Below are 57,671 nucleotides of genomic sequence, written 5' to 3' on the forward strand. Positions count from 1 at the left end.
AAAATAACCAAAATCTAAATAAAAAAACAGCTTATAGATCCATCTTTCAATCTGTAAGCCTAGAATAATAATGTCAAAAATTAATGAAGAAATATGTTGTTTTTTACCTCAGTTCTTTGTTGGCGTTTCGTTTTTTATTTTCCGCTTCTGTGGTCAATCCGTTTATTTTGTTAAATTAGTCAAAAATAATTTTATGGCGTTCTCTGAAGATATAAAATCAGACTTCCAATTTTTAGACGACATTATTTTAGAAATAGGCTCTACTAAAGGTAAAGGTTTGACTATTAATAATATCTTTGAAAGATTCTATGGTCATTCTCCTGTCACCCATCCTGATACAATTCTTAATTTCGGCAGACAATATCCTAGTTTAGCTAACACAACTCTTTCAATAGACGAGTTTTTTGATAAAGGGGAAGCTTTGGATTATGAATTTTCAAAATTAGAACAAGCTTTACTTTATTTAGAGTCCGAAAAAATTTTATATAAAATCACAGGCAATACTTATGAGCTTACTTATTTTGGAATCACAAGACTTTCAAAAACTTTTGTCGATGATTATATAGAATCCGAGAATCTAAAAACTTTAGAGAAAAGAAAAACTTACATAACATTGACTATTTCTATAATTACTTTTTTACTAGGTTTGGGTTTGAAATCTTTTATAATGTTTTGTATCAGTACGTTTCAATCTCTCTTTTTCATACTCTTCCATTAATGGATTTTTATATCGGTTTATTTTAGGTTTTATCCAAGGATAAACAAACCATTGTAAAATCGGTGGTAACTTGTTCCCATTGAAGTCCATATCGTAGAATATATACCATCGTCTATACTCTGAACCTTTCCAAAATCCTACAATCAATATGAGTAGGCAAATTAGTATTAATGTAAATATTGGATGTATTGAAATTTCCATTATGTTTATTCAAATGAACGCCAACGTGTTATATCCGAACATTTATCATGGTTATACAGGATCTGTGCTAGTCTAAACCAAGTTTTTTGTTACGGTTATCCGGTAAATATAATTCATTTAATGCAGAATCTAAAGGACTTTTTATTTGCTGCAACTCCTTCCTGGTTACCTTGGTGTAGATCATAGTTGTTTCGGGTTTGCTATGCCCCAATAACTCTTGTATATGCCTTATATCTGTTCCTTGTTCCAGTAAGTGTGTAGCGTACGAATGTCTTAAACTGTGTGGCGTAATGGGCTTTTTAATGCGTGCCAACTTGCAGCTGCGCCGTAAAAAGGAACGTACGCTGGCAGCACTGTACTTGCCGCCGTTTGGGTTTTCTATAAAATAAACTTTAGGGTTATATGTTCTGTAGTAGTTCTTTAACATGGGGTGCAGGGTCTGCGCAATAGTAGTGTAACGATCTTTCCTGCCCTTGCCGCCCCGTACGTGAAGCTGATTTCGTGAAAAATCAAAATCTTTTATTTCTAAATTTAGCATTTCGCCAATGCGTAAACCAGAAGCATAAAGCATCGCTATTATAACCCTGTGCTTAAGATTCTTGGTTACTTGAATTAATTGTACAACCTCTTTAAAACTTAAAATTACAGGTAGTTTTTTGTCTTTTGATGGCATAAATATAGCTTCCGGGTCTATTGCGCACGTTGGGTACAAATAGGCAAAATGCCTAAGGGCACTAACCATTTGCCTGTGGGTGCTAACCGAGTAGTTTAGGGTGCCAATGGCCCACTCTAAATAAAGGCGTACATCTGTGGCGTCTATTAAATCGGCCGGCTTGTTTTCTGTATAGCGTAAAAATTGATGTACAAATGCACCGTAAGTTTTAATGGTGCTTTTACTCAAGCGTTTTCCGTTTAAAGATTGCTTAAAGTTTTCATAAATTGAATTTTTTGATGCGGTTATGGGTCCTAAATTTTTTCTTGCGCCCTTTTTGTTTTCGTCTTGGGCGGTTTGGGTAGCGTCTGCAACATCAAAACCTTTGGCTGCTAAGGCTTGCTTAAACGCAGTAAAGGTGTTTTGATCGTAAACAATATAAAAGCAACCATGTGTTTTGGTCCAACGTACACCTTCCATTCGTTTAATAATTTCTTTGCTTTCAAAGTGATACTTAAATTTTAACCCGATGCAATTTTCTGAATTGTGCTTAAATGGCTGTAATGTTATTGTAATCATAACTTTCAATTTAAATTAACGAAATAAAAAAACGCCTTCTCCTAATTTTAAGGGGAGAAAGCGTTTTTAAACTATTTTAAGAAATTGAGTACTAGTCTCTCTTTCTGTCTCTATCGCGATTATCTCGACCACGATTGTCGCGTCCGCGATTGTCACGGCCGCCACTACGGTTGTCGCTACGTGGTGGACGTTCTTTATAACCTTCCGGTTTTGGCAATAATGCCTTTCTAGAAACCTTTTCCTTTTTGGTTCTTGGATCAAAACCTAGGAATTTTACATCAAAAACATCACCCATGTTTACAACATCGGTTACATTTTCTGTGCGTTCCCAAGCTAATTCACTTACGTGAAGCAGCGTTTCATTACCGGGAGCTTCTACATATTCTACCACAGCGCCAAAATCTAGCATCTTAATAACTTTAACTTCGTAAGCGCTGCCAACCTCGGGCTTAAAAGTAAGCGAGTCTATACGAGCCAAAACAGCGTCTATACCTTCTTGGTCTGTTCCTAGAATTTCCACAATTCCTTCTTCGGTAACAGGGTCTTCATTTATAACAATAGTGGTTTTTGTTGCTTTTTGAAGCTCCTGAATAACTTTTCCGCCTGGTCCAATTAATGCACCAATATATTCATTCGGGATAGTAACGGTAACCATTTTTGGAGCGTGCGGTTTAACGTCTGCATTGGGTGCTTCAATAGTCTCAACCAATTTATCGAGAATGTGAAGTCTTCCGGCAGCGGCTTGTTTTAGTGCATTCACCAAAATTTCGTACGATAGGCCTTTTACCTTAATATCCATCTGGCAAGCGGTAATTCCGTCGGCCGTTCCGGTTACTTTAAAGTCCATGTCGCCCAAGTGGTCTTCATCGCCTAAAATATCTGAAAGAACTGCGTATTTTCCAGTTTCACCATCAGAAATTAATCCCATAGCAATTCCGGAAACTGGCTTTTTTAATTGTACCCCAGCATCCATAAGTGCCATTGTACCGGCACAAACGGTAGCCATAGATGATGACCCGTTAGATTCTAACACTTCTGAAACTACACGCACAGTGTAAGGACAATCGGTAGGGATCATACCCTTTAATGCTCTTTGCGCTAAGTTACCGTGACCCACTTCCCTGCGCGATGTGCCGCGAATTGGACGTGCTTCACCTGTTGAAAAAGGAGGGAAGTTGTAGTGAAGGTAAAATGTTTCTTCGCCTTCATAAGATGGCATATCTATTTGGTTTGCTTCGCGCGATGTTCCTAAAGTTACGGTTGCCAAGGCTTGCGTTTCGCCACGTGTAAATAGGGCAGAACCGTGTACCGAAGGCAAATAATCTACCTCGCACCATATGGGGCGAATCTGGTCTGTTTTTCTTCCGTCTAAACGCAATCCTTCGTTTAAGGTTAAATCGCGAACGGCTTCTTTTTCTGCCTTGTAGTAATATTTTGAAATTAATGCTCCAAAATCTTCTAATTCTTCCTCAGAAAATGTAGCTTTTATTTCTTCTTTAATTGCTGAAAAAGCATCTGTTCGCTCGTGTTTTGCTGAAGCGGAATGCGCTACGGCATATACTTTATCGTATGCCATATCGTGAATTTTCTTCTTCAATTCTTCATCTTCGCGTTCCGGTTCGTATGTGCGAACTTCTTTTCTGCCAACAGCATCGGCCAATCGCAATTGTGCCTCGCACTGTTTTTTAATGTGTTCGTGTGCAAATTTAATGGCCTCAACCATTTCTTCTTCGCTAATTTCCTTCATTTCCCCTTCAACCATCATTACAGAATCCATAGAGGCTCCAATAACCATGTCAATGTCAGATTGCTCTAATTGCGATCGGGAAGGGTTAATGATAAATTCGCCGTTAATTCGTCCTACACGTGCTTCTGAAATTGCACATTCAAAGGGAAAATCTGAAAGCTGAATAGCCGCAGATGCCGCCAATCCTGCCATTGCATCTGGCATAACTTCCTCGTCATGACTCATTAACTGAATCATTACTTGGGTTTCAGAATGATAATCTTTTGGGAAAAGTGGGCGCAGTACCCGATCTACCAAACGCATGGTAAGTACTTCGCCGTCGCTAGGTCTTGCTTCTCTTTTAAAGAAACCGCCCGGATAACGCCCCGAAGCTGCAAATTTTTCGCGGTAATCTACTGTTAATGGTAAAAAATCTAAGTCTTTTTGCTCGTAATTAGAAACTACGGTACAAAGCAACATACATTTTCCGGATTGTACTACTACAGAACCATGGGCCTGTTTTGCCAGTTTACCGGTTTCGAGGGTAATTTGTCTACCATCGCCAAGGTCTATAACCTCCTTAAATACTTTAGGTATCATATGTTTTTCATTTTATGCGCCAAAGCGCACGGTTAATAATGGTCAACAGCTGTACGTCAGCCGTAGTGTTGTTGTGTTGTTGTGGTTGACCAATGAAAAACTTAAAAGGTAGCTTTTCTATGTGTCCTGAAATAAAATTGTATTCAGGATAAAAAATTTTTATAATTTTCCGCGTTCGCAGAAAATAAAAAGGGCTCGTAATGAGCCCTTTAAAATATTACTTACGTAATCCTAATTCTTTAACGATAGCTCGGTAACGAAGAATGTCTTTCTTAATTAAATAATCTAAAAGCGCTCTTCTTTTACCAACTAACATTACCAAAGAACGTTCAGTATTGTAATCCTTGTGGTTTGTTTTTAGGTGTTTTGTTAAATGCTCGATGCGGTACGTGAATAACGCAATCTGTCCTTCTGCCGAACCAGTGTCGGTTTTAGACTTTCCGTGTTTAGCGAAAATTTTTTCTTTTTCTTCTGTAGATAAATACATGCCAATATTGTTAAAATGATTTTTATGTATTGAATACCTCCCGACAACTTCGGGATTGATAATCAAGGCTGCAAAAGTAATAAATCGAATTTTAATTTAGGTCGTTTCTTGTAAATATTAATGAAAAATGTATCAATTTTAGAATTCGAAGCGTTATATACGTCTAAACCTAAACTTAAAAGTTATGAAAACCGGCATCTTTAAACCAATCTGCGTATTTTTTACAGTGAGCATCCTATTTTTTACAGCTTGCAGTAAAGATCAAGAAACACCTGCTGAAGAAGTTAACTTTACTTCGGAGAATTCTGTAAGAGCTGCAAAAACAGATCAGATTGCCGAAGGTACTTTTACCATAATTGAACAGGCTTTTGTTGAAAATGAAACGGAAAGTGGTGGTAAAACGCAACTTTCGCTTTTCCCGAACTGTACCGAAATTACAGTTGGCCAGCAGGGAAATGTATTTACTATTTTATTGAATTTTGGTTCTTCCTGTACCTTAAACAATGGCAATATAGTTTCGGGAAGTATTTTGCTGGAATACGGGCCGCTTACCTCGGGAACTTATACCGTAAACTATACGTTCCAAAATTTTGTTTTTAACGGAAATGGCGTAAGTGGCGGTGGAAGTGTTTTATACGAAATTGCAAACCAGAATGATAATCCACAATCTACCCTTACCGAAAGTATAACGGTAAGCTTTCCAAATACTACGGTAACAGCTACTCGAAATGGCACACGTATTTCAGAATGGGTGGAAGGTGTTGGTTCTGGAACCTGGGTTGATAATGTTTATAATATTACGGGAAATTGGCAAACGCAATTTACAAACGGTTTTGAACGAAGCGGCGAAGTAACACAACAGCTTGTTTATAAATTGGCTTGCCCATTTATTGTTGAAGGGAAACTCCAAATAACGCAAGATGGATTATCTGCAATAATAGATTTTGGCGATGGCGCCTGCGATAATCAGGCAGTATTTATTTTTAACGGTCAGGAATATCCGTTTACTATGAATTAATAATATTAAAAATAGGGCTGTTTAAAAAGTAGTTGCTGGCTTAGTATAAAGCACAGTAAATAATAGCTTACTTCTAACTAAAAAAGTTGTTATAGTTAAGCACCCCATAAAAGTTGGTAAATACTCCTTTTTAAACGGCCTATTAACTATGCAGACTTTTCACGAAGCGGTCTGTTTAAAACCAAATCCAGATACAGGTTTATATTGCGCTTTAAATCGCGGCGGTGGGTTATAAAATCTAAAAACCCGTGTTCCAACAAAAATTCTGCTGTTTGAAAACCTTCGGGTAGTTCTTTTCCCGTGGTGTCTCGCACTACGCGCGGTCCTGCAAAACCAATTAATGCGCCTGGTTCGCCAATATTTATATCGCCTAGCATTGCAAACGAAGCCGTGGTACCACCCGTAGTAGGATCTGTGCATAACGAAATGTACGGTATGCCAGCATCGCTTAATTGGGCCAATTTTACACTGGTTTTTGCAAGTTGCATTAGCGATAGTGCAGCCTCCATCATACGAGCACCGCCACTCTTAGAAATTATTAGCAACGGAATTTTCTTTTTAAGCGAATACTCTGCCGCACGAACAATTTTTTCGCCTACAACACTTCCCATAGAGCCGCCGATAAAACTAAAATCCATACAGGCCACAACCAAATCTGCACCCATAGACTTGCCAACAGCACAGCGAATGGCATCTTTAAGGCCGGTTTTGTCTTGCGCTTCTTTTAAGCGGTCTGGATATTTCTTTTTATCTTCAAATTTTAGAGTGTCTTGAGATGTAAGTCCTTTGTCTAGCTCCTTAAATTTATTGTCGTCAAATAGTATTTCAAAATATTCTTTACTGCCAATACGCACGTGGTAGCCGTCTTCGGGGCTTACGTAAAAGTTTTTTTCCAGTTCCTCGCTGTCCACAACCTTTCCGGTGGGCGATTTATACCACAACCCTTTTGGGACGTCCTTTTTCTCTTCAGTTGGGGTTTGAATTCCTTTTTTTGTTCTTTTAAACCAAGGCATATTTTAAATTATGAGTTATGAATTCAAAACTATGAATTCCAGTTATTTAAAGAAAATTTTAGAATCTAAAATTTCGAATGCTAAATCTTTATTATAGCGTATTTACGTTATTTAAATCTTTAAAAGCTTGTTCCAGTCTTTTCTTAAAAGTTATTTCGCCTTCGCGAAGCCATTTCCGTGGGTCGTAATATTTTTTGTTTGGCAAATCTTCGCCGTCGGGATTGCCAATTTGCGTTTTTAAATACGCTAAGTTCTTTATCATATAATCGCGTACGCCTTCAGTAAAGGCAAATTGCATGTCGGTGTCTATATTCATTTTTATAACGCCGTAACTTATTGCCTCGCGAATTTCTTCAAGTGAAGAACCACTTCCACCGTGAAATACAAAATCTATTGGATTGTAGCCGGTATTAAATTTTTTCTGAACGTATTCCTGCGAATTCTTTAGAATAATTGGGGTTAATTTTACATTTCCAGGTTTGTAAACGCCGTGAACATTTCCAAAAGCTGCAGCAATGGTAAACTGATCGCTAATTTTTGAAAGCTCCTCATACGCGTACGCAACCTCGTCTGGCTGGGTGTATAATTTAGACGAATCTACATCGGTATTATCTACGCCGTCTTCTTCGCCACCGGTAATTCCCAATTCAATTTCTAAGGTCATGCCAATTTTGCTCATTCGCTCTAAATAGCGTTTGCAAATTTCAATGTTTTCTTCAATGGGCTCTTCAGATAAATCTATCATATGCGAGCTGTAAAGGGGTACGCCGTTTTCTTCGTAAAACTTTTCGCCTGCGTCTAACAAACCATCAATCCACGGAAGTAATTTTTTGGCGCAATGATCTGTATGAAGTATAACCGTTGCTCCGTAAACCTTTGCCAGTTCGTGAATGTGTTTTGCACCGGCAACACCACCCGCTATGGCCGCTCTCTCGTTTTCGTTAGAGAGTCCTTTGCCTGCATTAAATTGGGCACCCCCATTAGAAAACTGAATAATTACAGGAGCATTTAATGCCGCAGCAGTTTCCATAACCGCGTTTACACTGTCTGATCCTACCACGTTAACGGCAGGCATTGCGAAACCTTTTTCTTTCGCGTATTTATGTATTCGCTGTACTTCCTTTCCAGTTGCTACACCGGGCTTAATTCCGTGGCTCATAATATTGTTGAAGTGTTAAAAGTTTAAAAATTACGGGACTTATTATTTGCCAAAAGCAAACGAAAGCCCTTTAGCAAAAGTAACAAATTTATATGGTTTAGAATGGATAGTTAATACCGATATTGTAAACAGCCTTGGTAAAATTATAATCTGTAAACCAACGCCCGCCCACAGGTTTTGCAGGGTTATGGGTTTTAAAGCCTACATCAAATCGAAACACAAAAAAACCAAAATCATAACGTAGCCCAATGCCTGTGGCAACTGCAAGTTCTTTAATGTCTTCAATACCATTAAATACAGAAGCTTCATCTTGAATGTTGTCTAAAACATTCCAAATATTCCCGGTATCTACAAATAACGCTCCTTTAAAAGCGCCCAAAATAGTAAATCGGTACTCGGCATTTAGGGCAATTTTAAAATTTGCCTCATTAAACTCATCGGTACTTCCGCTACTTCCAGGGCCCAGATCGTAGGCGCGCCACCCACGGTTATCGTTGGCACCACCGGCAAAATAACTTCGGGTAAAGGGAATGTTGTTGCTGTTGCCATACGGAATGGCAATGCCGCCAAAAACGCGAAACGCCAATACATTGTTGCCGTTAAGTTCCCAGTGCTTAATGTATTCTCCTTCGCCTTTTACATATTGCGAAAATACAACGCCTAAAGCGGTGTAATTGCCATCGTTGTTTTTAGTGGCTCCCGTAAGACTAGATATACCGGAGAGTAAATTGCCAGCTACTTCTAACTTATAGCGCGTTCTCGAAAAGTTGTTATCCTGTATATTTTCACGCGTGTCGCGTGTACGGGTAATGTTGGTCGCAAAAATTAAATTGTCTTCGGTAAGCCGTTTTTTGCGTTCGTCAATATTGTTTACAATTGTTGTACCATCGCCGTCAATATAAACCGGGTTTATAACCCCGTTTTTTACATCTTCAATAAATCCATTGGCGCCCTCGGGTACTATTAGAAACAGGTTGTTGTTATCGTCATAATTATAAAAAGCCGGATTTATTGTTCCAGGGTTGTCGCTTTCCGTTTCCTGTGCTATAGTGTTTAGTTGGTCGAATGAGTTTTTATACACATTAAAATAATTGCCCGTATTGAGGTTTTTTACATATTGTAGGTTTAATAAATCTAATTGGTAATTTAAAATTTTTGAAGGTTTCCACCGGTAATTAAATACTCCGTTCACCGTTTGCCGGTCTAGACCAATGTTGTTTTGCACACTTGCACCAAGGCTTATTCCCGTGGAAGGCGACATATATTTCGGGATTAATTTTTCAGTATTTATAGGAAATATAATACTTGGAAAAGTGAGTTTTACATCGCCTCCAAATTCCGAAATATTAAAAAACTTACTTTCGCTGTCTGCAGCATCTTTGGAAGAACCCAAACTACCGCGACCCGAAATTTCAAGTATTTCGGCCCCGCGGAAAATATTTCGGAAAATAATGTTGCCGCTAAAACTTATTCCAAATTGTTGAATGGTAGAAGTGTAAGCGTCAAAATCTACTCCCAAGGTAAACCGGTCTCGCGGACTCAGCATAATAGTTGCGTTTAAAAGGCTTGCCGTGCTATCTGTAGCTACTTCGGAATAATGTATGTTAGGATATTTAAAAATACGCAAATCGCTAATTTGGTTGTACGTTAGGGTACGGTCAATGTCTTTATAAATTTTTCCGGGGGTAATTGAAATTGCATCGGCAATAGCCTTTGGCCGAAAACGCATTTTGCCGTAACTAAACAATTTATAGCCCTTATAACTTGTACTATCTTGCAGGGTTTTGTTTCTGTTGTCGTACGAATAGTCGGTTATTATTCTTACTTCATTTATGCTGTGCACCTTAAAGGGTTCGGTATAGGTGCTGTCGCCCTGTGTAACTTTTCGGTCGGGAATTATGTAGGTAATATTTGCCTTATGGTCTGTTTTTACGGTATCTGCCTCAAAACCCACATATTCTTGGTCAAAATGATAAAGCCCCGAATTTCTAAGTTGAATGGTAAGTCTATCGCGTTCGTTTACAAAATCATTGGCGGCATACTGCTTACCGGGCACAATAAACGATCTGCTTTTGGTAGCTTGAAAAAGCGAATCTACTACCGGCGAGCTTATTTTCTCAATAATGGAATCGCCCACAAAATAAGGTTTGTGCCTTTTTACCGAATAGGTAACTTTTGCGCGCTTCTTTTTCTTTTCATTGGGTTCAATAGTATAGGTTACTTCATCGTTAAAATAGCCATAGCTGGCGTACCAGCGTTTTAGTCGCACAAGGGATTTTTCAATTTTTTTCTCGTCGATTATGGCGGGCGCTTCTCCAGATTTTTGAAGCCATTGATTAAAGTTTACATAGCTGCTGTCAATTTTATCTACCTGTTTTTTTGAAAGTAAACGTATTAAACGTTCTTCTCGTTTTGGATATTTGTGAAGCCATTTATTATAAGTTTCCTGTGGTTGCTGATCTGCCAGATTGTAAATGTGCAATTCAAACGGAATGCCCACCAACGGAATGGTAGTGTTTGGCTTTTGGGCCAACTGGCTGTAAACCCCCGCGTCGTTAATTTTTACACTATCTACAACAATGGTGTTCTCGGTGAGTAAATATTTTCCGTCGGGCACCCTTTTTACAGCATTGCACGAAAAAAATAGACCGATAAATACTATAAATAGTGATATTTTTGTGAGGTGGCGCTTCAAGTGTACATGTTTAATCAAATTCAAAAATACTATATTTTGGTCAGCAAAAGTCAAACAAAATTAATAACGAGCCTACAACAAAAAAAGTACCGTGCCCAAAATGGATTATTTGTTGCAGAAGGTCCAAAAGTAATTGCCGAGTTTTTAAATGAAGGATTAAAATTACAGGCACTTTTTTCTACCAATACAACCGAGATTACTGCCGAAAACCACTTTCTGGTTACCGAGGCAGAACTTAAAAAAATAAGCTTTTTAAAATCTGCCAATACGGCTTTGGCGGTATTTAATATTCCAAAAATACAACCTGTAAAGGATACCGGTTTAATCTTAGCGCTCGATGCTGTGCGCGATCCGGGAAATCTGGGAACAATAATCAGGCTGTGCGATTGGTTTGGCATACAACAAATACTGTGTTCTGAAGATACGGTAGATTGCTACAATCCAAAAGTGGTGCAGGCAACCATGGGTTCCTTAGCGCGCGTGGCAATACATTATGTGTCGCTTTCAGAATATTTTGCAGAAACTACCCTGCCTATTTATGGCGGCTTTATGGAAGGAAAAAATATTTATTCTGAAAAACTTCCGCAAAGTGCTATCATTGTTATGGGTAATGAAGCCAATGGAATTTCGGACCAAATACTTCAAAAAATTACACATAAGGTAAATATTCCGCGTTTTGGAAAAATTCAAAAAACCGAAAGTTTAAACGTAGCTACGGCAACCGCAATTTTCTTAAGCGAGTTTAGAAGATCTATTGAAATGTGAAGTTTACGAATATTCCGCGCGTAGCCAGTTTATCAATATTTCCGGTCCACGGACTGTTGGGGTCATCGTCGGGAATTAATTCGTTATTCAATGCAAAAACTCCACGGATAGACGGGGTAAACTTAAAGTAGTACAAATAAAAATCGATACCAAACCCAATCTCGTAATAATTAGTACTATTGGTCATTCGGAATCTACCTTGTTCGTTATCTTCTGGATTTTTTTGGTTGCTGGAAAGGTTTAGCGAGGTTGAAACTCCCCCAACAATAAACGGTTTAATGTTGTTTAATCGCTTGGTAGATACCTTTAGCAGTAAAGGCACGTGAATGTACGTAGATTTAACTTCGCGCAGATAGTCAGACTCCGACGAAAATCCCGGAAATGTTAAATCGCGCTGTGTAAAATACAGTCCGGGTTCCAATCGTAGGTTGAGGTATTGATTTATGCGCATATCGCCAATTAAGCCTACATTAAAACCGGCCGAACGCTCCACGAGAATCTCTGTGTTGTCATCAGCGTATTGATCTCTGTAATCAAATTTAAAATCGTAGCTATTAAAACCTAAAAAGTACCCCCAGGAAAACTTCTTTTTATCGAAATTTTCGAGATTGGCAATGCGTTCTTTATTAAAAAACCATTGTGCATTCACGCTGTTTGCAATACATAAAAAGGAAAGTACAATAAAGAGCTTCTTCATAAATTATTTAGTAGCTTTATAGATAGTTGCCACACCAAAAGTCTGTGGTTTATTTTTCACTTCATTAAACCCGATTTTGCGCAAAATATTGTTGAGGTTTTCACCGTGAGGAAATACAGAGGCGCTTTCACTTAAATATTTGTACGCCACTTTATCTTTTGAAAAAATCTTTCCCACCAACGGCAAGATGTTTTTTGAATAAAAATAATACCCTTGTTTAAACGGAAATTTTGAAGGAACCGAAGTTTCCAAAATAACAAAGATGCCTCCTTTTTTAAGTACGCGAAGAATTTCAGAAAGTCCCTTTTCTAAATTTTCGAAATTTCTGATGCCAAAGGAAACGGTAATGGCGTCAAACGAATTATCTGCAAATGGAAGCGCTTCGGAGTCTGCCTGTACAAATTCAATTTTGGTTGAAATTTCCTTATTCAAAACCTTTTTACGGGCCACGGACAGCATGCCTTCAGATATATCGAGCCCAATAATTTTTTCGGCATTGGTTTTTTCGGCAAACTGGATGGCCAAATCGCCTGTACCCGTTGCGATATCTAAAATAGTTTTTGGTTGGGTTTTGGCTACCATGGCAATTACTTTTTTTCGCCAAGTAATATCAGAACCTAATGAAATTACACGGTTTAAACCGTCGTAATTTTCCGAAATAGTATCGAACATTTGCTCAACCTGTTTCTTTTTTCCTTCCGAAGAATCTTTATAAGGTGTTATTTTCTTTTCCATAAAATTGCGCTTGCAAAACTACATATTTTTTAAGAGCCTTCGCTTATTTTATTTTGAAGTTTCAAAACTAAGTGCCGGTCTTATTCTATAAACACTAATTGTTTATAGCGGCTTATTATTCCATATCTTTGCCAACGTAATTTGTGGTAATAGTTTTATTCGGAGCATATTCCAAGTTAAGTTATTCCTAAAAAGTAAATTAATTCTCAATGAAGATTATCATTGCCGGAGCTGGCGAAGTTGGCTTTCACCTTGCAAAATTGCTTTCTTTTGAATCGCAAAACATTACGCTTATTGATCCCAGCCGCGAGGCTTTGGCCCATGCAGATGCCAATTTAGATATACGTGTGGTACGCGGCGATGCTACCTCTATTTCGGTACTAGAAGATTCCCTTGTGGGCGAGAACGATTTATTAATCGCGGTAACCTCCAGCGAAACTACAAATATTACGGTTTGCGTGTTGGCAAAGCAACTGGGTGTTAAACGCACCATTGCGCGAATTTCCAACACCGAATTTATAGAAAGAAAGGAAGAAGTGGGCTTTGCCAAATTTGGAATAGACGAACTTATATCGCCAGAAGCGTTGGCCACCGAAGAAATTGTATTGCTGCTAAACCAAAGTGCCTTTAACGAAAGTTACGAATTTGAAGATGGCGCATTAACGATGATTGGTTTAAACCTTTCGGGTACTTCGGCTTTTGTGGGAAAATCGGTAAAGGAGGTTGCAAGAATGTACCCAGATTTAAAATTTGTTCCCATTGCCATTCAGCGTTATGGCACACAATATACAATGATTCCGCGGGGCGATACGCAATTTAAAAAAGGCGATCAGCTGTATTTCACCACGGTTAAAAAAGGCGATGAACAAATAATTAAGCTATCGGGAAAAAGCAAACAGGAAATAAAAAATGTAATGATTCTCGGCGGAAGTAAGATTGGTTATAAAACAGCCAAAGTACTGTGCAAAAACCGCTTTAATGTAAAGCTAATTGAGAGTAGTAAAGATAAAGCTTTTGAAATAGCCGACGATATTCCAAGTTGCTTGGTAATTAATGGCGATGGCCGAAATGTAGAATTGCTATTGGAAGAATCGTTAGAAGAAATGGATGCGTTTATAGCCGTTACGGGGAACAGCGAAACCAATATCATGGCCTGTTTGGTTGCAAAATCTAAAGGTGTGAAAAAAACCATTGCTATGGTAGAAAATATGGATTATTTTCAACTGTCGCACTCTATTGGGATTGACACATTGATTAATAAGAAATTATTGGCTGCCAACAATATCTTTAGATATGTGCGAAAAGGAGAAGTGGTAGCAATGACCAAGCTTAACAATATGAACGCCGAACTTTTGGAATTTAGGGTTTCTGGAAATTCCAAGGTGAGCAACAAAAAAATAAAAGACTTAAATTTTCCTGTTTCAGCGATAATTGGTGGTGTAATTAGAAATGGAGAGGGCATTATAGCCTTAGGCGATTTTGAAATTAGAAACGGCGATAGAGTAGTAGTCTGTTGTCTGCCGCAGGCTATTGGGAAAGTGGAAAAACTTTTTATCTAATGAATTCAATCTCCAAACTGAATTTTAGAATAATTTCGCACTTAATGGGCCTTTTGCTCATGGTGAACGGTGGCTTTATGCTGTTGTCATCAATAGTAAGCTGGTATTATAAAGACGGCGTATTTACAGAAATGCTTTTGGCGGGAACGGTTGCCCTGGGAATAGGCGGAACAATAATGCTGCTAACCCGAAACCATCGTAAGGAAGTTCAAAAACGCGAAGGGTACATAATTGTATCTTTCGGGTGGATTTTTATGGCGCTTATAGGAACGCTACCCTATATTTTTACGGGTGTCATACCCAGTTTCACCAATGCCTTTTTTGAAACCATGAGTGGCTATACCACAACGGGTGCCTCTATTTTAACCGATATTGAAATTATTCCTAAAGGTGTTCTATTCTGGCGTAGTATTACCCATTGGATTGGTGGAATGGGTATTATTGTGCTTGCCATTGCTATTTTACCATTGTTAGGTATTGGTGGAATGCAGCTTTTCGCAGCGGAAGCGCCAGGACCCGCTGGAGATAAACTACATCCTCGAATTACAGATACGGCAAAAAGATTATGGCTTATTTATGTGGGCTACACCTTAGCCGAAACAATTTTGTTAAAGCTTGCCGGAATGAGCTTCTTTGATGCAATAAATCACTCGTTGGCAACTTTGAGTACCGGAGGATTTTCAACTAAAAATGCAAGCGTTGCTTACTGGAATGGTAATCCCATGGTGCAGTATATTATCATTGTATTTATGTTTTTGGCGGGGAGTAATTTTGTTTTAAGCTACTTCGCCTTTAAAAGAAAATTTCAAAAAATATTTCACGATGAGGAGTTTAAAACATATTCTGCCTTAATTGTAGGATTAACGGTAATTGCAGCTTTATTGATTTATTTTGAAGCCGATATTTCGATTTCTACCATCGCTCACCCAATGGTTTGGGGACCTTTTGAAAGTGCTTTTCGGCACGGTTTATTTCAAGTGCTAACTGTAATTACCACCACAGGGTTTGTGAGTGCGGATTATACCCTGTGGACACCGTTTTTAACTATCTTCTTTTTTGGAATGATGTTTTTAGGAGGTTGTGCGGGCTCTACGGCAGGAGGAATTAAAATTATGCGTCATCTTATTATGATAAAAAATGGCGTGCTTGAATTTAAACGAACCCTTCACCCGCACGCTATATTGCCGGTACGTTATAATAGCAAAGCAGTGCCACAGCCAATTGTTTTTAATATTCTGGGCTTTTTTATTCTATATATGCTTTCGTTTATAATGGGAACTTTGGTTTTTTCATGGATGGGATTAGATTTTAAAACTGCACTTGGCGGTGCCGCATCTACGCTTGGAAACGTTGGTCCAGCACTCGGCGATCTTGGCCCAGTAAATAACTATGCCAGCCTGCCAGACGTTGCAAAATGGTGGTCCAGCTTTTTAATGCTTATTGGTAGGTTAGAATTGTTTACCTTCTTAATCTTGCTTACCCCATTTTTCTGGAGAAATAGATAATTTATTGCACTCAAATAGGTTATTGAAGAAACAAAAACTGCATAAGTGCAAAATTAATAGCCTTAATAATTTTCAGTAACTCTTACATTTGAAGTTGATAGCATTAACGAAAAAACCCAAAGTACAACGGTACTTTGGGTTTTATCAATATGCAGAATTTGGAAATTATTTAACGATAATTCGTTTTACTCTTCCGTTGTCTTTATTGCCAATGCGAACTAAATAAACGCCTGCAGCAACGTAGCTCATGTCTAATTTGTAGCTGTATCCGTTGCCGTTGTTTTCAAGTTTTCTAAATAGCAAACGCTGCCCGAGAGTATTAAAAACCGACAGGTTCATGGCTTCAGCGTAATTCACTGTTTTTAAAGAAACATCAAATTTATTGTTATCCAACGATATGATGGTTAACCCATTTTCGTCAAAAATAGCATCTGAAACTCCTGCAGTACCAATTTGGGCAGAATAGTCTTCGGTTTCTCCAAAGTTTGTTTCTTCACAAGCATCATCGGGTACAGGGCTATTCCAATTGGTTTTGGCACGCATAATATGTTGGCCAAAAGCAGCTCCGGCCGGAACTACTAAATCTGTAGTGAGGGTAAAAGTTCCACCGCTTTGTCCTGGCGCAATTATTACATTATCTACTACAATTTCGTCGTTACTAAAAACAAAATCGTCATTAAAATCAATCCAAACACGAACATATTGACTTCCATAACCAGTTGTAACGGTTAAGTCGTATGTAGTGTCTGCTTCCATTCCTGCTACAAGATTTGTAAAATCTGCATAGCCTTCGCAATCTGACGGATTGTTAATATCTGTAACGCTAAAAAGTCGCAAGCCATCACCGAATGAACAGTCGCCTACTGGTTGGCAATTTTGTTTTACAATTACTACCGAAGTTTCATCGTTAGAGGCGTCGCTATCAGTTGGTAGCGATGTGGTAGCACTCAGGTTATAACTTCCAATTGCAGAAAAATCTCCCGTCTGTGCAAACGTATAGGAAGCTGAGGTGTTTCCTGCCAAGGTTCCCGGGTAAACTTCGGTTACTACGGCTCCGTCCAGATCGTACGACACGTTGAAGTTAGATTGTGGCTCTCCACCAAAATTGGTAACGGTAACAACAATGTTTTCTGAAGCTGTTAAATCGGTGCCCGATACCGGTGAAGTGATAGCGCTGATTCCTATATCATTTGGTTCTAAATACGTAACAGTTTTAGTGCGGCCGTCGTTGCTGGTGTCTTCATCGCCAGCAAGATTGGTTTCGGCAGTAATAGTGTAAGTTTGGCCTACAGTGCCTAAATTTGCCGTTGCCGTAAAAGTGTACTGCGCAGTTTCTGCAGAGGCAATTGTGCCCGGAAATACTTCTGAAACAACCGCGCCACCATCTACTTGAAAGGTTACGGGAATATTAGAAGCACTGTTTTGTCCATAATTAAAAATGGTAATTGTTACAGCTTCACTATTTGATAATGTTCCGGTTTCGGGGGCATCAATATTAACTACGCCCACATCATTGTTAAAGTTAGGAGCAATTTGAAAAACACCAACCACATCCTTTCTTCCAGAATTCATATACTCGTTTATAAACCAAAATTGCTTATCGTTAGAAGGATCAATATCAATTTTACTGTAATCGCCGTATCGCAGTCCAGGAATGTTTTGATTTCCGGCAGCAATTAATTCTTCACCAATCGTCATAGTATTTATAGGGTCGTTTGCATAGCGACCGGTATAATACGAGCTAACTCTTTTGGTAGTTGGGTCTGGTGTAGTAGGTCCTGCCATTGCTGTATAACCCATTCCGATATTACCTTGAATATCCATCATCATACTCGCATGCCACGCGTGTTTTCCATCGGGCGCGGTATATGTACCTTCTTGGTGAATAGTCCATGGTTGCCCATCGCCAGGTTGACGAAGCTCGAACCAACGAATTCCCGCAAGTTCGCCGCCAGAAGCATCAGTATCTACCACAAAGTTAAATACAGCCGAATTATGACTCGCAAATTTCCGGAATTGTGCTTGGTTCATTATCGTTGCTTGAAGCGCATCAATATCTGCCCCACCGCCGGGTTGTGATAAGTTTGAAAAACTTCCTCCGTCAAATACTGAAATAAAGGGAGTAGTGGTTAATTCAACCGGGGCCGAGATGGTACTACTACCTGGACTAGTCCAGTTTACATCTACGGTCCAAAGTTTTAGGTGGTCTTGTGCAACGCCCGACCATGCATCATCTTGAAGATACACAATTGGCAATCCTCCTGGAGCGGGTAAGTTGTTATTGGTTACGTTTAATGCCTGTGGGCTGTAAAAACCGCTGGTTACTATATCGGGCAACGGAAAACCAATTATTTGTGCCGTTGGATCGCCAACTAGCATTTTGGTTCTTTCCATAGCGTAAATTCTGTTCGAGGCACTGGTGTTGTCCGTCATATAATAACCATCGCTCCAAACTGAAAGTTTTTGATAATCGTTAATTTGAGGTATCGTATATACGTACCAGCCATCATTTACAGGGTCTGGCCCATCAGAAACAGCAATTTGCGCTCCGTTACCTAGAAATGTCATAACAAAACGATCTGCTGCATTGTCGTATGAAATTGTAAGATCGCAACATCCGCCATTGGGAAAAATAGTTGGGTTTGGCGAAATTTGCCCAGTAAGTGGATTTCCACTTTTGTCAAAAATTCTAAATCCCGTATTAAATACTACTACCGCATGATTTGGCCCAACTCCAATGGCCGGATCGGTGGGTTGTGAGCTTGATTGCGCAGCATCAAAAACTAAGGTAGGGGCTCTTCCGCTAAGAAGTTGCTCCATTTTATTTGGATTTCTTTTGAAGTAATCGTCTTCAATTTGAGGGTCTTTTCCGGGAACAATCAAGTTTTTTGAAGCTCTTCCGTCTTGCATGATTTGTTTTTTAACTCGTGCTGGAGCCAGATTTGTTTGTGAGGCTATAGAAGGTACATGAACTACCGAGCCCACTGTTCCTACATATGTAGCATGTGTTTTTTCCTGTGCTTGAATTCCGAAGAACAACAAGGAGAAAACCGTGAATAGTGTAATTTTAATTCTCATTTAATTGTGAAGTTTTATTGCGTTAAAAAATAGAAGCGTCTAAATTACTTATTATTTATAAATTAAAAACGGGATTGATTTAAAATAATCAACCCCGTTTTTACTGAAATGTATATTTTTTATTCCAATGATTCTTTTATGCGGCGCATCGCTTCTTTAATTTCAGATTCTGAAGCTGCGTACGAAAGACGAATGCAGTTTGGATCGCCAAATGCTTCGCCAGTAACGGTTGCAACTTTAGCTTCTTCTAACAGATATAACGAAAAATCTGAAGCCGTATTAATATTTTTTCCACGGAGGGTTTTTCCAAAGAAATATGAAATATCTGGAAATACGTAGAATGCGCCTTCTGGTTGGTTGGTTTTAAAACCTTCAATTTCAGAAAGTAAGCCAAGAATTAATTTTCTTCTTTCCTTAAAGGCATCTACCATAAATTTAATCTTGCTCGGTGGATTTTCTAAAGCAGTAATTGTGGCTCGTTGTGCAATGGCGTTCGCGCCACTGGTAACCTGCCCTTGCATTTTGTTGCAGGCCCTGGCTATCCATTCGGGACCGCCAATATAACCTATGCGCCAACCGGTCATAGAGAAGGCTTTTGAAACACCATTTACTACCACGGTACGATCGTACATATCGTCAAATTCGGCCATAGAAGCGTGCCCGCCACTAAAGTTTATGTGTTCATAAATTTCGTCGCTGATAACAATTACGTCTGGATATTTCACTAAAACGTTGGCCAAATTACGAAGCTCTTTCTTGCTGTAAACAGAACCACTGGGGTTGCAAGGAGAGCTGTAAATAATCATTTTGGTTTTTGGAGTAATAGCTGCTTCCAAAGCTTCGGCGGTTACTTTAAAATCATTTTCAATTGAAGTTGGAATTTCTTTTGGAACCCCACCCGCAACTTTGCACTGGTCTGCATAACTTACCCAGTAGGGAGCGGGAAGCAAAACTTCATCGCCTTCATCTAATAAAACCATGGTTAAGTTTGCCAAAGACTGCTTAGCCCCAGTAGAAACCACGATTTGTGAGGGTTTATACGTTAAATTGTTGTCTCTTTTAAATTTAGTGATAATAGCATTTTTAAGGTCGCCATAACCATCAACGGGTGTATATGAATGATAGTCATCTTCAATAGCTTGGATTGCCGCCTGTTTTATATATTCCGGAACCGCAAAATCGGGTTCGCCAAGGCTCAAGCCAATAATATCTATGCCTTGTTCTTTTAATTCTCTAGTTTTTGCGGCCATGGCCAGCGTGGCCGATGTGGCCATATCGTTTACACGTTTTGAAAGTCTGTTGTCCATAGTATTAAGCAGATACGGAAGGCTTAAGTCCCATTTCTTTTAAATGGCGGAAATGTGCAATAATAGCCTTGCGGGTAGTTTTATATTCTTTGTAGGGTAGGTTAAATTCTTTGGAAGTACGTTTTACTATTTTTGAAATATTCTTATAGTGAATATGGCTAATATTTGGAAAAATATGATGCTCTACTTGGTGGTTTAGCCCTCCAGTGTACCAGTTTACCAACTTGTTTTTAGTACCGAAATTTGTGGTAGTAAACAACTGGTGAATTGCCCAGGTATTTTTCATCGTACCACTTTCATCTGGCAATAAAATTTCGGTATCTTCCACCACATGGGCAAGTTGAAAAACTACGCTCAGAATCAATCCGGCCACATAGTGCATAATAAAGAAACCGAGTAGGATTTTCCACCATACAATATTGAAAAACAAAATTGGAATAACAATCCAAAGCGAAATATAAATTAACTTGGTAATTACCAAAATGCTCCATTGTGTTGCGGGTTTTGGCAGTTTTCCATAAGCTAACTTGCGCGCCAAATATCTTTTGGTCTGAAAGAAATCTGTAGTAAGCACCCAGTTAAAAGTTAACAAGCCGTAAAAAAACAGACTGTACCAATGCTGAAATTTGTGCATCCTGTGCCATTTAGAATGCTTTGAAAACCGTAGAATTCTTCCCGCTTCCAAATCTTCGTCGTGTCCATGGATATTCGTATAGGTGTGGTGTAATACGTTGTGTTGTACTTGCCAATTATAAACATTTCCGGCCAGTATATACATACTGCTGCCCATTACTTTATTTATCCACTTTTTAGAAGAATACGATCCGTGATTTGCATCGTGCATAACGTTCATGCCCACGCCAGCCATGCCAATACCCATAACCACCGTAAACAGCAGCTGAACCCATCCGGGCAAATCTAGGGTTAAAAGCAAAAAGTAGGGGGTAAGGTATATTGAAAACATTATAATTGTTTTCAAGTGCAACTTCCAATTGCCGGTTCGGGCAATATTGTTTTCTTTGAAATAATCGTTAACGCGCCTATTTAGGGTTCTGAAAAATTTAGCGCTGTCAACTCTGGAGAAATTTAAATTTGTAGCTGTCAAAATGTATTATTTAACTGAAATTTGTTACTGACAAAAGCACAAAAATAAATATCTTTTGTGGAAATCGGGAAGTACAAAATCATAATTTTACCAAAGATAACATACTTTTGCCTCTTAATTATACTTATGGAACTTATATTGAAATATTTCCCCCAATTAACAGATCTTCAATTAAAGCAGTTTGAAGAACTGCAAGCGCTTTATAAAGATTGGAATTTGAAAATAAATGTTGTTTCTAGAAAAGATATAGATGAACTTTACCTTCGCCATGTGTTGCATTCACTCGGAATTGCAAAGATTCAGCCTTTTCTTCCGGGTTCGAAAATTTTAGATGTGGGTACCGGTGGTGGTTTTCCGGGTATTCCGCTTGCTATTTTGTATCCCGAAGTACAATTTCACCTTGTGGATAGCATCGGAAAAAAAATAAAAGTTGTTGAAGAAGTGGTTTCGGGCCTTCAATTAAACAATGTAAAAGCTACCAATGCTCGCGTAGAAACGGTTTCAGATAAATACGATTTTATAGTGAGTCGCGCTGTGGCCCAAATGGAAACTTTTGTTCATTGGGTAAATGGTAAAATTGCAAAGAAAAGCTTGCACGACCGCAAAAACGGTATTTTATATTTAAAAGGTGGCGACCTTACTGACGAATTAAAAATTTATAAAAACGCGATGGTTTATCCGTTGCAGGATTATTTTGAAGAAGATTTTTACGAAACCAAAAGTGTGGTGTATTTACCATTAAAATATAAAGGTTAATTTGCTTTTTTTGGGCAATGCACTTATGGGGGATTACAGCTTTTTAAAATGCAAAAGATACCATTGAAGGGCTAGAATTGTTTTGGCGTCCTTTATTTTTGGAATAGCTGAAACTATTTCGGAGATAGGAATTTTCACCAATTCAATATCTTCGTTTTCCTCGCTATTTCCGCCTCCTTTTTCAGTTTTGTTTTCTTTAGATATTTCGGCATAAAATAAATAGATGCGTTCTGTAGATCCGCCCGGCGAGGTGTAAAATGTGTGTATTAATTTTGAGGTTGGTAGTTGGTACCCCAACTCTTCCATAACTTCGCGTTTTATGCAATCTTCGGGATTTTCATTTTCTTCTAAAGAACCCGCTGGAATCTCCAACAACCAGCCGTCGTTATTTTTACAGCTTGGATAGCGAAATTGATTGGTTAATAATACACTTTGTGTTTCCTTTTCAATAAGCAGAATGGCTACAGAATTCCCACGTTCAAATGCTAATCTTTTGGTGTTTATTTGTGCTCCATTAAAAGTGTCGTAGCTCACGGTGGCTTTTACCATTTTATAATGGTCGTTAAAAACTATTTTCTCATCTTTTATATTATATTTCATTTGGTGCTATTTTCGGTTTAAAATAATAAAAAACCCCGAATGAATCGGGGTTTTAAATTGTTTTAAAAGAATAATGATTTATTTAGAAATCAAAAATCTTTTTGTTGCAACAGCATTGTCTTTTGAAATTTTCATAAAGTAGGTGCCATTGGCGAGATTAGCAACATTTATTTGTGCGTCTATCGCAATGTTGTCCTGTGAAAGAATCAATTTTCCGAGTACGTCGAACACTTGAATGTTTGCATTTTCAGCATTTTTAAGGTTTAGAACAGTACTCGCTGGGTTTGGATACAAGCTCAGGTTGTCTAATTGATTTTGATTTACATTTAATACACCATTACTTGTAAACTGACCTGCTTTTTCGGCACCCCAGTTTCCTACCGCATTGTATAAAATGGTTCCTTCATGGTCTTTTAAGGTAGCTCTCGTACCGCCATCTCCGGCAGTGTCTATAAGTGTAAATGTATAGCAATCTGCTGGAATATTTACACGTATCTCTGTAGTTGTATTATTTGAGTATGGTCCGCCACTTTCAATGATGTCTCCATTAGAATTTTTCAAATTCCATCTGCACTCATAACCATACGCGTCTGTAATAATTCTAATATCTATAGTACCGGTACCTGCTGGTGCTTCATCAAAAGATGTTGACAATGTATTATTTGAGTTGTCATCATCACTTGGAATTGTTACTTCTACAGTATTTGTAGCCTGTAGGGTGAAAGGTACTTCTGGTAATAAAATAGTTTCATCCCATAGTGCAGGTAAATTACCACTCCAGTTATAAGTGTGGGAGTCGCCATTAACTTCATAGGTAATAGCTAACGACGTTACCGTATTTTGTCCTTGGTTTTTGATGGTAACCTTTGGAGCTACATTGCTTTCGCAAGTTGCATCTATTTCTTCAATTGAAACAATACCTACATCATTGGCAGTTGTAATACCCGTAAAAGTTGCGCGAGCCCCGTGGCCGCTGATAATTTCACTTTGGGTTTCAGAAATAAAAGCAGCAACTTCCATATCATCTACCACTGCCGGTACGTTGTTGTACATAGCAGGAATGGTATAAGTAAATGTTTTGTCTATAAATGTGCTCGCAGTTGTAGTGTTTATAGGATCTCCCCAAGTTGGAGTAATAATATCTACCAAACGGTGCATATGATTATAATTATTTCCTTGACCACCTCCAGTTTGTGGGCCCTTGGTGTTATTTTGAAGTAAGGCAACTGTTAGAAAGTTAGTACTTTCTGGGCTGTTGCCAGTATAGTAGCCTTCTACGTGAACAGTAAGTTCTCTTGTTTGAACATCAATGGTAGCTTCAACACCTACATTTACATAAGAGTTTTCGCCCATAATGATATTTGCACGACTTGGCCAAGCACTTCTGCCTAAAACAGGACTGTTACCGCTAAAGATGTGTCTGTTAATCATTCCTGAAGGATAGCTATTAACTCCAAAATGAGCTCTTATAGCCTCTCCGTCTGGGGTGCGAAAATCTGGTTGACCGCTACTGGGAACTGCAAAACCGCCTGCGTGTATATTAATTAGGAAAACATCGTCTGGATGATCTGCTTTTAATCCTTGCGCAATTCGGTGACCGTCAGGACAGAAAACACATTTTATACCTGTAAATTCTTCAAGAATTACATTTTTGTTTTCTGGGGATGTAGATACAATAGTTTGCCCGTAAGTAACAAATGCAAACATTGTAAAAACTAGAAAAAGTAGTAATTTTTTAAACATAGTCTTTAATTTTAAATAGTTGTTAAAGTTTATCGATGCGACAAATGTACTTTTTTATAATTTAATACAAGAGTGTAGTAAATCAAATATTTGTGCATATTATGTTAAAATATTATAATTGACATTTTATTATTTAAGAAAATATAGCAATGGCAATTAAATTGTTATTCATTGTAAGTAAATTCCGCTAAACTGATAATTTTTTTATTGAATATAAGAGTATCGATTGGATAACGCCATTTATTTACACTGTAAAATGTTCAATATGTTAAATGTCTGAAATAGAAACAGTAAAGAGTTGATGATTTTTAATAATTATAATTACTTTTGCGGTACTTAGTAAATATACTTCACAATTAAACCTAAAACTAAAACAATGAAATTTAAATTACTACTTTTAAGTGTTCTTGGTTCCGTAACAATGGCCAGCGCTCAATTTACAGTTAAAGACAGATCAGGGAATGTGTTAAATGATGGCGATGTAATTCAGTTTGGGGTTTTGGATTATCCAGATGCCTCTTATGAATTTTTTGTAACCAATGACAATCCTTCGGACGAAATTTATACGCGTATTGAATATGTGTCTGAAACCAACTCAACAAATGGAGAGTTTGAACAATTATGCTATGGCTTGTGTTATAACAATATAGTACAAGGCGGTACAGTGCCTCCAGCAGGTGAAGACGGTCTAGCTATAGCTGTGGGTGAAACCACACCAATGGGAAACCATTTTTGGAACGACGATCCAGGAAACGGTACAGATAATGTAGATTTTGTATTTGCTTTCCGTCAATATTCCGATCAAGCTGGAACTATTGAAACTGGTACGCCTTTGTTATTCACGTATCGCTATAATCCATCAATGGGTGTAGCAGACAATAATAAGGTAAACTTGACAATTCAATCTACATTAGTTTCAAACGAGCTAGTGTTAAATGTAAACGAACCAGTTACTATGGTGGTTTATAACATTCAAGGTAAAATTGTAAAACAAGGCCAATTTGATGCTGGACGTCAAGTGGTAAATGTTTCTAATTTAAATCCACAAACCTATATTGTTCAATTTTCGAACCAAAAGGGAGGGGTGCAAACAAGCAAGATTTTAGTTCAATAAAACTATAAAACATCCCAATAAAAAAGGCCTCGAAACAAACTTCGAGGCCTTTTTTTGTAGTTGTGTTTTGATTAAAATGTAACCACTAAATTTGCAGTTACACCAGTACTTGGGGGTACTTCTCTACATACACCGCCAACGCAAATTAAACCTCCGCGTTGTCTGCCGTAGTTCATCGCAAAACGTGCTCTACCTTTCGTGTAGCTACCGCCCACACTATAATAGTGAAGTTCTTTGTCGCCGCCGTAATTGAAAGCATCTGCTGCGTATAATGTAAAGTTTGAATTAAAATTGTATTCCAAAACGCCTGCGGCCCAGTTTTTATCATCATCTTCTGTCCATAAATGCTGAAGTTCCAGTCGTACTGCTCTTCCTTTATCAAAACGGCGCGTACCTTCAACAACCGCTATTTGCGCGTTAATATCGCCTTCGGAGCCTAATATTCCTCCTTTTGAAACGGCCTTATCTATGATTACATCTTGATACGAAACTACCGTACTCCACTTAGAAGACCAACGGTTTTTAATTTCAATATTTAAATCACGGAAATAACGATCTCCTTCGCCAATAAACTTGGCGTCGTATGTTAAATCATCTGCATTAAATGTAGCATCTAATCCTGCCCAATAGGCAAAATTCCCTGCTAATTTGGTTCCGTATTTCCCCAATGTAGATTCCTTGTCAAACGAAAAATACACATCTACTTGTGCGCCCACTTCGCCTGCTCTTTTTTCGTTTTCGGTAAATAGTAAGCGGGGTTGTGCATTGTACACATAAATATTGGAAAGTAGATAATCGTGCTGTTTTGTAATAGCTGGAATGTAATTTACTACTTGTTCGTTGTATTGATTTCCTTCGGCATATCGGTCTGCATAGAAAGTGAAATTTTCCAATCTTCTAAATGTTGAATTAATTCCCAATCCTTTTTGTGCATAGCCCATATTAAACTGCAATGCCGTACCGTCAAACAATTGCGGTGTAGTAACTACTTCTTCATTTATTAAAACATCCGGATCTTTGGTTATTGCTTCAATGCTTCCGTAGAAATTTGAAATTACAAAGTCTAACCTTCCGCCGTAGGCGTTAACATTTGCAGGGATAGAATCGCTCGAGCCATTATTTTGATATCTACCTACATAGCTCGCGCCCAATTTTAAATCTACAGCTTCAATGTTCATTAAATTGCTTAAATCTAAGTTGGCGTCAAGACCTTGAATAACTCCTTCCGAAACGTCAAATCCGTTACGTGTTTGCCCGTACACCCCAGTGAGGTCTAATGCGGCGGTTGGGGTGAATTTAACCCGAACTCCTTTTAAAGCATTGTTAATTCCCAGTTGTCGGTTTTCCCACGTACGTAGGATTAAGCCACTTCCAAATTGCTCATAAAAATACCCTCCCGTAATATCTAAGCTTTCATTTCTAAAATTTAGATAATAGGTTCCTATTCCATTTTGGCCATCCCAAGTTGGGGAATATCCCAATAGGGAAGATGGTAGGTACGATTCATACTGAACGCCCGCCGTAAATTTGCCAAGAGAATAATTAAGTTGTAAATAATTATTTGCCCTAAATTGATCTTCAGGAGCAATAAAATCAAAATCTTCGTCGTCTAGAAGCCATTGCGAATTAGATTCTAGGCCGCCAAAAAAATAGCCGTTATCTTGTGAAAAGCTTATGGCGCCCATAAACATAAAGGCACCTAATATAGTTTTTTTCATTGTAATGTTTTGGTTGATTGGTAAAGTAATTAGTTAGAATACTCCTTTATTTTTTCATAAAGTTCGTATTCTGCACCCGGGCTGTATCCAGAGTGGCGATATACAATTTCGTTGTTTTTCACCAAAAGTGTTAGCGGTACTGTAGCCGCTCCCAATGCGCGCTGAAAATCGTTATTAGTATCTAAAAGCACTGTGTAATCCCAGCCTTTTCCATTAATTAATGGTTTTACTCTTTTTACCGTACGGCTGTCATCTACCGAAACCGCAAAAAGCTTAACGCCGGTTTCGTCTTGCCAGTCGGGGTAAATTTCGCTGATTGCGTCTAACTCTTTTAAACAAGGTACGCACCAAGTGGCCCATAGCGAAACCACAATTACCTTATCGTCGGTAGAAAGTTCTTTTGAATTGATAGTAGTACCATCTATTGTAGTTAAGTCTATTTTAGGCATTTCACTTTGCGAAAACCCTAAAACAGAGATAAATAATAGAAGGAGGGGAAGGACTTTTTTCATAATTAAAAAAATTTGTGATTATTTTTGTGAAGCAATATTAAGTTTTTTTTAATGAATTTTGAATTAGATTAGTTGAAAATTGCTCATTTAACATATTTAACCAAACCCTTTTTGAGAATTAAACTATATTAGCGCACATTTTTTATTTATAAAAGTATTCGTAATATGAAAATCTATCCCTATTTTAAACCCTTGTTTTTATTTGCTATTATAGCCGTTGCAGTTATTTCCTGTAGCAAAAAAGAAGATCCTTTTGTACCCGCAGACCCTGGTTTAACCTTAGAACTAAAAAGTGACGCCGGAACAGGCGAACTTGAAGTTTTATCGGTAGATGATGTAGTGGTTTTTACCGTGTTAGGTAGCGATGGCGAAGATTATTCGGAAATGGCATCCTATTATATTAATGACGAGCCAATTTCCGGAAGAACGCATATATTCGCCGAAACGGGCACCTTTGCTGTAAAAGCCGTTTATGACGATATAAACAGTAATGTTCTAAATTTTGAAGTACTCGCACAAACCGAAAGAGCATTGACTATTGATGCGCCTAGAGCCATGAAAAATCAGACAATAACTTTTGGGTTGCTAGATAGCGATGGCAATAATGAGGCGGCAGATGCAACTTTTTATGTAAATGGAAATGCAATCGCCGGTTTTACTTTTTCTTCTTCAAGCGACGGGACCTTTGAGGTTTACGCAGAGTATGTGGTAGAAAATGAAACGTATACTACGGCTCCAAAAAACTTCTCGGTTTATACGCCCAAAAGAAAAGTAGTAATAGAAGATTATACGGGTACTTGGTGCGGCTTTTGCCCAGCAGTAGCACTTGCTATTGATACCGCTAAAGTAGCTACAAATCATATTTCAGTTGTTGCTATTCACGAAACAGGAGCTTCACTTCCAGACCCAATGCATTTTGAAAGAGTGCAAGATTTAAAAGATGCCTTTGGAATAGGAGGCTTGCCACAAGCAAGACTTAATCGTAAACAAAAATGGCTTGACCCATACAATGTGAACGATGTTTTAGCAATGGCAGGTACTGACACCGATCTTGCTATAGCTATTGATTCTAAAATTACTGGGGCTAACTTAACCGTAGATGTTAAAGTTGTTTATGCCAGCGGATCTGTAACGGGCGACAAAATAGTTGTCTACCTTGTTGAAAGTGGAATTATCTATGCACAAGCAAATTATTTTAACGCTACTTCGGGTCACCCGCTAGAAGGTCACGGAAACCCAATACCAGATTTTGTACATAACGATGCTCTTAGAAATTCGCTGAGCGATATTTTTGGCGATGCAATTACCGAAACTCCAGCGTATGCCGAATTTAAAAAGCAATACAGCCTTGAGATTCCTGCGGAGTATAACGTAGATAATTTAGCGGTGGTTGTTATGGTTGTAGATTCTGACAATAATGCGAAAAACTCGCAACACGCAGAAGTTGGCGAAAACAAAACTTTTGAATAACGCGTAACTTTTCAAAACTAAAAAACCCATCCTGAAAATTATCGGGATGGGTTTTTTTTATAGTTTCGATTTGATAACTATCCTAAAAAAGGATATCTATAATCTGTAGGAGATACAAATGTTTCCTTCACCATTCTTGGTGAAATCCATCGGTATAGGTTTTGTTTGCTTCCTGCTTTGTCGTTAGTTCCACTTGCACGAGCGCCACCGAAAGGTTGTTGCCCAACAACAGCACCGGTAGGTTTATCATTAATGTAGAAGTTACCCGCTGCGTTTTCAAGTGCTTTTACAGCTTGTTCTAAAGCATATCTATCCTCACTAAAAACAGCACCGGTTAATGCATATTCGCTAGTTTCATCTACTAATTGTAAGGTTTCTTCCCACTTTTTATCGCTGTAAACATATACGGTAAGTACTGGGCCAAATAATTCAGTACACATTGTAGTGTATTTTGGATCTTTTACTACAATTACGGTAGGCTCAATAAAATATCCTTTGCTTTTGTCGTAATTTCCACCTGCAATAATCTCAACGCTTTTGTCTTTTTTGGCTGCATCAATATAACTTGCAAGCTTATCAAAAGAACTTTCGCTAATAACGGCATTTATAAAATTACCCATATCTTCTGGGGTGCCCATTTTAAAGGATCGAATATCGTCTATCAAATATTTTTTAACGTCATCCCAAATACTGTCAGAGATATAGCATCGGCTCGCCGCGCTACATTTTTGCCCTTGAAATTCAAAAGCACCACGAGCCATAGCTGTGGCAACTTGTTTTGGGTTCGAAGTTTTGTGCGCAACAATAAAATCTTTTCCGCCAGTTTCTCCAACGATGCGTGGGTAGGTTTTATAATTTGTAATATTGTCGCCTATTTTTTTCCAAATTCCTTGAAAAACGCCTGTGGAACCTGTAAAATGAACTCCACTAAAATCTGGACTCGCCATTAAGGTGTCAGAAATCATGGCGGCATCGCCCATCACCATATTTATTACTCCGGCTGGAACGCCTGCTTCGCGGAATACATCCATAATAACTTTTGCAGAATACACCTGCGTGTTACTGGGTTTCCAAACAACTACGTTGCCCATTAATGCAGCACTTGCGGGTAGGTTTCCTGCAATTGCAGTAAAGTTAAAAGGTGTAATTGCGTAAATAAAACCTTCCAAAGGTCTGTATTCAATGCGGTTCCACGCTGCCGAAGTAGATTCTGGCTGCTCTGCATAGATTTCGGTCATATACTGCACGTTAAATCGAAGAAAATCGATAAGCTCACACGCCGAATCAATTTCAGCTTGATAAATATTTTTTGATTGGGCTAGCATTGTAGCCGCATTAATCTTGGCTCTGTACGGTCCGGCAATCAATTCGGCAGCGCGTAGAAAAATTCCAGCGCGTTGTTCCCAGGGCATTACGGCCCATTTTTTTCTTGCTTCCAATGCAGTAGAAATTGCTTCTTCTACATTCTTCTTTGTGGCTTTATGGTAAGTTCCAAGCACGTGCTTATGGTCGTGCGGCGGAGACATCGTGGCGGTTTCTTTTGTTTTAACCTCTTTTCCGTTGATGAATAAAGGCACCTCTATAGTAGCCTTGTACATTTCTCTATAAGTTTCGAGCACTTCTTCTCGTTCTGTAGAACCTGGAGCATAACTTTTTACAGGTTCATTAACGGCGATTGGCACTTCAAAAAATCCATTTCCCATTACTTTTTTATTTTTGTGTTTATGAAGATTGCAAAGGTACAAAAACGGAAACATCTAACCTTGAAATGATAGCACCAAACCTTAAAATTCCGAATTAAAAATTGGGCCGTTGACTTTTGTTCAAATTAGAGCTGGAATTTTAAAATTTTCGGTTTTCCTTTTGTAGTTTCGGGAAACAATTATTTAGTATGTGTACCGTAACTTTTATTCCGAAACCAAACAATGGGTTTATATTAACCTCCAATAGGGATGAAACCCCTGGGCGAGCAACCTTTCCGCCACAGATATACACCGAAGAAAACGTAAACTTGCTCTACCCAAAAGATGCCGTTGCAGGTGGTACTTGGATAGGTGTAAGTGAAAAAAAAAGAGTGGTAACTCTTATGAATGGTGGCTTTGTTGCGCATAAACGCAAAGATTTTTATAGAAAAAGTAGAGGCATAGTAGTAAAAGATTTGTTGAAAACTAACGGTTTAAAAGTTGAAGTTGAAAATTACAATTTTAAAGATATTGAGCCTTTTACGGCAATTATTGTTGAATGGAATTCGCTAATTAAATTGTATCAATTGGTTTGGGATGGCATAGCGTACCATTTTTCTGAATTGCTGCTGGCGCCCCATATTTGGTCCTCATCGCCATTATATCCCAAAAATTTAAAAATGAAACGCGAAGAGTGGTTTTCAGCATTTTTATTAAATTTCCCAAAACCGTCCGGTGCCGAAATTCTTCACTTTCATAAAGAAGCGGGCGAAGGAGATTTAAACAGTAATCTTATTATGGATCGTGGGTTTATAAAAACCAAAAGCATTACGCAAATCTCTAATAGTGCAGATGGAATAGCAATGCGATATGAAGATTTACAGACAGGGATACGCAGTGATTCGGAGATTGATTTACAATACTAATTTTTACAAAAAGTGAAATATTCATGTTTCACTGGGCGGCTCGCCAAAAGCTTCTTTATAACTTTTAGAAAAATACGAAAGGTTTGAATAGCCCACACTATATGCAATTTCGGATACGGAGGCACTTTTTTGCTCCAGCATTTCCTTGGCACGGGTGAGTCTGAATTCTCGAATTAATTGGTTGGGAGATTTGTTGGTTAGGCTTTTAAGTTTTCGGTTTAGTTGGGAGCGACTAAAACCTACCGAATTCGCCAAATCTTCTACAGAATAATATTCGTTTCCTAAATTCTTTTCCACTTCGCTTATAACTAGGCTGATAAACTTCTCGTCCACTGAATTCAAAAATAATTCCGTAGGGCGAATTTTTAATTCGCCTGCAAATTTATTCCGTAATGTTTCGCGTTGGGACAGTAGATTTTTGGACCTAATTAACAATTCGTGTCCGTCAAACGGCTTGGTTAAATAATCGTCTGCACCGGTTTTCAGACCTTTTAATTTAGCCGTTTGACCAGCTTTTGCCGTCAACAATATTACCGGAATATGGCAGGTTTTTATATCCTTTTTTAATATTTCGCAGAGTTCTATACCGGTCATTTTTGGCATCATTACGTCGCTGATAACAAGGTCAGGAAGTTGTGTTTCCGCAATTTTTAAACCTTCTTTTCCATCTTTTGCTGTAATTATTTTAAACTCCTTTTCCAATTGCTCGGCAATATAGTGGCGAAGGTCGGGATTGTCTTCAATTATTAGCAAAAGCGGAAGGCGTGAGTCTTGGTTTTCTATATTTGAAATGGTTTCCGTATCTGAAATCAATTCATTGGAATCTCTTTCAATAATAGGTTTTTCTATAATTTCTTCTAAAATTTCAACTTCTTGAAAATGTGATTTATTGTAAGGAATAATTACTTTAAACACGGTGCCTTTTCCCTCCGTACTATCAACGTTAATCTGTCCGCGATATAATTCTACCAATTCTTTTACCAATGCCAAGCCAATTCCGGTTCCTTGATCCTGGTTTTCCTCGGTTTGATAAAATCGGTCAAAAATCTTGTCTATTTCACTCCCTTTCATTGCCGATCCGGTATCAGCAATAGAAATTTTTACTTCTTTTCCATTTTCTTCAACCCACACTGAAACCTTACCGTGTTCGGGCGTAAATTTTATGGCGTTTGAGAGTAGGTTAACCACAATTTTTTCAAGTTTATCACGGTCGTAATAAGCGTTTGGAATGGTTTTAGGAAAGTTGGTCTGGAAATTAATACGTTTAAGTTCTGTTAAGCTTTCAAAAGAAAAAACGAGAGAGCGTAAAAACTGAACAAGATCTCCCGGAGCTACCTGCAATTTCATTTCGCCTTGGTCCAGTTTTGAAAGTTCCAGAATTTGTTCAACCAAGTTTTGAAGTCTTAGCGCATTGCGTTTCATCACCTTTAAATGCTTGCCTTTTACAGGAATTTCAGTATGCTCCTCAATAGCTTCGGCAGCAGGGATATTTTCCAAAGATTGATTTATTGGGCCCAAAATAAGTGATAAAGGCGTTCGGAATTCATGCGATATATTTGTAAAAAACTTGGATTTTATGGAATCAATCTCGCGTACTTTTTCCACTTCGGCCTTGGCGCGTTCACTCAGTTGCAGTTTTCTGGCAATGGCAAGTGCTAATATAAACATGAGTCCGGTATTGGCAATTAACCACGGATTTATATAATTCCAAAAAGGTATTACTCCATTTTCCCATAAAATGCCTAGAATAGAAAATACAAAGGACCAAATTGCGGAAAAAGCAAAATATTTGAGCAAGGTGTCCTTTAGGAAGAATAGGCGGAGGGTTACCACAAGGACGCCCAAAAACCCGACTCCCGCAAAAATATATTGATAATAATTTAAAGGATTTATTCCCTGGGTAAGCATATATAACTGAATTGTTATGGCCAATAAAAAATAAATAATTAGACCAATTACGGCTTTATCCCAAAATGGTGAAAAGTGTTTAAGGTTGGTGAATTTTCTGCCAAATTGCAGGAAGAAAACTTTACTTCCCAAGGTCAGAACGATCCAAGAGACAATGGATGCACGCGGTATTTCAGCAAAGAAAAATTCTAACAAAGGCAAATTGCTTTCCACAAAATGTTCATATATAGCTATACAGGTATAAAAAGCAAAAAGATATAAATACGACCGATCTCTGGTGTAAAAGAAAAAAGCCAGCACATAAACGGCAAGAATTAAGGCAAATGCAGAGAGCCAAACCGAAGTTCCGTTTTTCTTAAAAGGTATTGTGGAATTCCTAATTATAAGTTGCGTATAAATAGCTCTTTTGTCGAAAATGTGTAGGTATAGTTCCACAGGCTCATCCTTTTTTAATGATATTGGGAAACTATTCCTACTAGCAGGAAAAGGGACTTTTTTTTGGGAGGCAGGAATGTAAATACCGCTTTTGGTACTGTCAATTATTCGCTTGTTTTTTATGTAATACGCACTTATGCTATCGTGGGGTGTTACAAAATTATTATTTATCGAATTTCTTTTTAGAATTATTTGATGGTCCGTAAGTGATACTTTTGGGTAAAATGATATATGTAGCCAAACTGCATTCTTATCTGTAATTATTGAGTCTTTTAAGGTTTCAAAATTACTTTTTATTGAAGTTTGAAGAATATCGTTAATGGAAATATTTTCGGCATTTTCCTTTAAAATTTTTGTTTTTGAAAATACATTTTGAATTGGGTAATTAGTTGAAATTATATAGCTGTTCGATGAATCAACCTCTATTTCCGTTTGTGCGGAGAGGAAAGTGTTTCCGAAGAAAATATATGCAATACAATAGAATAAAATAAACCGCATTGGTTGGTTTGTTATTTATTTTGAACAGTTAAGATAATGAAAATCAATTTTGTAAGATTGAGTGTCTGTTGATTATTTAACAGACACTCATTAAAAAACTAATTGTTTTAAGTTAATTTGTTGCTTTCAGGTTTTGTTAAACCCGACAATAAATACACCGAAGCAACCGCAATAAAAAGTAACCGTAAATGGCTTAAACTTTCCCAAAGATGCGCTCTTTCAACCAATGATTGGTCGATAGTTGTGCTATAAGTGGTTCCTAAAATTTCTACAAGTTCTGGAACAAAATAGATGGAAGTTGTTACAAGCACGATTAAATAGAGTGCTAGTGGAAAAACAATATGTTTTCTTCTTGCCGATTTCCAAGAAACGAATAATGTAATTGCAAAAAGGAATAATGTTATAGGGTGTATAAACATCCAGAAAACTTCAACTCTTGCTCCATAATCTCCTTGAAACATTGCTAATGAGGCCGGAGGCGCTTTTGCCCATTGCGGAACTATATTTACGTGCTCATAAATGGCACCCCCAACAATGCTGCAAAAACTAAGGCAACATAAGGCGTAAATAAAATTTTTCATCGTATTTAAATTTTATTATTTAGTATTTTCTGAATACCAGGAAGCATACATCACAGAAGGTGGTACCGGCGAATTTTTGCGCATTTCTTCATTTTGAAAAACTTCCAGGTCAAGGTTATGGAAAGAAACAATCTTCCAGTGACCCCCCTGTTTTTGCGCGATTAGTGTTATTAACACCTGCGGGTCTTTGGGACGCATTTTATCTTTGGCAGTTACGGCACCCAATATGTGAAGTAAAGCAACGTTTTCATTTAAAAATTTAATTTTGTCAATTGCATAATAAAGCTGGGTGTCTTTATACATGGTATTAAATATCCATTGATGTGTTTCCGAATTGTTTTGAATTGTATTGTTCTTATAATAAAATCCGTTCCACACTATAAAATCATGAGGTTCAGCAAAGGCGCTTGCAAATTTTTCACCGTTTGCAGTGTTCCATCCTTTTTGCAGTGTTCCAACCAAATTTTTTAATTCCTTTTCGTCACTGGCTTTTTGGGCATTTGTAAAGGTTGGCATAAGAACAATTGTTAACAATAATAAAATACGTTTCATAATGATTTTGTTTAAGATTAATAAATAGTTATTTCCAGATATGTGCTTTCCGGAACTGTTTTTAAAACATTAATTATTGAGATAGTAACGAGGCTACAGACCACCTATTGATTTCTAAGGCTATTTGCTCTGCAAGTTGGTTCCAAATTAATTCTGCAATACGATAGCCTCCATAAATAACGGCTAAGGAAACAGCAAAAATTAACAGGAAGTATAAAGTGATTCGGAATTCTGAACTGATTTGAATAGAGTTTTGCATGATTCTACATTTTTTAATGCTGGTTAATAAAATTTGATGTGTCAAATGTAAAATCAAATAGAAGATACCCGTTTGAAGAAAATTAGCATTGATTAACAGATTTAAAGCATAGGGGGTATAGTGCTTCAAAAATTATAGTTGATGCGTCAAAAGTTTTAGTAAGCGTAATTGGAAATTAGAGTTTTAAGCAAAGAGCACTTAATTCATTGAAAAAGGGGCGCTTAATTTAAATAGTGGAATGGAAACTCTAAATTTACGGGTAGTTGCGTAATTAATCATGTTATAATGGCCCTTCATCGCCCCAAATGGAGATAGAAGTAAGCAACCGCTCGTGTAGGAGTGCTTTTCACCGGGCAAAAGAACTGGTTTTTGACCTATTACTCCTTCGCCTTCCACAACTTCCGTTGCATTGAGGGAATCCTTAATTTTCCAAAAGCGCGATGTGAGTTGCACGGTGTCCTTACCTTGGTTTTCAATGGTTATATTATAGGCAAAGGCATATTGCATTTTACGGTTCTTGTAAAATGTTCCATCAAATTCGGTTTTAACCGAAATCTTAATCCCTTGCGTTACTTGTTGTACCATGGTTTAATAGAGTGCTGCACTTGCAATGACAAAAATAATTGTAGCAATAGTTAATCCTATTATAAAGGCAGCGTTTAAAAATACAAATTTTATTAATGTAACAATCCTGCTTTGTTGGTAAAAATTTCTTAATGCCTTATAAAAATAAATAGGTCCTATAATTAAAAATAAACTACCAACAAAAAATTGCCAATCCAGCAACAGGTCTGGTATTATGGAGAGAAGCATTGCTAAGAATATAAAACTGAAAATATGGAATATAAACACCAAATGCTCCATATAAGTATATTTTTTACGCGAATAAATTAGCCAGAAAAACAAGGCGTATAACGGAGCATAAAAGAATAAAAAGAATGGTACTTTAGAAATTACATAATTTATAAATTCGGAAGGATTTTCGCGTATTTTTTCAGCGGTGGCGTTTTTTTTGTAAACCCATCTGTTAAAGGATGTGTTTTTATGATGCAAGCTATCCATTGCTACAGCAGCATTTTTTATTTTGTACTTTTCATAAAAGTCGTTGTATATTGATAAACGTTCGGCATAACTTTTCATCCACGGTAGCGAGTCTAATTCGCTTTCGGATAAATAATCTATTGGTTTTTCCGGTTTTAAACTCTTAATAGAATCTACCTTTTTAATTGCTGTTGCCGCTCTATTTACGGAAAACCCCAAAGAATCTAAGATGGCACGATCGGCCGGGCTAGCTATAAAATCCTGGTTGGCTTCATTTACATTATTCTCCGTATTTATAATATCGAGCAGTCCGCTAACCAAAAAGAATATTATAGACACGCTAAGAAAAAATCGAAAAGGGTTGGCGTACTTTAATCGTTGGCCACGAACGTACCACAACGTTATTTTTCCCGGCCGGAATAATAAATCTTTAAATGTACTTCTCAATCTAGAATCATATACAAATATGCTGCTAAAAAATTGTTCGAAGAAATCTGTTAAGGAGAGTTTTTTAGTACTATTGCGCTGTGAGCAGTATGGACAATATATATCGCTTTTGTCTAAGGGGTGTTCACAATTTAGGCATTTTATGCCACGGTATCGTAACGATTTTCTTCCGTTGGAGTGTTCGTTATTTTTGCGTTTCATGGCATATTGAAAAAAGAAATTTAACTCAAATTTTCAACGATTAATTATTACTGATGTTGGTAGAATTTGCATACCCTGCGCCAATAATTCGGTCGTATCGCGCACCCAAATCACGAAAATATACCAACACTGTATAATCGTTTTCGGTTTGCCAAAAATCGCCACTCACAGCGCCTTGGTCAATTGTGCCATCCCGGTTTACAACTACGTATTTATAGTTGTAAAAACCTTGTTTAAATAAACGGGTAGCGCGGTAAGTGTCGCTCTTTGAGTCATACTTCATATAGGTACTCCCGTCAATTGTCCAATTGTTAAAATTGCCGTAAAGATGCAATTCCTTTTCACCAAGATCATCAAAATACTGAAGATTAAAATGCATACGTACATATTCAGCTTCAATAGCTTGGTTTTGTGCATCGATATTTCGCACTACAAAATTTCCGTTAATATCTGGATTATAGGTGTACGGTCTGTTGTATCTTGGAATATTTGTGTATAAATAGTTTTCATATACATCGGTAACTTCTATTGAGCGCACGCCATTAGAGGCTGAGCGTTCGTCTTTATTGTCAAAAGCCAAAAATTCGTTGCCACCGCCAAATGCCGCTTCCTGGTCATACCTATAAATAAGTTCGTTTCCCATAGTATATTGGGGTACCAGATTGGTAATGGCAGTTTTTAGATTGCTGTTTTGCAAGACCAATGTCTTTACGGTCTGTTTTGGATTAATCAATAATAAATTGGGAGAATTTACAGTAAAATGCACCACTTGTTTTTCCTCGATAACTTTTAGGTTGCGTGCGCGTTTTATTTCAACCCCGACGGAAGCGATATTTTCTATCACCAAAAATTTTCGGGTAAAAATAAGGTCGCCATCACTATTGAAAATACTAAGTAGGTAGTTTCCGCTTTTTTTAATGGCCCGAGTATCGCGGTTGGGAATGGTAAGTTGATAATGCGAATATATCTGCAGCGTGTTCAGCGAATTTTGATAATCTTGAATTCGCACATCGTCAAAACCATCTAAATACTCGCTTTTAGAAAGATCGCTCGGGCTCCAATCAAAATTATAGTGTGAAATTGTATAATAAAAATCTTCTTCTTCACCGTTTAAAGCGTCAAAAGAAAGCTGCAGGCTGTTGCCCAAATTTATTATGGGTAATTGGCTCAGGTCTGTGCCACCGCGAAATTGAATGGTGCTTATATAAAAAGGTTCTACTTTTTCAACAATTTGTGAGAGCGCCGGAAAGGCCGTTAATAATAAAAGTAATGCAGTGGAAAACGTTTTTAACATGGTTGTGGTTTAAAAAGCTAAGATAACAAAATTTGTGCCTCCTTCTTTTGCAATTTGTGCCAAGCTATATTATTTATTTGGGCAGACTGAGGTTGCCCTTTTTATTTTATCCATTTTTGGATGCTCGTTGTTTTAAAATTAAGAACACTAACTTACATAAGGCGAAGGAAATATTTCAGTTCTTCAGAATATTTTAAATTGAATTTAAAAGAAACAGAATTTCTATGCTAAAGGTACATTATTGCTGTTGCCGATTTCACGGTAATATAGAATTTTCACCAGTTTTGATTAATCAATTAATATTCCAACTTTTCAATTTTATCGTCCTCGAAAAAAATTGGTGGCTTTACGAAAAAAATTAAATTCGGGTAATGGGTTATATTTCTGATTTAAAGGCTATTACTGTATTTTTGTAACGGGAATTTATACAACCTCTGTACTTCGCCGATAGTAACCTGAAGTTTTATGGCATTTTAAATTGTTATCATCCCTAATAAGAGAGAAAATTATACCCTTTTATTGTGCCATGAGGGTTTTAATTTATAAATTTGCACGCCCGTAATCTCCGACGATATAATTTGAGAGAATTACGAGTGTTAAAAAGACATTATTAATATCCATATTTATGTCCAAAGACATTAAGATTAAAAAAGGTCTTACCATTAAATTACAGGGCGCAGCCGATAAAACCTTATCGAACGCTCCGCGATCAAGAACTTTCGCAATAAGACCTTCCGATTTTCATCTCGTTACTCCAAAAATGGTGGTTAAAGAAGGTGGAAAAGTTCAGGCTGGTGAAACTATTTTTTACGCTAAAAGCAATGAAATTGTAAAGTTTGTATCGCCCGTTAGTGGTACGTTGACTAAAATTTCACGCGGCGCAAAACGTGTTATCACCGAAATTTCCATTGAAGCAGATGCACAGGATTCTTTTAAGGATTTTGGTGTTTTAAGTCCAAATTCTTCAAGTGCAGAGGCTATTAAATCTCGCTTGTTAGAAGCAGGATGCTGGCCGTTTATTATGCAGCGGCCGTATGCGGTAATTGCCAATACAGAGCAGGAGCCAAGAGATATATTTATCTCCGGATTTAGTACTGCCCCCTTGGCAAACGACTTAGATTTTTCACTCAACGGAAAGGAAAACGAACTACAGGCAGCGCTTACCGCACTGAGCAAACTCACAAAGGGGAAAGTGCATGTAGGTGTTGATAAAACCGGAAGCTCACCTTTTAAAGGAATGAAAGACATTGTATTGCACAATGTGTCCGGTCCACATCCTGCTGGAAATGTAGGAACACAAATAAACAAAATAGGCCCAGTAAATAAAGGTGAAGTGATTTGGACAGTTGCACCACAAGACCTTGTTATTATTGGCGAATTGTTACTTACCGGTAAATTTAATGCCGAACGTATTATTGCACTTTCAGGCTCTGAGGTTAAAACGCCTAAATATTACAGAACTCGAATTGGTTCAGAAGTATCAACATTTTTATACGATTCTGGATTAAATAACGAAAATGTTCGTGTTATTAGCGGCGATGTGCTTACCGGCCAAAAAATTTCTCCGAAAGGGTTTTTAGGATACTATAGCAACACGGTAACCGTAATTCCCGAAGGTGACGATTATGAGCTTTTTGGTTGGAACAAACCGGTTTTCGATAAAATATCTACTTCAAGAGCGCTTACCTTTTCATGGTTAATGCCCAATAAAACATACGATCTAGACACAAATACCAATGGCGAGCATCGTAATTTTGTGGTAACGGGTAGTTATGAAGAAGTTTTTCCGCTAGATATGTATCCATTGCAAATGTTGAAATCCTGTATGATTCAGGATTTAGATGAAATGGAAGCTCTGGGAATGTACGAAGTGGCTCCCGAAGATTTTGCGCTTACCGAATTTATCTGCGTAAGTAAGCAACCACATCAGCAAATTATCAGGAACGGTCTTGATTTAATGTATAAAGAAATTGGGTAATTATTCATTTTGAAAAAATGAAAAATAAGTAGTATATGGGATTGAAACAGAATTTACATAAGCTAAAGGAAAAATACAAGGGCACAAAAATGGCTCCTGCATTTAATGCATTGCATACCTTTTTGTACACACCGAATGAAACTACACATTCTGGTTCTCACGTACGCGCGGCAGACGATTTAAAGCGTACCATGAATACCGTCATTATGGCGTTGGTTCCATGTTTGATCTTTGGGATTTTTAATGCAGGTTACCAGCATTACGCTGCTATTGACGCTACTTTAAGGTTAGATCCGTTAGGCAATTTTTTTACTTGGGATAACTTTATCCTTGGCGCTTGGACGGTTTTGCCATTAGTAATTGTATCGTATGTGGTAGGGCTTGGAGTAGAATTTATTTTTGCGGTAATAAAAGGCCACGAAGTAGAAGAAGGTTACTTAGTAACGGGAATGCTCGTGCCGCTTATTGTTCCTATAGATATTCCACTATGGATGCTTACCGTTGCCGTTATCTTTGGTGTAGTTATAGGAAAAGAGGTTTTTGGGGGAACTGGAATGAATATTCTAAACCCCGCACTAACGATCCGTGCTTTCTTGTTTTTCGCCTATCCTACTTGGATGAGTGGCGATAAAGTATGGGTGCACGGTGCAAAGGAAATGGCAGGTAAACCAGATGCAATCTCGGGCGAAACCATTTTGGGAAGCCTGGCGCAAAACCACGAACCAATTTACAGCGTATGGGATAGTTTCTGGGGCTTTATTCCAGGTTCTGTAGGAGAAACATCAACGTTCCTTATTTTATTGGGTGCTGCGTTTTTAATTTTCACCAAGGTGGGAAGCTGGCGCATTATGCTTTCTGCAGTCATTGGCGCTGTAGTTATGGGGCTAATATTTAACGGAGTGGTAGATCAAGGTTGGATTCAGCAAGGCAGTAGTTTTTATGGCTTAATGAGCGAAACTTTCTGGCATCATTTAGTGATTGGCGGATTGGCGTTTGGTATTGTATATATGGCTACAGATCCTGTAACTGCTTCGCAGACCAATAAAGGAAAATGGATTTATGGATTTTTTATCGGTTTCATTTCAGTCTTGATTCGGGTTTTCAATCCAGCTTATCCAGAAGGAGTGATGCTCGCAATATTATTGATGAATGTATTTGCTCCAACCATAGATCACTATGTGTTACAAGGAAATATTAAGAAGAGATTGAAACGTTTAAAAGCTAAAACAGCGTAATCATGTCGAAGAATACAGATAAAAATTCATACACTATTATCTTTGCAATTGTTATGGTGCTTGTAGTTGGGTCTCTTTTGGCCGGCGTAGCGCAAGGACTTAAGAGCAAGATAACACTGAACGAGCGTTTTGAAAAAATGCAAAACATTCTTTACGCTATGGGTGTAAACGATAATGAAGGCGATGGCGATATTAACTTTATCTCTACCGATAAAGTGGAAGAAGTATTCGCAACAAAAATTAAAAAGCAATTGGTTATTCAGGGCGATGATGTAACTGAAGATCCGGAGGCCTATTTAATAGATATTAAAAAAGAAGAGACCAAAGCAAAAGATCCTAACTACGAGCGCAGGTTGCCACTTTTTGTAGGGGAAAAGGACGGCCAAACCCTCTATATAATTCCAATGAGAGGTAAAGGTTTATGGGATGCCATTTGGGGCTTTGTGGCTGTAGACAAATCATTGGTTGTGCAAGGAGTGTTTTTTGATCATGCCGGAGAAACTCCTGGTTTAGGGGCAGAAATAAAACAACGATATTTTATGGACGATTTTGAAGGTGAAAACATAATGGATGGAGACACCTTTAAAGGTATTACAGTTGCAAAAGGCAACAATGATCCCATTAATGAAAATAAAGCAGACAATAAGGTTGACGCAATTGCTGGAGCAACCATCACAGGTGATGGGGTTACAGCAATGATTAAAAAGGACGTAAGAATGTACTTGCCTTACCTAAAATCTATAAATCAATAAATTATGGCATTGCTATCAAAAAAAGACAGTAGGTTAATATTAGACCCATTGGCAGACAATAACCCAATTACCATTCAGGTTTTGGGAATCTGTTCTGCACTAGCTATTACAGCACAGTTAAAAGCATCTATCGTAATGGCCATTTCGGTTATATTTGTTTTGGGAGTAGGTAACGTAGTAATATCCCTAATGCGAAATATTATACCGTCAAAAATTCGAATTATAGTTCAGTTAGTGGTAGTTGCTGCTTTGGTAATTATAGTAGATCAAGTGTTAAAAGCCTTTGCTTATGAACTAAGTAAAGAACTATCGGTCTTCATCGGATTAATTATTACCAACTGTATTATTATGGGGCGTTTTGAAGCTTTTGCCCTAGGTAACGGCCCGTGGCGATCGTTTTTAGACGGTATTGGAAACGCCGCCGGTTATGGAGTTATACTTGTAATTGTAGGCTTCTTTAGAGAATTACTGGGCTCAGGAACACTTTTAGGTTTTAAAGTGCTCGGAGATCCTATTACAAAAACAGGTTTGTACGCCATAGGGTATGAAAATAATGGTTTTATGCTTTTGTCGCCAATGGCCCTAATCGTTATCGGTATTATTATATGGGTTCAACGCTCAAAAAATAAAGACTTAATAGAAGAATAACAAACTTGGCAATAGCTGGAAGCAGTAAAATGTTTACTGCCAACTGTAACTGCAAACTGAATACTCAAAAAAATGGAACATATAGAGTTATTTTTTAAATCAATCTTTATAGATAATATGGTATTTGCAACATTCCTTGGAATGTGCTCTTATCTAGCAGTATCTAAAAAAGTAGCAACGGCCGTAGGGTTAGGAGCGGCAGTAATTTTTGTATTGGCTGTAACCGTGCCTATTAACTGGTTGTTAGACCAATATATACTCAGAGACGGTGCTTTATCGTGGCTAGGAGAAGAATACGCTTCGTACGATCTAAGCTTCCTTTCATTTATTCTATTCATTGCTACCATTGCTACAATGGTGCAGTTGGTAGAAATTGTTGTTGAAAAATTTTCACCTTCATTATATAACTCTTTGGGTATTTTCCTTCCCTTAATTGCAGTAAACTGTGCAATTTTAGGGGGTTCATTATTTATGCAGTCAAGAGAAATTCCAACTTTAGGATTGGCTTTAAATTATGGTATAAGCTCAGGAATAGGTTGGTTTTTAGCAATCTTGGCAATTGCCGCGATTCGTGAAAAAATCCGCTACTCAAATGTGCCAGCTCCCTTACGTGGCTTAGGAATTACTTTCATCATTACAGGTTTAATGGCTATTGGGTTTATGAGTTTTGGTGGAATGTTAACAGGTGGCGATGATACCACATCATTAGAAGGAAACCCAGAAAATGTGGGCATGGAATCAGAACAGATTCAACAAGAAAATATAGAAACCGAGGAAACGATAAAAGTTTCAACTATAACGAAGCAATAGTATGTTTTTAGCAGTAAGTACTCTAGGAGTTATAATAGTAACGGTAATCGCCTTTTTGGTGTTAACCTTGTTATTAGTGTCATTATTACTTTTTACCAAACAGAAGCTTTCGCCATCTGGTCCCGTAAAAATTACTATTAATGATGAAAAAGTAATCGAAGTTGAAAGTGGTGGAACACTATTGTCAACCTTGGGAAGTGAAAAAATATTCCTTCCATCGGCCTGTGGAGGTGGGGGTACCTGTATTCAGTGTGAATGCCACGTAGTTGAAGGAGGCGGAGAAGCACTACCTACAGAAACGCCACATTTCACCCGTAGGGAATTACAGGAAGGTATTCGACTGGCCTGCCAAGTAAAGGTTAAACAGGATATGAACATCACCATTCCTGAAGAAGTATTCGGAATTAAAAAATGGGACGCCACCGTTGTAAGAAATTATAACGTTGCATCATTCATTAAAGAATTTGTTGTTGAAATTCCAGAAGATATGAACTATAAGGCTGGAGGTTATATTCAGATTGAAATACCGCCTTGCGAAATTAAGTTCGAAGATATGGACATTACCGCGCATCCTGAAGAGCACGAAACACCAGACAAATTTCAAGACGAATGGGATAAGTTTAAACTTTGGCCATTGGTAATGAAAAACACCGAAACGGTTGAAAGAGCATACTCTATGGCTTCTTACCCAGCAGAAGGTCGCGAAATTATGCTTAACGTACGTATTGCCACCCCACCTTTCGATCGAGCAAAAGGCGGTTGGATGAGTGTAAATCCGGGTATTGCGTCTTCTTATATCTTTAACTGTAAAGAAGGAGATAAGGTGGTAATTTCAGGTCCTTATGGCGAGTTCTTTATCAATCCATCCGAAGCAGAAATGCTATACGTTGGTGGTGGGGCCGGAATGGCACCTATGCGATCGCACCTTTATCATCTATTCAAAACCCTTAAAACTGGAAGAAAAGTTACTTATTGGTATGGAGGACGTTCAAAAAGAGAACTTTTCTACTTAGATCATTTTAAAGAATTGGAGGCTGAATTTCCAAACTTTAAATTCTATTTGGCCTTAAGTGAACCAGCCGAAGAAGATAACTGGAAAGTAAAAAAAGATATTAATGACGAAGCAGGCGACGGGTTCGTTGGCTTTATTCACCAAGTGGTTATTGACAATTACCTAAACCACCACGAAGCTCCGGAAGATATTGAGCTTTACTTCTGTGGCCCACCATTAATGAACCAAGCTGTTCAAAAAATGGGTGAAGATTTTGGTATCCCGGACGAAAATATTCGTTTTGATGACTTCGGTGGATAATCATTATTTTTTCTAAAATTTCAAAAGAACCGTTTCAATTTAATGAAACGGTTTTTTTATGCCGAAGAAGATTAAAAATGCATTCAAATATTCGTAATTTTGAAATCTACCATGGGAGAGAAACTAACCAAACAAGAGTTGCATAACCTCGCGATGAATATCGTGGGCAAACGGTTGGAAGCTGATGGATACGAATTTTTAGGCGTAAATTCAAAATTAAAACGCGATCCGCAATTCGTAGCACTAAAAGATAAAATTTTGCATTTTATTATAGTGCGTGCCATAACTTATCCACAGGATGCGCATGCGTATGATCCGCTTTTTATGCAAACAATAAAAGAGCACGCAAGTAAATTTGAAGCCAAGACATATTACGCCGGCGTAGGTTTGGGGCACGGTACCGATTATGGCAAACCCGTTATTAAAAACGAAGATTACACCGTTGTATATAAAGGGTTGCAGGAAATTCCGTAGTTTTTTAAACCTTCAAATTTCTTTGTAGAATTTTCAATAATTAAATAAAGTCTTATGCGTCACACGCTTAAATTTCTTTTTCTTTCGGTACTGTTTCTACTTTTTGCCTGTGGAAATAGTAATCCCGAACCCGTATTCTTACAAGGCGAAGCATTTGGTACCACCTATAATATTCAACTTTATACCTATCAAAACGAAGTTTTACAGAAAGGCTTAGATTCGGTTATAGCGCGTGTAAATCATTCGGTAAGTACTTATATCCCGCAAAGCGACATTTCAAAAGTGAACGCTGGCGATACTACTGTCGTGGTAGATTCCATATTTTTGGAAGTGTTTAAAATTTCGAAGGAAGTAAATAAAAAAACCAATGGTTATTTTGACCCTACAGTTGGGGTTTTGCGAAATGCCTATGGTTTTGGCGACGTAAAACCATTGAAAAATATTGATACCACGACCTTGGATTCTTTGATGAAATACGTGGGATTCCATAAAGTAAAAATCAATGCTGATGGCACTGTTTCTAAAGAACATCAAGAAATATACTTCGACTTTAATGCGGTGGCAAAAGGCTTCGGAATTGATTTGTTGGGACGTTATTTAGAGTCTAAAGGCGTAACCGATTACTTAATTGAATTGGGGGGTGAAATTTTGACGAAAGGTGAAAACCTAGCTAAAAATAAAAAATGGGCGGCTGGCATTGAAACCGTAGATTCTGAATTGGAAGATCGGAGTATTGAAGCAATTGTGGCTTTAAAAAACATAGGAATGGCTTCGTCTGGCAATTATCGAAAATTCAGAATTGATTCTGTTACTGGTAAAAAATACGTGCATACTTTAAATCCCTTAACCGGCTCTGCTGAAATGAGCGACGTTACTAGCGCCACGGTGCTCGCGCCAACTTGTGCTCTTGCCGATGCATACGCTACTTCGTTTATGGCTTTGGGATTAAATAAATCGGAGGAATTACTAAAAAAGCTACCCAATATTGAAGCATATTTAACCTATACGGATTCGCTGAACCGCCATCAAGTATTTATGACCCGTGGTTTTAAAAGACATTTAGTGAACTAGCTTTTTACAAACGGGAATCAGTTCGCCCACAGGCAATCGGTATTTTTCAACTTCTTCTGAAGAAAAACTTTTGGTGTAGTCAACAGCTTCAACTTTAAAACCGATACTTTCCAATTTGGTGAAATAATCCATTCCATAAACGCGAACGTGATCATACTGACCAAAAATTTTTGCGCGCTCTTTTGGGTCGGTAATAGTATTGTCTTCAAAAGTTTCTTTTAATTTGGCTTTGTATGGAACTTGCAAAATTGCTGTGCCACCGGGGGCTAAAACACGAAAAATTTCTTGCATCGCTTTTGTATCGTCGGGAATGTGTTCCAACACATGATTGCAGATTATAAAATCGAATTGGTTATCGTTAAATGGTAAATTACAGATATCGGCCTTTACATCGGCAATGGGCGAATTTAGATCAGTCGTGGTGTAATCCAGATTTTTCATTTTTCTGAATTTTCTATAAAATGCCTGCTCGGGCGCAAAGTGAAGTACTTTAATATTTTCGGTAAAAAAACCTGTTTCATTTTTTAAATAGAGCCAAAATAATCTGTGTCTTTCCAAAGAAAGCGTCCCGGGCGAAAGTACATTTTTACGAACAACTTCGTACCCATACGGAAGAAACTTACGGTACGATTTCCCATCTATTGGGTCTGTATATTTATTTCCTTTTAGAAAAAAAGCTAAAATTGGTTGACCTATAATACTTAATCGAATAAGCAAAGGGCGCGGGATGATATTTAGTATTTTTTTGAACAATGATTATAGGTTGTTTTGCAGAGAAAACAGGGTTTACGCTGAATTATAAAGCAATTATAGTTTCTGTTAAATCGTTATCTATTTCTCTGTGATTCTCCGAGTTTCTCAGCGAAACTCTGCGTAATAACTTCTTCAGCTATTTCTAAATTCCTTCTCCTCATCACTCACAATACCCAACGCTTCGTAAACATAATCGAACGTAGAAAGCAATTCAGGTTTGCCGTTAACTAAGGCAATGTTGTGTTCAAAGTGTGCGCTTGGTTTCCCATCTTGCGTAACAATGGTCCAGCCGTCACTTAATTGCTTTACTTTGTGAGTGCCCATATTTATCATAGGTTCTAAAGCAATAGTCATTCCTTCAATAAATTTTTTCCCACGACCACGACGTCCGTAGTTTGGCATTTCGGGGTCTTCGTGCATTTTTCTACCCAAACCATGCCCCACTAATTCGCGAACAACACCGTAACCCTGTGCTTCACAATAATTTTGAATTGCATATCCTACATCGCCCACACGGTTCCCAGCTTTAAACTCACGGATACCAATATAGAGCGATTCTTTCGTGATTTTAAGCAATTTTTTAATTTCTGGATCAACTTCCCCTATTTCAAAAGTATATGCATGGTCGCCATAAAATCCATTTTTAATAGCGCCACAGTCAATAGCTACGATATCGCCTTCCTTTAACGGAATATCTGTAGGTAATCCGTGGACTACGGCTTCATTTACACTGGTTAGCAGCGTAGAAGGACAGTCGTACAATCCCAAAAATCCAGGGATAGCGTCTTGGCTTCTAATATAATCTTCGGCCATTTTGTTTAATTGATTTGTAGTAACGCCCGGCTTTACTTCATTTGCGAGCATGCCTAGCGTACGCGATACCACTAAAGCGCTCTCGCGCATCAATTCTATTTCTTCTCTTGTTTTGGGTATTATCATAATGCTATTTTAAAAAGGAGAAAAATCCTTTTTTTCGTGTTTGTGCTTTTGCAGGTAGTTCGCCAACAAGTTGTTGGTATATTTCGCCCCAACTTTTTAATCCCCCGATATTGCGGTCGTCAATAAATACGTCAGCGTGTATTTTTCGGCTGTGGGTAGTGTCAAATTCTTCTTCGGGAAAACTGTTGTTTACGGCGTAAAAAACAATTCCATTTTCTTTGCAGAATGCCACAGCTTCGTCTAAAGTACGGCCTTTGCGGTATGTCCATAAAATTAGTCGGTGCCCCTGGCTCTGTAACTTTTTTAAGGTTTCAAAAGCAAATATTATTGGGCGGCCAATATTTGGATAAGCGTCTTCTACAATAGTGCCGTCAAAATCTACGGCTATGGTGAAAGTTTCTCTAATCATCATCGTTTTTCAAGCCGCAAATTTACAAAGAATTATACCATTGCTAAAGTTTATTCTGCGTAAGCATGTTTGTATTCTTGTCCGCTTAAAATAGCCAACATATCTTTTTCCAGACTTGTGATTGGGTATTCTACTATTCGGCCCAATTCCGTGCCGTTTTTATTGAAAATAATTGTGGGAACATAATTAATATCTTGTCCTTCTTCAAAACCTTGTGGTGTTGTTTTTTCTTCAGAAACAGTAATTAATGTAAGGTCAGATTCCTGAAAACCTGCAGTGTCCAAGATTTTGTATAAATGCGGGGTTTCGCGCTGGCTGTCTTCGCACCAAGTTCCCATAAAAACAGTGATAGTTACATCTATTAAAAGTGGCTTTAACTGTTGCATTACTTCAGAATCTGCGCTATAACTTTCGTAGCCACTATTGAACCAATTGTTAAAAGCTTCCATTTTAAATCCGTTGCGATTGGCTTTTCCCAAAAGCATTACCGAATCTTCGTATGGAACGGTATCGTTTATTTTTTCTTTGTTGTTTTCTGAAATTATTTCTTTTGAAATATTTTCGTCTGTTTTCTTTTTTTCTTTCGAAGAATTGCAGGCAACTAGTGTGATTACCGAAAAAATGAAAAGTATTTTTTTCATAGCTCTATTTTAAAGTTTAAATGATATTGGTTGGATTTTCTAATCTGTTTTTTTATGAAGTAGCGTGTCTATTTCTAAATATTTTTCCTTTAATAAACTTAGAGCAAAGGCAGCTGCGGCAGCACTAAAAACCGAATAATCAAAAACGCCTTTTACTCCTGTGGAAAACGTCATAGATAGGGCAAATAGCATTAAGAGAATCCCACTTAGTTTTGCAAAAAATTCAGTTTTAAACCCAAGTAATAGACACAATGCAAAAACAACTTCGGCCACAGTAGCCACAATAGCTACCGTAGGAATTAATGAAATAGGAATCCACGGATTTATTATTTCGGTGTATTCTAAAAAACTATTCCAATTTCCCCAAGCCGATACATCTGCTGGCCACCATCCGAATCGGTCTGCTACTGCAGAAAGAAATCCCGCAGCAATTGCAAGTCTAAGAAAGAGTTTGATAATTTTTTTGACCATTACATAAGTTTAAGTCGTACCGCGTTATAATTTCTTACCTATAAATTACACCAAAGTTTCCTGCCTCATAATTTCGGGTTTTTCAATGCCCATAATTTTCAGGATGGTTGGGGCAATATCTCCCAAAACACCATCTTTAACAGCTTTAATTTCATCATCAACAATTATGATTGGTACCGGATTGGTGGTATGCGCCGTATTGGGTGAGCCGTCGGGATTTCGCATGGTTTCGCTATTGCCGTGATCTGCAATTATAATTGTTACATAATGGCTTTCCAAGGCTTGCTCTACGATTGCCCGAGCGCAGTTATCCACAGTTTCACAAGCTTTTACTGCTGCTTCAAAAACACCGGTATGGCCTACCATATCAGGATTTGCAAAATTTAAACAAATAAATTCGGCTGTTTCTTTTTCAATCTCGGGCAAAATCATATCGCGTAATTCGTAGGCGCTCATTTCGGGCTTTAGATCGTACGTGGCTACGGTAGGCGAGGGGCAAAGAATTCGTTTTTCGCCTTCAAAAGGAAGCTCTCTTCCCCCCGAAAAAAAGAAGGTTACGTGTGGATATTTCTCGGTTTCGGCAATGCGAATTTGCTTCTTTTTATTGCTCTCCAAAACTTCGCCCAAAGTATGGTGAAGGTTTTCCTTATTGTAAACTACGTGAATGTTTCCGAAGGAATCGTCGTAATTGGTAAGGGTTACGAAATAAAGGGGAAGGGTTTTCATTCCAAATGTTTCATAATTCTTTTGTGTTAAAACTTCGGTGAGTTGCCTGCCGCGATCAGTTCTAAAATTGAAGAAAATTACAACGTCGTCTTTTTCAATTGTAGCAACGGGTTTTCCTTCCGAATTTGTCATAACGATAGGCTCCATAAATTCATCGGTAATTCCTTCGGCATAACTCTCTTCAATACTTTGCAAAGCATCTTTTGAAGGTTTCCCCTTTCCAAAGCGCAATAAATCATAGGCTTTTTTTACGCGCTCCCAACGTTTATCGCGATCCATGGCGTAATAGCGGCCAATAACTGATGCCAGTTTGCCGCCTGTTTTTTCCAAATGATTCTGCAGGCTTTCCATAAATCCCTTACCAGAATGTGGATCTACATCGCGGCCATCGGTAAAGGCGTGTACATACATATCATTTATCCCAAATTGCTGTGCCGCAGAAAGCAATCCTTTTAAATGGTTTATATGCGAATGTACCCCACCGTTGGAAACTAGACCTATAAAGTGAACTTTTTTATTGTGATAAATAGCGTGATTGAATGCTTTTTCCAACTCTGGTTCACTTTTAAGCGTTCCACTTTCAACCGCCATATTAATTTTGGCAAGATCTTGATAAACTATTCTTCCAGCGCCAAGATTCATATGGCCTACCTCACTATTACCCATTTGGCCGTCGGGCAAACCAACGTTCATTCCGTGAGTTAGCAGTTGCGCGTGCGGATATTTTTTATATAGCGAATCGATAAAAGGCGTGTTGGCCTGCGCGATGGCAGAAACGGCAGGGTCTTGCGTAATTCCCCAGCCATCGAGTATCATTAAAAGTACTTTTTTATTCATGATGCAAAGATAAGTTTATGAGTTTAAAAGTTTATGAATTCGAAAATTTAAACTTTTTTAACCTTCACCCTAAACGCAGTCGAAGGGTTGAATCATTTAAAGCAATTTCGGGTTAATATCGAAAATATTTTCTTTCACGTATTTTGAAACAAACTCTTCGGAAAAATGCTCGTTTCCTAAAATCTTTTCTTCCGAAAGCATTTCTATAACATTAATTCTTTCTTTGTATTCTTCTAGCATCGGGACGGAAATTGGCGCATAACTAAAGTGCCACGGCTCATATTTAAATCCTTTTCGGTTGCCATTATCTGTATAAACTTCGTAAAAATTAAATTTTTCGGCATTTTCGTTTAACCACATTTTAAGTTTACAAAATGGCCCATTGCCGTGAAAATTTTCAGGCATCAGTACATTTGCGGGGCGAGGAGCATTGGCATCAATAATGTCAATATCTGTTCCCCAATGATGGCGCGAAGTACCGGGAATGGTGGAATATTCAATTATTTTTTCGAGTGCTTTTTCGGGTAAAAGGCCCTGATTGGTAAATCGTTTGTACTTTCCTTCAAATATTTCTTTCTGCCGCTGAAAACTTCGGTAGGCAGAAACCACTTCAATATTTATATTTTCTTTTTCGGCGGCAATCTTCATTTTATGGAATGCTTCCTTTGCAGATTTATGCATTTTAGAAGTATAACTATCTCCAACAATATCTGGGTTTCCTTTTCCAATTAATTGGTTCCGCGTAAATTTTTCAGAAAAGCTCTTAAATGAAAATTGTGGAAAAATGACTAAACTTAGCCCTGCAATACCCGAAATTTTAATAAATTCGTTTCGCTTCATTTTATAATTTAGTGAAGTTTTAAAAGTACCAATATTTTGAAAGATAACGCCATTTCAATCAGTTTTATTGATCCCCAGGAAATTTTTAGTATTATTCCATTGATGCAAAAATTAGGAAATTTCGCCGTTGCTGAAAACCTATTAAAGGAACGCTTGCAGGAAATGACCGAGCAAAATTACGAATGTCTCGGTATTTATGATTCCGAACTATTGATCGGTGCCTGCGGCCTGTGGTTTCAGACTCGACATTATGCTGGAAGAAGCCTGGAAATGGATCACGTTATAATAGACGATGCGTACCGGGGCCGCGGTGTGGGTAAAAAATTAGTCGCTTTTGTGAGCCAATACGCAAAAACTAAAGAATGTAATTGGGTGGAACTAAATAGTTATGTGCATAATTTTCCTTCACATAAATTTTTCTACAATCAAGGCTTTGTAGCAAAGGGCTATCATTTTGTGAAAGAGCTGGATTAATTTTATTGAAAAGAAAGATTCCGTGTCCTTCGATACGGAATCTTAATGTACATACTCAAGAAGGATGTTATTCTTTCACCAATTTAAAAGTGCCCTGCAACTGTGCTTTGTTAGTAATAGATATAAAATATACTCCCTGTTGCAAATCTGCTATGTAAATAGATTGACCGTTGGATAACATTCCCTGTTTAACACTTCTTCCCATACTGTCATAAATACTATATACAACTGCATCCTTGGTGGTAATATTTATGTAGTCGGTAGCGGGATTAGGAAAGATATTGAGGTTTTCAATATCGTTGCTTCCTACCGAAAGAGTAGGGGTGCAATCACTGGAAATAGTAGGTAATTCTGTGGGGTTGACTTGGATATTTTGGTCCATTTCATCTGTAATTACCGCCGTGGCATTTACGAAATCAAAATTTGTGGGCGTTGGATTGATCGCAATGTCCAGTTTGTCACAATCGTTTATTTTGTCGGGCAATGTTTTGAACAGATCTGCTTCTGTGTACGTAATACTGGGATCGGTTTTATATCCTACATGAAAATAATAGGCCAGGCCATCGTCGCCAATAGCTCCAAAACTGATATCAGGATAATAGATAAGGGGCATTTGTCCGTTCCAAAAATTGAATTCGTCCCCAGAAGGCTCGGAATGGGTAACTAAATATTGATAGTTCGCAGACACGGGGTTTCCAGAGCCCTTTTCAAATTCGTAAACAAAAATATTGCTTTGTCCAAAATGGTTGTTTCCAGCAGAGTCAGTCCAGTTTTCGGTTCTGTCATACCCTGTAATGACCAAGTTGTTGCTATTTTGAAACGACTCCATAAGGGTAAAACCATAGCGGTTTAGTTCGTTTGAAGTTGCCACCCAACTTTGGGCACTGTTGATGTTGCCGGTTACATTATCCAATACAGCGACTCCAAAAAGATGGGTTGCGGAATAATTGGAAAGCATATAGATTTGATCTGTACTTGCTTCGTAATACGCATCAACACTTACATCTTGGGAGTTTCCAAATACGTGGCTTTTATTCCACACCAAGTTTCCTTGAAAATCGATTTTTTGTGCCAGAATGGAGAGTTGCCCCGTATTCACATCGTTGGTACTTCCCGTAAGAAAATAGCCATCACTGGTTTCGGTAATATTGTTTACCGCATCAAAATCTTGGCTGCCGGAAGTGCTGTTGGTATGCAGCACCCAAAATACGCCCAAGGTACCGTAAACCCGCATAACAAAACCCGCATTGGCCGCTCCCGTAGATACGGCATACGAATCACTGTTAAAACCACCCACAACGAAACCTTCTTCATTTAAACCATCGCCATTGGCATCGTTAATGACATAGGAGATGTGCAACCCTCTTGAATTGAAACTCGGGTTGGGAATACTGTAACTTTTTGCGTTTACCATTGCGCCTGTAGCTGCATTTACTTTAGCAATAAATACATTTTTCACACCATTTACATCAATGGATCCCGTTATGGCAACTTCGGAGGGCAGGCCAGAAATTTGGTATGGCTCAATGTCGAAAAAACGGGCTTTAGGCAAGGAGACGGTATAATCTTTATGCCAAATAACAGTACCGGAAGCATCTACTCGCTGTAGAAATGGCGTATAGTTTTGCATGGATGCATCAAAAAGGTTTCCGCAAACAAAATAATCATCGGTTCCGTCATTCGCAGGTTCGATGTTAAGGTCGTGAAAGTGTCTTTGGTCGTTCGTAGTTACACTTTTCTGAAAGGTCTGTGCTTGTATTTGTAGTGAACAAAAAGCACTTACAAGAAATAAAAGTAGTTTTGTTTTCATTTCGGTTGTTTTTTAGGTTACCTACTCTGTTTTGGCTTTTCGGTTTCTGCCTTGTTTACTTCTATATCATTTTATTGAATAATTGTTTTCTAAGTTTGAGTAATAATTGTAGGAAAAACTTCCATGTGCTTAAAGTAATAACATGTTTACCAAGCAACTAAACAACTATAACTATCTGATATACAAATATATAAAAGCTATATAAAAAAATATACTAATCTCAAAAAAAATACTGCCAGGTCTTTAAAAAAACAAAGAGATTTTTCTTTTTTTGAAGTAATTCTAAAGATATGCAAGTAGGAAATTTCAACCCATAATTATTAATTTATGGGTGTTTAGTTAGCTGGAATGCCAATCGGTTTTGTGAAAGATTATGTAAAGAAAAAACTCTCTAATTGGGTCGTGTTCAATAGTTATTCACATAAATTTTTCTACAATCAAGGCTTTGTAGCAAAGGGCTATCATTTTGTAAAGGAATTATAAATATAGGTGAAAACCTAAATCACACTCACACTTTTGAACCTTTTACAGAAAGTTGATCAACGTATCGGGTTCTATTTCATACGGTTGCTTTCCCTGTTCAAAAATTCGCGCTTTAAACTTTCCTTTGAGGATAATCTTGTTATTTATAACTCGAAGCCAACTACCTTCGCGCAGCCCCACCACTGGCACGGTGCTTTGTGTATGAAATTCGGCAATCCGGGTTTCGCGAGTCTCGCCCATATGTTTGCTATCTGGATTTGGATCTAAATAATGCGGATTTAAGTTAAACGGAATAACGCCCAAGGTTTTAAATGATGGCGGATAGACTATTGGCATATCGTTGGTTGTTTGCATAGAAAGACCGCAGATGTTGCTGCCGGCACTTGTTCCCAAGTATGGCAAGCCATTAAAAATTGCTTCACGTAGTGGTTGCATTAGTTGTAACCGATAAAGAGAACTCACCAAAACAAATGTGTTGCCGCCCCCTGTAAATACACCTTTGGCAGTTTTTAGAGCCTCAATTGGGTTTTTAAACGTATGCAATCCAACCAACTTCTTGTTTATTTTTTTGAAGATTTTTGCTGCTCTATCGGTGTATTCATCGTGGCTAATTCCGCCGGGTCGGGCATAGGGAATAAATATAATTTCATCAGTATCTTTAAAAAGTTGTGCCATTTCTTCGGTTAAATAATCTAAGTATTCCCCACCAAAAACGGTGCTTGTGCTTGCTATAATTAATTGCCGCGTAGCATGGTTTTCTGTGGGTTGGCCCGGTTCGAATTTATTTTCATCTGCGTGATTCATAATATTCAATTTTTAAGATGTGTAAATTTAACCATTGAAAACGTAAACTTTACCTTTTCACTAACAAAACAAATATGTACTTTTAGTGAATGACAAAAAAACTACTCCTTTTTTTCTTTATCGCAGTTTCTTCTACTTTAATTGCACAGGATATAAAGCGCACAAAAGTATCGGGTAAAATACACGTGCCTCAAGGCGAAGATGCAGAAGGTATTTCTGTGTACAATATATCTTCGCAAAATGGGACTATTACCAACGCCGATGGAAGTTTTGAAATTAATTTGGCCGAAAATGACCGCGTGCAAATTGCCGCGCTGCAATACCAATCGTTTACCGTGGTAATTGATAAGGAAATTGTGGATAGACGGAAAATGAATATTTTTTTAAATCCTGCCGTAAATCAGTTAGAGGAAGTAGTGGTACGGCCGTACGATCTCTCCGGAAATATAAATGTGGATGTAAAAAAAATACCAACCTATAACGTTACTAAAGATTGGGATCTCAGTTACGGGAATTTGGAATACGGTTATACTTTTGTGCCAGACGATAAAACAGCCATTGCTGGCAATGCAGCCGAGGAAGCCCTCCACGGCAATGCGCTTACCAATGGAGCCAATGTTTTAGCGCTATTAGGCGGGGTGGCACAGATGCTTTTTCCAAAAGGAAATAAAATATCGCCCGTAGAACAACAAGACGATCAAAATACAATTAGCAATAATATTCAACAGCGTTTTAGTAAAGATTTTATTGCTGCTAATTTTAATATTGCTGAAGAAAAGGCCGTTGATTTTCTGTTTTTTGTTCAAGAGAATGGTTTGGAAAAGGAATTGTTGAAACCAGAAAACGAAATGCAATTAATGGAATTTCT

50 protein-coding genes (1 of these 50 running past the window's edge) are annotated in these 57,671 nt (G+C 37.9%); 19 read left to right on the plus strand and 31 right to left on the minus strand.

The genetic code is table 11. From position 1 onward, the window contains the following. Positions 1-70: 70 nt before the first annotated feature. Entirely contained in the window at positions 71-718 is a 648-nt protein-coding gene (locus VZD24_RS07820; protein WP_342687335.1) for a hypothetical protein, read from the plus strand. Between the two features lie 268 nt (positions 719-986). On the opposite strand, the gene VZD24_RS07825 is transcribed toward VZD24_RS07820, so the two are convergent. The 3 genes from VZD24_RS07825 to rpsO all read right to left on the minus strand — a co-directional run bounded on the left by VZD24_RS07825 (position 987) and on the right by rpsO (position 4,963). Then, on the minus strand, positions 987-2,150 hold the full coding sequence (locus VZD24_RS07825; RefSeq protein ID WP_342687336.1) for a tyrosine-type recombinase/integrase: 1,164 nt from the start codon (positions 2,148-2,150) through the stop codon (positions 987-989). A gap of 91 nt (positions 2,151-2,241) precedes the next feature. After that, on the minus strand, positions 2,242-4,476 hold the full coding sequence (locus tag VZD24_RS07830) for a polyribonucleotide nucleotidyltransferase (RefSeq protein ID WP_342687337.1): 2,235 nt from the start codon (positions 4,474-4,476) through the stop codon (positions 2,242-2,244). Between the two features lie 217 nt (positions 4,477-4,693). Further along, positions 4,694-4,963 carry a 30S ribosomal protein S15 gene (gene rpsO / locus VZD24_RS07835; protein ID WP_279450153.1) on the minus strand — a complete coding sequence of 90 codons (270 nt, stop codon included), beginning with the start codon at positions 4,961-4,963 and terminating at the stop codon, positions 4,694-4,696. Between the two features lie 184 nt (positions 4,964-5,147). Here rpsO and VZD24_RS07840 point away from each other — a divergent pair, with 184 nt between their 5' ends. Next, the gene (locus VZD24_RS07840) at positions 5,148-5,981 is read left to right on the plus strand and encodes a hypothetical protein (RefSeq protein ID WP_342687338.1); all 834 of its coding nucleotides are present in this window, start codon (positions 5,148-5,150) and stop codon (positions 5,979-5,981) included. 146 nt (positions 5,982-6,127) lie between these two features. Here the strand turns inward: VZD24_RS07840 and accD are convergent, their stop codons facing one another. From accD to tamL, 3 genes are all read right to left on the minus strand, one after another. Next, positions 6,128-6,994 carry an acetyl-CoA carboxylase, carboxyltransferase subunit beta gene (accD, locus tag VZD24_RS07845; RefSeq protein ID WP_279450155.1) on the minus strand — a complete coding sequence of 289 codons (867 nt, stop codon included), beginning with the start codon at positions 6,992-6,994 and terminating at the stop codon, positions 6,128-6,130. A gap of 91 nt (positions 6,995-7,085) precedes the next feature. Then, the gene (gene fbaA / locus VZD24_RS07850; protein ID WP_279450156.1) at positions 7,086-8,153 is read right to left on the minus strand and encodes a class II fructose-bisphosphate aldolase; all 1,068 of its coding nucleotides are present in this window, start codon (positions 8,151-8,153) and stop codon (positions 7,086-7,088) included. Positions 8,154-8,250: 97 nt separating this feature from the next. Beyond that, positions 8,251-10,902: a translocation and assembly module lipoprotein TamL gene (tamL, locus tag VZD24_RS07855; RefSeq protein ID WP_444876290.1), complete on the minus strand. Its 2,652-nt coding sequence runs from the start codon at positions 10,900-10,902 to the stop codon at positions 8,251-8,253. On the opposite strand from tamL, the gene VZD24_RS07860 reads away from it, so the two are divergent. Beyond that, entirely contained in the window at positions 10,885-11,613 is a 729-nt protein-coding gene (locus VZD24_RS07860) for an RNA methyltransferase (RefSeq protein ID WP_342687340.1), read from the plus strand. The two genes, tamL and VZD24_RS07860, sit on opposite strands and share 18 nt — an antisense overlap. Here the strand turns inward: VZD24_RS07860 and porT are convergent. Together porT and ubiE are read right to left on the minus strand one after the other, a co-directional pair. Beyond that, positions 11,600-12,310 carry a type IX secretion/gliding motility protein PorT/SprT gene (porT, locus tag VZD24_RS07865; protein WP_279450159.1) on the minus strand — a complete coding sequence of 237 codons (711 nt, stop codon included), beginning with the start codon at positions 12,308-12,310 and terminating at the stop codon, positions 11,600-11,602. The two genes, VZD24_RS07860 and porT, sit on opposite strands and share 14 nt — an antisense overlap. Positions 12,311-12,313: 3 nt before the next feature. Then, complete coding sequence (gene ubiE / locus VZD24_RS07870) at positions 12,314-13,045, minus strand: bifunctional demethylmenaquinone methyltransferase/2-methoxy-6-polyprenyl-1,4-benzoquinol methylase UbiE (RefSeq protein WP_279450160.1); 732 nt, start codon at positions 13,043-13,045, stop codon at positions 12,314-12,316. A 209-nt stretch (positions 13,046-13,254) separates the two neighbouring features. Here ubiE and trkA point away from each other — a divergent pair, with 209 nt between their 5' ends. Continuing rightward, positions 13,255-14,604: a Trk system potassium transporter TrkA gene (gene trkA / locus VZD24_RS07875; protein WP_342687341.1), complete on the plus strand. Its 1,350-nt coding sequence runs from the start codon at positions 13,255-13,257 to the stop codon at positions 14,602-14,604. After that, positions 14,604-16,109, plus strand: coding sequence for a TrkH family potassium uptake protein (locus VZD24_RS07880; RefSeq protein WP_342687342.1), 1,506 nt, complete (start codon positions 14,604-14,606; stop codon positions 16,107-16,109). The genes trkA and VZD24_RS07880 overlap by 1 nt, the downstream gene beginning before the upstream one ends. 165 nt (positions 16,110-16,274) lie before the next feature. Here VZD24_RS07880 and VZD24_RS07885 read toward each other — a convergent pair whose 3' ends face one another. The 3 genes from VZD24_RS07885 to VZD24_RS07895 all read right to left on the minus strand — a co-directional run bounded on the left by VZD24_RS07885 (position 16,275) and on the right by VZD24_RS07895 (position 21,458). Continuing rightward, the gene (locus VZD24_RS07885) at positions 16,275-19,187 is read right to left on the minus strand and encodes a GEVED domain-containing protein (protein WP_342687343.1); all 2,913 of its coding nucleotides are present in this window, start codon (positions 19,185-19,187) and stop codon (positions 16,275-16,277) included. 119 nt (positions 19,188-19,306) lie between these two features. Further along, positions 19,307-20,494, minus strand: coding sequence for a pyridoxal phosphate-dependent aminotransferase (locus tag VZD24_RS07890; RefSeq protein WP_279450164.1), 1,188 nt, complete (start codon positions 20,492-20,494; stop codon positions 19,307-19,309). 4 nt (positions 20,495-20,498) lie between these two features. Further along, positions 20,499-21,458 (minus strand): fatty acid desaturase family protein, encoded by a 960-nt coding sequence (locus tag VZD24_RS07895; protein ID WP_373693821.1) that lies wholly within the window; start codon positions 21,456-21,458, stop codon positions 20,499-20,501. Positions 21,459-21,725: 267 nt separating this feature from the next. On the opposite strand from VZD24_RS07895, the gene rsmG reads away from it, so the two are divergent. After that, complete coding sequence (gene rsmG, locus VZD24_RS07900; RefSeq protein WP_279450166.1) at positions 21,726-22,355, plus strand: 16S rRNA (guanine(527)-N(7))-methyltransferase RsmG; 630 nt, start codon at positions 21,726-21,728, stop codon at positions 22,353-22,355. A gap of 33 nt (positions 22,356-22,388) precedes the next feature. On the opposite strand, the gene VZD24_RS07905 is transcribed toward rsmG, so the two are convergent. Then, the gene (locus tag VZD24_RS07905) at positions 22,389-22,955 is read right to left on the minus strand and encodes an NUDIX domain-containing protein (protein ID WP_279450167.1); all 567 of its coding nucleotides are present in this window, start codon (positions 22,953-22,955) and stop codon (positions 22,389-22,391) included. Between the two features lie 78 nt (positions 22,956-23,033). Then, on the minus strand, positions 23,034-24,698 hold the full coding sequence (locus VZD24_RS07910) for a T9SS type A sorting domain-containing protein (protein ID WP_279450168.1): 1,665 nt from the start codon (positions 24,696-24,698) through the stop codon (positions 23,034-23,036). Between the two features lie 376 nt (positions 24,699-25,074). Here VZD24_RS07910 and VZD24_RS07915 point away from each other — a divergent pair, with 376 nt between their 5' ends. Next, positions 25,075-25,812, plus strand: a complete 738-nt coding sequence (locus tag VZD24_RS07915; protein ID WP_279450169.1) for a T9SS type A sorting domain-containing protein — start codon at positions 25,075-25,077, stop codon at positions 25,810-25,812. A gap of 71 nt (positions 25,813-25,883) precedes the next feature. Here VZD24_RS07915 and VZD24_RS07920 read toward each other — a convergent pair whose 3' ends face one another. After that, positions 25,884-27,530 carry a DUF6029 family protein gene (locus VZD24_RS07920; protein WP_342687344.1) on the minus strand — a complete coding sequence of 549 codons (1,647 nt, stop codon included), beginning with the start codon at positions 27,528-27,530 and terminating at the stop codon, positions 25,884-25,886. 29 nt (positions 27,531-27,559) lie between these two features. Continuing rightward, a complete protein-coding gene (locus tag VZD24_RS07925) occupies positions 27,560-28,042 on the minus strand; it encodes a TlpA family protein disulfide reductase (RefSeq protein ID WP_279450171.1) in 483 nt (160 codons plus the stop codon). A 165-nt stretch (positions 28,043-28,207) separates the two neighbouring features. Between VZD24_RS07925 and VZD24_RS07930 the strand changes: the two genes are divergently transcribed. Beyond that, complete coding sequence (locus VZD24_RS07930; protein WP_342687345.1) at positions 28,208-29,512, plus strand: Omp28-related outer membrane protein; 1,305 nt, start codon at positions 28,208-28,210, stop codon at positions 29,510-29,512. A gap of 77 nt (positions 29,513-29,589) precedes the next feature. Here VZD24_RS07930 and pruA read toward each other — a convergent pair whose 3' ends face one another. After that, the gene (gene pruA / locus VZD24_RS07935; protein WP_342687346.1) at positions 29,590-31,215 is read right to left on the minus strand and encodes an L-glutamate gamma-semialdehyde dehydrogenase; all 1,626 of its coding nucleotides are present in this window, start codon (positions 31,213-31,215) and stop codon (positions 29,590-29,592) included. A gap of 188 nt (positions 31,216-31,403) precedes the next feature. Between pruA and VZD24_RS07940 the strand changes: the two genes are divergently transcribed. Then, positions 31,404-32,120 (plus strand): NRDE family protein, encoded by a 717-nt coding sequence (locus VZD24_RS07940; RefSeq protein WP_279450174.1) that lies wholly within the window; start codon positions 31,404-31,406, stop codon positions 32,118-32,120. Between the two features lie 21 nt (positions 32,121-32,141). Here VZD24_RS07940 and VZD24_RS07945 read toward each other — a convergent pair whose 3' ends face one another. The 6 genes from VZD24_RS07945 to VZD24_RS07970 form a co-directional block, all read right to left on the minus strand. Then, a complete protein-coding gene (locus VZD24_RS07945; RefSeq protein ID WP_342687347.1) occupies positions 32,142-34,961 on the minus strand; it encodes an ATP-binding protein in 2,820 nt (939 codons plus the stop codon). Between the two features lie 107 nt (positions 34,962-35,068). Further along, positions 35,069-35,542 carry a hypothetical protein gene (locus VZD24_RS07950; RefSeq protein ID WP_342687348.1) on the minus strand — a complete coding sequence of 158 codons (474 nt, stop codon included), beginning with the start codon at positions 35,540-35,542 and terminating at the stop codon, positions 35,069-35,071. Between the two features lie 15 nt (positions 35,543-35,557). Beyond that, complete coding sequence (locus VZD24_RS07955; protein ID WP_342687349.1) at positions 35,558-36,094, minus strand: SgcJ/EcaC family oxidoreductase; 537 nt, start codon at positions 36,092-36,094, stop codon at positions 35,558-35,560. A 457-nt stretch (positions 36,095-36,551) separates the two neighbouring features. After that, on the minus strand, positions 36,552-36,938 hold the full coding sequence (gene apaG / locus VZD24_RS07960; RefSeq protein WP_279450178.1) for a Co2+/Mg2+ efflux facilitator ApaG/CorD: 387 nt from the start codon (positions 36,936-36,938) through the stop codon (positions 36,552-36,554). Between the two features lie 3 nt (positions 36,939-36,941). Further along, positions 36,942-38,042: a DUF3667 domain-containing protein gene (locus VZD24_RS07965; protein WP_279450179.1), complete on the minus strand. Its 1,101-nt coding sequence runs from the start codon at positions 38,040-38,042 to the stop codon at positions 36,942-36,944. 40 nt (positions 38,043-38,082) lie between these two features. Continuing rightward, positions 38,083-39,336 (minus strand): type IX secretion system plug protein, encoded by a 1,254-nt coding sequence (locus VZD24_RS07970; RefSeq protein WP_279450180.1) that lies wholly within the window; start codon positions 39,334-39,336, stop codon positions 38,083-38,085. A gap of 625 nt (positions 39,337-39,961) precedes the next feature. Between VZD24_RS07970 and VZD24_RS07975 the strand changes: the two genes are divergently transcribed. The 8 genes from VZD24_RS07975 (at position 39,962) to VZD24_RS08010 (ending at position 47,616) form a co-directional block, all read left to right on the plus strand. Continuing rightward, the gene (locus VZD24_RS07975) at positions 39,962-41,314 is read left to right on the plus strand and encodes a Na(+)-translocating NADH-quinone reductase subunit A (protein WP_279450181.1); all 1,353 of its coding nucleotides are present in this window, start codon (positions 39,962-39,964) and stop codon (positions 41,312-41,314) included. A 35-nt stretch (positions 41,315-41,349) separates the two neighbouring features. Then, positions 41,350-42,549 carry an NADH:ubiquinone reductase (Na(+)-transporting) subunit B gene (locus tag VZD24_RS07980; RefSeq protein WP_279450182.1) on the plus strand — a complete coding sequence of 400 codons (1,200 nt, stop codon included), beginning with the start codon at positions 41,350-41,352 and terminating at the stop codon, positions 42,547-42,549. Positions 42,550-42,551: 2 nt separating this feature from the next. Then, on the plus strand, positions 42,552-43,301 hold the full coding sequence (locus VZD24_RS07985) for a Na(+)-translocating NADH-quinone reductase subunit C (RefSeq protein WP_342687351.1): 750 nt from the start codon (positions 42,552-42,554) through the stop codon (positions 43,299-43,301). A gap of 3 nt (positions 43,302-43,304) precedes the next feature. Beyond that, positions 43,305-43,949, plus strand: coding sequence for an NADH:ubiquinone reductase (Na(+)-transporting) subunit D (locus tag VZD24_RS07990; RefSeq protein WP_279450184.1), 645 nt, complete (start codon positions 43,305-43,307; stop codon positions 43,947-43,949). A gap of 72 nt (positions 43,950-44,021) precedes the next feature. Further along, positions 44,022-44,759: an NADH:ubiquinone reductase (Na(+)-transporting) subunit E gene (nqrE, locus tag VZD24_RS07995; RefSeq protein ID WP_279450185.1), complete on the plus strand. Its 738-nt coding sequence runs from the start codon at positions 44,022-44,024 to the stop codon at positions 44,757-44,759. Position 44,760: 1 nt separating this feature from the next. Next, complete coding sequence (nqrF, locus tag VZD24_RS08000; RefSeq protein ID WP_279450186.1) at positions 44,761-46,071, plus strand: NADH:ubiquinone reductase (Na(+)-transporting) subunit F; 1,311 nt, start codon at positions 44,761-44,763, stop codon at positions 46,069-46,071. A gap of 111 nt (positions 46,072-46,182) precedes the next feature. Continuing rightward, the gene (locus VZD24_RS08005) at positions 46,183-46,545 is read left to right on the plus strand and encodes a DUF8840 domain-containing protein (protein ID WP_279450244.1); all 363 of its coding nucleotides are present in this window, start codon (positions 46,183-46,185) and stop codon (positions 46,543-46,545) included. A 54-nt stretch (positions 46,546-46,599) separates the two neighbouring features. After that, positions 46,600-47,616, plus strand: coding sequence for an FAD:protein FMN transferase (locus VZD24_RS08010; RefSeq protein WP_342687352.1), 1,017 nt, complete (start codon positions 46,600-46,602; stop codon positions 47,614-47,616). Here the strand turns inward: VZD24_RS08010 and VZD24_RS08015 are convergent. The 7 genes from VZD24_RS08015 to VZD24_RS08045 all read right to left on the minus strand — a co-directional run bounded on the left by VZD24_RS08015 (position 47,605) and on the right by VZD24_RS08045 (position 53,232). Next, entirely contained in the window at positions 47,605-48,369 is a 765-nt protein-coding gene (locus tag VZD24_RS08015; protein ID WP_342687353.1) for a class I SAM-dependent methyltransferase, read from the minus strand. The genes VZD24_RS08010 and VZD24_RS08015 overlap by 12 nt on opposite strands. A 132-nt stretch (positions 48,370-48,501) precedes the next feature. After that, positions 48,502-49,308 carry a type I methionyl aminopeptidase gene (gene map, locus VZD24_RS08020; protein WP_342687354.1) on the minus strand — a complete coding sequence of 269 codons (807 nt, stop codon included), beginning with the start codon at positions 49,306-49,308 and terminating at the stop codon, positions 48,502-48,504. A gap of 4 nt (positions 49,309-49,312) precedes the next feature. Beyond that, a complete protein-coding gene (locus VZD24_RS08025) occupies positions 49,313-49,717 on the minus strand; it encodes a BT0820 family HAD-type phosphatase (RefSeq protein WP_373693823.1) in 405 nt (134 codons plus the stop codon). 50 nt (positions 49,718-49,767) lie between these two features. Further along, positions 49,768-50,358: a TlpA family protein disulfide reductase gene (locus tag VZD24_RS08030; protein WP_342687355.1), complete on the minus strand. Its 591-nt coding sequence runs from the start codon at positions 50,356-50,358 to the stop codon at positions 49,768-49,770. Positions 50,359-50,397: 39 nt separating this feature from the next. Then, positions 50,398-50,829: a DoxX family protein gene (locus VZD24_RS08035; RefSeq protein WP_279450192.1), complete on the minus strand. Its 432-nt coding sequence runs from the start codon at positions 50,827-50,829 to the stop codon at positions 50,398-50,400. 45 nt (positions 50,830-50,874) lie between these two features. Further along, a complete protein-coding gene (gpmI, locus tag VZD24_RS08040; protein WP_342687356.1) occupies positions 50,875-52,392 on the minus strand; it encodes a 2,3-bisphosphoglycerate-independent phosphoglycerate mutase in 1,518 nt (505 codons plus the stop codon). Between the two features lie 96 nt (positions 52,393-52,488). Continuing rightward, the gene (locus VZD24_RS08045) at positions 52,489-53,232 is read right to left on the minus strand and encodes a M15 family metallopeptidase (protein ID WP_342687357.1); all 744 of its coding nucleotides are present in this window, start codon (positions 53,230-53,232) and stop codon (positions 52,489-52,491) included. Positions 53,233-53,268: 36 nt separating this feature from the next. Here VZD24_RS08045 and VZD24_RS08050 point away from each other — a divergent pair, with 36 nt between their 5' ends. After that, positions 53,269-53,706, plus strand: coding sequence for a GNAT family N-acetyltransferase (locus tag VZD24_RS08050; RefSeq protein WP_342687358.1), 438 nt, complete (start codon positions 53,269-53,271; stop codon positions 53,704-53,706). A 67-nt stretch (positions 53,707-53,773) separates the two neighbouring features. Here the strand turns inward: VZD24_RS08050 and VZD24_RS08055 are convergent, their stop codons facing one another. Both VZD24_RS08055 and pepE read right to left on the minus strand, forming a co-directional pair. Continuing rightward, positions 53,774-55,516 (minus strand): T9SS type A sorting domain-containing protein, encoded by a 1,743-nt coding sequence (locus VZD24_RS08055; protein ID WP_279450196.1) that lies wholly within the window; start codon positions 55,514-55,516, stop codon positions 53,774-53,776. A gap of 525 nt (positions 55,517-56,041) precedes the next feature. Beyond that, positions 56,042-56,803 (minus strand): dipeptidase PepE, encoded by a 762-nt coding sequence (pepE, locus tag VZD24_RS08060; RefSeq protein ID WP_342687359.1) that lies wholly within the window; start codon positions 56,801-56,803, stop codon positions 56,042-56,044. An 89-nt stretch (positions 56,804-56,892) separates the two neighbouring features. On the opposite strand from pepE, the gene VZD24_RS08065 reads away from it, so the two are divergent. Next, positions 56,893-57,671 carry the 5' portion of a BamP family beta-assembly machinery protein gene (locus VZD24_RS08065; RefSeq protein WP_342687360.1) on the plus strand. 40 nt of this gene lie beyond the right edge of the window, so 779 of the gene's 819 nt are visible here — the first part of the coding sequence; the start codon lies at positions 56,893-56,895; its stop codon lies off the right edge, out of view.

The sequence above is a fragment of the Aequorivita flava genome, assembly GCF_038742595.1.
GTDB lineage: Bacteria > Bacteroidota > Bacteroidia > Flavobacteriales > Flavobacteriaceae > Aequorivita > Aequorivita marisscotiae.

Coding starts and splice junctions, on each gene's coding strand:
- fbaA (WP_279450156.1), bottom strand. CDS start 8,153: ATGAGCCACGGAATTAAGCCCGGTGTAGCAACTGGAAAGGAAGTACAG.
- VZD24_RS07890 (WP_279450164.1), bottom strand. CDS start 20,494: ATGGACAACAGACTTTCAAAACGTGTAAACGATATGGCCACATCGGCC.
- VZD24_RS07975 (WP_279450181.1), top strand. CDS start 39,962: ATGTCCAAAGACATTAAGATTAAAAAAGGTCTTACCATTAAATTACAG.
- map (WP_342687354.1), bottom strand. CDS start 49,308: ATGATAATACCCAAAACAAGAGAAGAAATAGAATTGATGCGCGAGAGC.
- nqrF (WP_279450186.1), top strand. CDS start 44,761: ATGTTTTTAGCAGTAAGTACTCTAGGAGTTATAATAGTAACGGTAATC.
- VZD24_RS08035 (WP_279450192.1), bottom strand. CDS start 50,829: ATGGTCAAAAAAATTATCAAACTCTTTCTTAGACTTGCAATTGCTGCG.
- VZD24_RS07895 (WP_373693821.1), bottom strand. CDS start 21,458: ATGTTTTCAATATACCTTACCCCCTACTTTTTGCTTTTAACCCTAGAT.
- rsmG (WP_279450166.1), top strand. CDS start 21,726: ATGGAACTTATATTGAAATATTTCCCCCAATTAACAGATCTTCAATTA.
- VZD24_RS08005 (WP_279450244.1), top strand. CDS start 46,183: ATGGGAGAGAAACTAACCAAACAAGAGTTGCATAACCTCGCGATGAAT.
- VZD24_RS08045 (WP_342687357.1), bottom strand. CDS start 53,232: ATGAAGCGAAACGAATTTATTAAAATTTCGGGTATTGCAGGGCTAAGT.
- VZD24_RS07980 (WP_279450182.1), top strand. CDS start 41,350: ATGGGATTGAAACAGAATTTACATAAGCTAAAGGAAAAATACAAGGGC.
- VZD24_RS07830 (WP_342687337.1), bottom strand. CDS start 4,476: ATGATACCTAAAGTATTTAAGGAGGTTATAGACCTTGGCGATGGTAGA.
- VZD24_RS07910 (WP_279450168.1), bottom strand. CDS start 24,698: ATGTTTAAAAAATTACTACTTTTTCTAGTTTTTACAATGTTTGCATTT.
- pepE (WP_342687359.1), bottom strand. CDS start 56,803: ATGAATCACGCAGATGAAAATAAATTCGAACCGGGCCAACCCACAGAA.
- VZD24_RS07970 (WP_279450180.1), bottom strand. CDS start 39,336: ATGTTAAAAACGTTTTCCACTGCATTACTTTTATTATTAACGGCCTTT.
- trkA (WP_342687341.1), top strand. CDS start 13,255: ATGAAGATTATCATTGCCGGAGCTGGCGAAGTTGGCTTTCACCTTGCA.
- VZD24_RS07950 (WP_342687348.1), bottom strand. CDS start 35,542: ATGAAAAATTTTATTTACGCCTTATGTTGCCTTAGTTTTTGCAGCATT.
- VZD24_RS07965 (WP_279450179.1), bottom strand. CDS start 38,042: ATGAAACGCAAAAATAACGAACACTCCAACGGAAGAAAATCGTTACGA.
- VZD24_RS07955 (WP_342687349.1), bottom strand. CDS start 36,094: ATGAAACGTATTTTATTATTGTTAACAATTGTTCTTATGCCAACCTTT.
- rpsO (WP_279450153.1), bottom strand. CDS start 4,963: ATGTATTTATCTACAGAAGAAAAAGAAAAAATTTTCGCTAAACACGGA.
- VZD24_RS08055 (WP_279450196.1), bottom strand. CDS start 55,516: ATGAAAACAAAACTACTTTTATTTCTTGTAAGTGCTTTTTGTTCACTA.
- VZD24_RS07915 (WP_279450169.1), top strand. CDS start 25,075: ATGAAATTTAAATTACTACTTTTAAGTGTTCTTGGTTCCGTAACAATG.
- VZD24_RS08030 (WP_342687355.1), bottom strand. CDS start 50,358: ATGAAAAAAATACTTTTCATTTTTTCGGTAATCACACTAGTTGCCTGC.
- VZD24_RS07925 (WP_279450171.1), bottom strand. CDS start 28,042: ATGAAAAAAGTCCTTCCCCTCCTTCTATTATTTATCTCTGTTTTAGGG.
- VZD24_RS07825 (WP_342687336.1), bottom strand. CDS start 2,150: ATGATTACAATAACATTACAGCCATTTAAGCACAATTCAGAAAATTGC.
- VZD24_RS08025 (WP_373693823.1), bottom strand. CDS start 49,717: ATGATTAGAGAAACTTTCACCATAGCCGTAGATTTTGACGGCACTATT.
- apaG (WP_279450178.1), bottom strand. CDS start 36,938: ATGGTACAACAAGTAACGCAAGGGATTAAGATTTCGGTTAAAACCGAA.
- pruA (WP_342687346.1), bottom strand. CDS start 31,215: ATGGGAAATGGATTTTTTGAAGTGCCAATCGCCGTTAATGAACCTGTA.
- VZD24_RS08010 (WP_342687352.1), top strand. CDS start 46,600: ATGCGTCACACGCTTAAATTTCTTTTTCTTTCGGTACTGTTTCTACTT.
- VZD24_RS07990 (WP_279450184.1), top strand. CDS start 43,305: ATGGCATTGCTATCAAAAAAAGACAGTAGGTTAATATTAGACCCATTG.
- VZD24_RS07880 (WP_342687342.1), top strand. CDS start 14,604: ATGAATTCAATCTCCAAACTGAATTTTAGAATAATTTCGCACTTAATG.
- VZD24_RS07940 (WP_279450174.1), top strand. CDS start 31,404: ATGTGTACCGTAACTTTTATTCCGAAACCAAACAATGGGTTTATATTA.
- VZD24_RS07820 (WP_342687335.1), top strand. CDS start 71: ATGTCAAAAATTAATGAAGAAATATGTTGTTTTTTACCTCAGTTCTTT.
- accD (WP_279450155.1), bottom strand. CDS start 6,994: ATGCCTTGGTTTAAAAGAACAAAAAAAGGAATTCAAACCCCAACTGAA.
- VZD24_RS07840 (WP_342687338.1), top strand. CDS start 5,148: ATGAAAACCGGCATCTTTAAACCAATCTGCGTATTTTTTACAGTGAGC.
- porT (WP_279450159.1), bottom strand. CDS start 12,310: ATGAAGAAGCTCTTTATTGTACTTTCCTTTTTATGTATTGCAAACAGC.
- VZD24_RS07930 (WP_342687345.1), top strand. CDS start 28,208: ATGAAAATCTATCCCTATTTTAAACCCTTGTTTTTATTTGCTATTATA.
- VZD24_RS07985 (WP_342687351.1), top strand. CDS start 42,552: ATGTCGAAGAATACAGATAAAAATTCATACACTATTATCTTTGCAATT.
- VZD24_RS07920 (WP_342687344.1), bottom strand. CDS start 27,530: ATGAAAAAAACTATATTAGGTGCCTTTATGTTTATGGGCGCCATAAGC.
- VZD24_RS07885 (WP_342687343.1), bottom strand. CDS start 19,187: ATGAGAATTAAAATTACACTATTCACGGTTTTCTCCTTGTTGTTCTTC.
- gpmI (WP_342687356.1), bottom strand. CDS start 52,392: ATGAATAAAAAAGTACTTTTAATGATACTCGATGGCTGGGGAATTACG.
- ubiE (WP_279450160.1), bottom strand. CDS start 13,045: ATGGAAAAGAAAATAACACCTTATAAAGATTCTTCGGAAGGAAAAAAG.
- VZD24_RS07945 (WP_342687347.1), bottom strand. CDS start 34,961: ATGCGGTTTATTTTATTCTATTGTATTGCATATATTTTCTTCGGAAAC.
- nqrE (WP_279450185.1), top strand. CDS start 44,022: ATGGAACATATAGAGTTATTTTTTAAATCAATCTTTATAGATAATATG.
- VZD24_RS07905 (WP_279450167.1), bottom strand. CDS start 22,955: ATGAAATATAATATAAAAGATGAGAAAATAGTTTTTAACGACCATTAT.